The organism is Lysobacter antibioticus HS124, assembly GCF_000336385.2.
Lineage (GTDB): Bacteria > Pseudomonadota > Gammaproteobacteria > Xanthomonadales > Xanthomonadaceae > Lysobacter > Lysobacter firmicutimachus.
The window spans coordinates 1-57,288 of sequence record NZ_HG424457.1 but is presented as its reverse complement, the minus strand read 5'-3'; the positions used below and the strand labels follow the sequence as shown (position 1 = coordinate 57,288).

General features: G+C 70.1%; 49 protein-coding genes (1 of these 49 only partly in view). 25 read left to right on the top strand and 24 right to left on the bottom strand.

The genetic code is table 11. The features are described from left to right. The 3 genes from TX83_RS04200 to TX83_RS04190 all read left to right on the top strand — a co-directional run. On the top strand, window positions 1-2,206 hold the 3' portion of the coding sequence (locus tag TX83_RS04200) for a TonB-dependent receptor (protein ID WP_064746677.1). 578 nt of this gene lie to the left of the window's left edge; the window shows 2,206 of its 2,784 coding nt (coding positions 579-2,784); the start codon falls outside the window, past its left edge; its stop codon occupies window positions 2,204-2,206. Between the two features lie 218 nt (window positions 2,207-2,424). Continuing rightward, complete coding sequence (locus TX83_RS04195; protein WP_064746676.1) at window positions 2,425-3,918, top strand: MFS transporter; 1,494 nt, start codon at window positions 2,425-2,427, stop codon at window positions 3,916-3,918. Beyond that, window positions 3,915-5,603, top strand: coding sequence for an alpha-amylase family glycosyl hydrolase (locus tag TX83_RS04190; RefSeq protein ID WP_064746675.1), 1,689 nt, complete (start codon window positions 3,915-3,917; stop codon window positions 5,601-5,603). The genes TX83_RS04195 and TX83_RS04190 overlap by 4 nt, the downstream gene beginning before the upstream one ends. Before the next feature lie 238 nt (window positions 5,604-5,841). On the opposite strand, the gene TX83_RS04185 is transcribed toward TX83_RS04190, so the two are convergent. From TX83_RS04185 to TX83_RS04170, 4 genes are all read right to left on the bottom strand, one after another. Then, window positions 5,842-6,873, bottom strand: coding sequence for a LacI family DNA-binding transcriptional regulator (locus TX83_RS04185; protein ID WP_064746674.1), 1,032 nt, complete (start codon window positions 6,871-6,873; stop codon window positions 5,842-5,844). A 110-nt stretch (window positions 6,874-6,983) separates the two neighbouring features. After that, window positions 6,984-7,898 (bottom strand): ABC transporter permease subunit, encoded by a 915-nt coding sequence (locus TX83_RS04180; RefSeq protein ID WP_064746673.1) that lies wholly within the window; start codon window positions 7,896-7,898, stop codon window positions 6,984-6,986. Continuing rightward, a complete protein-coding gene (locus tag TX83_RS04175; RefSeq protein WP_064746672.1) occupies window positions 7,898-8,620 on the bottom strand; it encodes a VIT1/CCC1 transporter family protein in 723 nt (240 codons plus the stop codon). The genes TX83_RS04180 and TX83_RS04175 overlap by 1 nt, the downstream gene beginning before the upstream one ends. After that, window positions 8,617-10,200, bottom strand: a complete 1,584-nt coding sequence (locus TX83_RS04170; protein ID WP_064746671.1) for a peptide ABC transporter substrate-binding protein — start codon at window positions 10,198-10,200, stop codon at window positions 8,617-8,619. Before TX83_RS04170 ends, TX83_RS04175 begins: the two co-directional genes overlap by 4 nt. Window positions 10,201-10,478: 278 nt before the next feature. Between TX83_RS04170 and TX83_RS04165 the strand changes: the two genes are divergently transcribed. Then, window positions 10,479-11,858, top strand: coding sequence for a glutamate--cysteine ligase (locus tag TX83_RS04165; protein ID WP_064746686.1), 1,380 nt, complete (start codon window positions 10,479-10,481; stop codon window positions 11,856-11,858). Window positions 11,859-11,896: 38 nt separating this feature from the next. Here TX83_RS04165 and TX83_RS04160 read toward each other — a convergent pair whose 3' ends face one another. The 3 genes from TX83_RS04160 to TX83_RS04150 form a co-directional block, all read right to left on the bottom strand. Beyond that, a complete protein-coding gene (locus tag TX83_RS04160; RefSeq protein ID WP_064746670.1) occupies window positions 11,897-12,472 on the bottom strand; it encodes a cysteine hydrolase family protein in 576 nt (191 codons plus the stop codon). 95 nt (window positions 12,473-12,567) lie between these two features. Continuing rightward, window positions 12,568-13,323 carry a tetratricopeptide repeat protein gene (locus TX83_RS04155; protein ID WP_075574986.1) on the bottom strand — a complete coding sequence of 252 codons (756 nt, stop codon included), beginning with the start codon at window positions 13,321-13,323 and terminating at the stop codon, window positions 12,568-12,570. Between the two features lie 108 nt (window positions 13,324-13,431). Further along, window positions 13,432-14,385, bottom strand: coding sequence for a DMT family transporter (locus TX83_RS04150; RefSeq protein ID WP_064746668.1), 954 nt, complete (start codon window positions 14,383-14,385; stop codon window positions 13,432-13,434). 66 nt (window positions 14,386-14,451) lie between these two features. On the opposite strand from TX83_RS04150, the gene TX83_RS04145 reads away from it, so the two are divergent. The 6 genes from TX83_RS04145 to fghA all read left to right on the top strand — a co-directional run bounded on the left by TX83_RS04145 (window position 14,452) and on the right by fghA (window position 21,463). Next, entirely contained in the window at window positions 14,452-15,381 is a 930-nt protein-coding gene (locus tag TX83_RS04145; RefSeq protein ID WP_064746667.1) for a LysR family transcriptional regulator, read from the top strand. Between the two features lie 293 nt (window positions 15,382-15,674). Beyond that, the gene (ppc, locus tag TX83_RS04140; RefSeq protein ID WP_064746666.1) at window positions 15,675-18,422 is read left to right on the top strand and encodes a phosphoenolpyruvate carboxylase; all 2,748 of its coding nucleotides are present in this window, start codon (window positions 15,675-15,677) and stop codon (window positions 18,420-18,422) included. Window positions 18,423-18,801: 379 nt separating this feature from the next. Further along, window positions 18,802-19,074, top strand: a complete 273-nt coding sequence (gene frmR / locus TX83_RS04135) for a formaldehyde-responsive transcriptional repressor FrmR (protein ID WP_064746665.1) — start codon at window positions 18,802-18,804, stop codon at window positions 19,072-19,074. 122 nt (window positions 19,075-19,196) lie between these two features. Then, window positions 19,197-20,306, top strand: coding sequence for an S-(hydroxymethyl)glutathione dehydrogenase/class III alcohol dehydrogenase (locus TX83_RS04130; RefSeq protein WP_064746685.1), 1,110 nt, complete (start codon window positions 19,197-19,199; stop codon window positions 20,304-20,306). A 7-nt stretch (window positions 20,307-20,313) separates the two neighbouring features. Next, entirely contained in the window at window positions 20,314-20,622 is a 309-nt protein-coding gene (locus TX83_RS04125) for a hypothetical protein (RefSeq protein WP_064746664.1), read from the top strand. Between the two features lie 10 nt (window positions 20,623-20,632). Next, complete coding sequence (gene fghA / locus TX83_RS04120; RefSeq protein WP_064746663.1) at window positions 20,633-21,463, top strand: S-formylglutathione hydrolase; 831 nt, start codon at window positions 20,633-20,635, stop codon at window positions 21,461-21,463. Between the two features lie 108 nt (window positions 21,464-21,571). Here fghA and TX83_RS04115 read toward each other — a convergent pair whose 3' ends face one another. After that, window positions 21,572-21,916 (bottom strand): hypothetical protein, encoded by a 345-nt coding sequence (locus TX83_RS04115; protein ID WP_064746662.1) that lies wholly within the window; start codon window positions 21,914-21,916, stop codon window positions 21,572-21,574. 159 nt (window positions 21,917-22,075) lie between these two features. Beyond that, window positions 22,076-25,534 (bottom strand): amidohydrolase family protein, encoded by a 3,459-nt coding sequence (locus tag TX83_RS04110; protein ID WP_079248036.1) that lies wholly within the window; start codon window positions 25,532-25,534, stop codon window positions 22,076-22,078. 387 nt (window positions 25,535-25,921) lie between these two features. On the opposite strand from TX83_RS04110, the gene TX83_RS04105 reads away from it, so the two are divergent. Continuing rightward, the gene (locus tag TX83_RS04105; protein ID WP_064746661.1) at window positions 25,922-26,440 is read left to right on the top strand and encodes a MepB family protein; all 519 of its coding nucleotides are present in this window, start codon (window positions 25,922-25,924) and stop codon (window positions 26,438-26,440) included. Between the two features lie 179 nt (window positions 26,441-26,619). Here TX83_RS04105 and TX83_RS04100 read toward each other — a convergent pair whose 3' ends face one another. The 5 genes from TX83_RS04100 to TX83_RS04080 form a co-directional block, all read right to left on the bottom strand. After that, window positions 26,620-27,564 (bottom strand): DegV family protein, encoded by a 945-nt coding sequence (locus TX83_RS04100; protein WP_064746660.1) that lies wholly within the window; start codon window positions 27,562-27,564, stop codon window positions 26,620-26,622. 100 nt (window positions 27,565-27,664) lie between these two features. Continuing rightward, window positions 27,665-28,303, bottom strand: coding sequence for a 2-hydroxychromene-2-carboxylate isomerase (locus TX83_RS04095; protein ID WP_064746659.1), 639 nt, complete (start codon window positions 28,301-28,303; stop codon window positions 27,665-27,667). Next, on the bottom strand, window positions 28,300-28,704 hold the full coding sequence (locus TX83_RS04090; RefSeq protein ID WP_064746658.1) for a DUF1761 domain-containing protein: 405 nt from the start codon (window positions 28,702-28,704) through the stop codon (window positions 28,300-28,302). The genes TX83_RS04095 and TX83_RS04090 overlap by 4 nt, the downstream gene beginning before the upstream one ends. A 119-nt stretch (window positions 28,705-28,823) precedes the next feature. Continuing rightward, window positions 28,824-30,119 carry an amidohydrolase family protein gene (locus tag TX83_RS04085; RefSeq protein ID WP_064746657.1) on the bottom strand — a complete coding sequence of 432 codons (1,296 nt, stop codon included), beginning with the start codon at window positions 30,117-30,119 and terminating at the stop codon, window positions 28,824-28,826. Beyond that, window positions 30,116-31,579 carry an amidohydrolase gene (locus TX83_RS04080; RefSeq protein ID WP_064746656.1) on the bottom strand — a complete coding sequence of 488 codons (1,464 nt, stop codon included), beginning with the start codon at window positions 31,577-31,579 and terminating at the stop codon, window positions 30,116-30,118. Before TX83_RS04080 ends, TX83_RS04085 begins: the two co-directional genes overlap by 4 nt. Before the next feature lie 140 nt (window positions 31,580-31,719). Between TX83_RS04080 and TX83_RS04075 the strand changes: the two genes are divergently transcribed. From TX83_RS04075 to TX83_RS04065, 3 genes are all read left to right on the top strand, one after another. Next, complete coding sequence (locus TX83_RS04075) at window positions 31,720-32,496, top strand: AMP nucleosidase (RefSeq protein WP_064746684.1); 777 nt, start codon at window positions 31,720-31,722, stop codon at window positions 32,494-32,496. 204 nt (window positions 32,497-32,700) lie between these two features. Further along, window positions 32,701-33,288, top strand: coding sequence for a lysozyme inhibitor LprI family protein (locus TX83_RS04070; RefSeq protein ID WP_064746655.1), 588 nt, complete (start codon window positions 32,701-32,703; stop codon window positions 33,286-33,288). Between the two features lie 304 nt (window positions 33,289-33,592). Continuing rightward, a complete protein-coding gene (locus tag TX83_RS04065; RefSeq protein WP_064746654.1) occupies window positions 33,593-34,150 on the top strand; it encodes a DUF924 family protein in 558 nt (185 codons plus the stop codon). A 213-nt stretch (window positions 34,151-34,363) separates the two neighbouring features. Here TX83_RS04065 and TX83_RS04060 read toward each other — a convergent pair whose 3' ends face one another. After that, entirely contained in the window at window positions 34,364-34,801 is a 438-nt protein-coding gene (locus TX83_RS04060; protein WP_261370007.1) for an NIPSNAP family protein, read from the bottom strand. 278 nt (window positions 34,802-35,079) lie between these two features. Next, window positions 35,080-36,006: a Grx4 family monothiol glutaredoxin gene (gene grxD, locus TX83_RS04055; RefSeq protein ID WP_064746682.1), complete on the bottom strand. Its 927-nt coding sequence runs from the start codon at window positions 36,004-36,006 to the stop codon at window positions 35,080-35,082. Window positions 36,007-36,125: 119 nt separating this feature from the next. On the opposite strand from grxD, the gene TX83_RS04050 reads away from it, so the two are divergent. Beyond that, the gene (locus tag TX83_RS04050; protein WP_064746653.1) at window positions 36,126-36,923 is read left to right on the top strand and encodes a polysaccharide deacetylase family protein; all 798 of its coding nucleotides are present in this window, start codon (window positions 36,126-36,128) and stop codon (window positions 36,921-36,923) included. 35 nt (window positions 36,924-36,958) lie between these two features. Here the strand turns inward: TX83_RS04050 and TX83_RS04045 are convergent, their stop codons facing one another. The 3 genes from TX83_RS04045 to TX83_RS04035 all read right to left on the bottom strand — a co-directional run bounded on the left by TX83_RS04045 (window position 36,959) and on the right by TX83_RS04035 (window position 39,627). Continuing rightward, complete coding sequence (locus TX83_RS04045) at window positions 36,959-37,633, bottom strand: methyltransferase domain-containing protein (RefSeq protein ID WP_064746681.1); 675 nt, start codon at window positions 37,631-37,633, stop codon at window positions 36,959-36,961. 101 nt (window positions 37,634-37,734) lie between these two features. Continuing rightward, a complete protein-coding gene (locus tag TX83_RS04040; RefSeq protein WP_079248034.1) occupies window positions 37,735-38,352 on the bottom strand; it encodes an SGNH/GDSL hydrolase family protein in 618 nt (205 codons plus the stop codon). Between the two features lie 21 nt (window positions 38,353-38,373). Further along, a complete protein-coding gene (locus TX83_RS04035) occupies window positions 38,374-39,627 on the bottom strand; it encodes an aminotransferase class I/II-fold pyridoxal phosphate-dependent enzyme (protein WP_064746651.1) in 1,254 nt (417 codons plus the stop codon). A gap of 244 nt (window positions 39,628-39,871) precedes the next feature. Between TX83_RS04035 and rsgA the strand changes: the two genes are divergently transcribed. Beyond that, complete coding sequence (gene rsgA, locus TX83_RS04030) at window positions 39,872-40,987, top strand: ribosome small subunit-dependent GTPase A (protein ID WP_064746650.1); 1,116 nt, start codon at window positions 39,872-39,874, stop codon at window positions 40,985-40,987. A gap of 105 nt (window positions 40,988-41,092) precedes the next feature. Then, window positions 41,093-42,367, top strand: coding sequence for a flavohemoglobin expression-modulating QEGLA motif protein (locus TX83_RS04025; RefSeq protein ID WP_064746649.1), 1,275 nt, complete (start codon window positions 41,093-41,095; stop codon window positions 42,365-42,367). 174 nt (window positions 42,368-42,541) lie between these two features. Here TX83_RS04025 and phbB read toward each other — a convergent pair whose 3' ends face one another. The 3 genes from phbB to TX83_RS04010 all read right to left on the bottom strand — a co-directional run bounded on the left by phbB (window position 42,542) and on the right by TX83_RS04010 (window position 46,171). Beyond that, window positions 42,542-43,282, bottom strand: a complete 741-nt coding sequence (gene phbB, locus TX83_RS04020) for an acetoacetyl-CoA reductase (RefSeq protein ID WP_064746648.1) — start codon at window positions 43,280-43,282, stop codon at window positions 42,542-42,544. 210 nt (window positions 43,283-43,492) lie between these two features. Then, window positions 43,493-44,821: a CitMHS family transporter gene (locus tag TX83_RS04015; protein WP_064746647.1), complete on the bottom strand. Its 1,329-nt coding sequence runs from the start codon at window positions 44,819-44,821 to the stop codon at window positions 43,493-43,495. 165 nt (window positions 44,822-44,986) lie between these two features. Continuing rightward, entirely contained in the window at window positions 44,987-46,171 is a 1,185-nt protein-coding gene (locus TX83_RS04010; RefSeq protein ID WP_064746646.1) for an OprO/OprP family phosphate-selective porin, read from the bottom strand. Between the two features lie 236 nt (window positions 46,172-46,407). On the opposite strand from TX83_RS04010, the gene TX83_RS04005 reads away from it, so the two are divergent. The 4 genes from TX83_RS04005 (at window position 46,408) to TX83_RS03990 (ending at window position 52,200) form a co-directional block, all read left to right on the top strand. Continuing rightward, entirely contained in the window at window positions 46,408-47,097 is a 690-nt protein-coding gene (locus TX83_RS04005; protein WP_064746645.1) for a response regulator transcription factor, read from the top strand. Continuing rightward, the gene (locus TX83_RS04000; RefSeq protein ID WP_064746644.1) at window positions 47,090-48,499 is read left to right on the top strand and encodes a sensor histidine kinase; all 1,410 of its coding nucleotides are present in this window, start codon (window positions 47,090-47,092) and stop codon (window positions 48,497-48,499) included. Before TX83_RS04005 ends, TX83_RS04000 begins: the two co-directional genes overlap by 8 nt. A 146-nt stretch (window positions 48,500-48,645) precedes the next feature. Beyond that, window positions 48,646-49,713, top strand: coding sequence for an ABC transporter substrate-binding protein (locus tag TX83_RS03995; protein ID WP_428992540.1), 1,068 nt, complete (start codon window positions 48,646-48,648; stop codon window positions 49,711-49,713). A 195-nt stretch (window positions 49,714-49,908) separates the two neighbouring features. After that, window positions 49,909-52,200, top strand: a complete 2,292-nt coding sequence (locus TX83_RS03990) for an NADP-dependent malic enzyme (RefSeq protein ID WP_064746642.1) — start codon at window positions 49,909-49,911, stop codon at window positions 52,198-52,200. Between the two features lie 213 nt (window positions 52,201-52,413). Here TX83_RS03990 and TX83_RS03985 read toward each other — a convergent pair whose 3' ends face one another. Beyond that, window positions 52,414-53,040, bottom strand: coding sequence for a flavodoxin family protein (locus TX83_RS03985; RefSeq protein WP_064746641.1), 627 nt, complete (start codon window positions 53,038-53,040; stop codon window positions 52,414-52,416). A gap of 125 nt (window positions 53,041-53,165) precedes the next feature. Between TX83_RS03985 and TX83_RS03980 the strand changes: the two genes are divergently transcribed. Then, window positions 53,166-54,056, top strand: coding sequence for a LysR substrate-binding domain-containing protein (locus TX83_RS03980; protein ID WP_064746640.1), 891 nt, complete (start codon window positions 53,166-53,168; stop codon window positions 54,054-54,056). A 363-nt stretch (window positions 54,057-54,419) separates the two neighbouring features. On the opposite strand, the gene TX83_RS03975 is transcribed toward TX83_RS03980, so the two are convergent. After that, window positions 54,420-55,313, bottom strand: a complete 894-nt coding sequence (locus TX83_RS03975) for a LysR family transcriptional regulator (protein ID WP_064746639.1) — start codon at window positions 55,311-55,313, stop codon at window positions 54,420-54,422. A gap of 83 nt (window positions 55,314-55,396) precedes the next feature. Between TX83_RS03975 and gstA the strand changes: the two genes are divergently transcribed. The 3 genes from gstA (at window position 55,397) to TX83_RS03960 (ending at window position 57,101) form a co-directional block, all read left to right on the top strand. After that, window positions 55,397-56,011 (top strand): glutathione transferase GstA, encoded by a 615-nt coding sequence (gstA, locus tag TX83_RS03970; RefSeq protein ID WP_064746638.1) that lies wholly within the window; start codon window positions 55,397-55,399, stop codon window positions 56,009-56,011. Continuing rightward, the gene (locus TX83_RS03965; protein WP_064746637.1) at window positions 56,008-56,346 is read left to right on the top strand and encodes a DMT family transporter; all 339 of its coding nucleotides are present in this window, start codon (window positions 56,008-56,010) and stop codon (window positions 56,344-56,346) included. The genes gstA and TX83_RS03965 overlap by 4 nt, the downstream gene beginning before the upstream one ends. 263 nt (window positions 56,347-56,609) lie before the next feature. Beyond that, window positions 56,610-57,101, top strand: coding sequence for a transposase (locus tag TX83_RS03960; RefSeq protein ID WP_079248032.1), 492 nt, complete (start codon window positions 56,610-56,612; stop codon window positions 57,099-57,101). Window positions 57,102-57,288: the final 187 nt, after the last annotated feature.

Here is a 57,288-nt window from a genome sequence, read left to right as displayed (position 1 = left end):
CGGCAACCACGATTTCACCACCGCCGAGGGCGTGCTCAACCTGCCGATCGGCGAAACCTTCGCCCTGCGTGCGGCGCTGTTCGACGAGGAGCGCTCGTCCTACATCGACAACGGCTATCCCAAATCGCTGTTCGGCGCCGAGGGCCCGGGCGCGATCGACAATCAGGCCTTGCGCCTGTCGGCGCTGTGGGAGCCGAACGACAAGTTCTCGGCTTACGTGATGCTGGACAAGGTCACCGAGCGCGGCACCGGCGACCCGGGCCTGTTCGCCGAACGCGGCCTCGCCGCCGGCTACGACATCGGCGATCTGTCCGACCCGTTCCGCCAGTACTTCCGCACCCAGGGCAAGACCACCAACGACATCGAAGGCATCGCCGCGACCTTCACCTACGCGTTCAACGACGCGGTGTCGGTGGAGTTCAACACCTCCTACCGCAAGTACGACTTCTATAACCGCAACGCCTCGCGCGAGTGGCAGCTGGGCCCGGTGTACCCGGGCTCGGACCGCGAGGCCTACCACAACCCCGAACGCCTGGCCTGGTACGACACCTTCTATCAGGCCGACAAGTCCAGCTCGACCATCAACGAACTGCGCTTCTTCGGCGACACCGGCAAGCTGATCTGGTCGGCGGGCCTGTTCAACTACGAAGAGAAGTACGACTACGTGTCCTGGGACGTCGGCAACGGCTACTTCGGCGATTGCGACTGGTGGCGTCCGGGCACGATCTGCGGTTGGCAGGACGGCCTGGGCGGCGAGAACCGCGGCGACAATTCCAAGGTCGAATCCAATGCGGTGTACGGCGACTTCAGCTTCGCCGCGACCGATTCGCTGCGCCTGATCGGCGGCGTGCGCTACACCCGCGACAAGAAGATCGCGCGCGAATCGAACCTGAAGTACCAGTTCGTGATTCCGGAAGGCCTGTTCCAGCAATTCACCGGCCAGCCGGTCAATACCGCCACCAACCCCTACACCACCGGCCTGGTGCTGGGCTCGCCGGGCTTCCGCCTGGCCGCGCCGGGCGGGCGTCCGGGCGGCGATCCCAGCGTATGCACCGGCTGGACCCCGGCCGAACTGCGCTGCGACCCGGGCGCCAACACGCTCGACTACTTCCTCGGCGGCTTCGCCGGCTTCGGCGTCGACGACAACTGGGCCCAGTTCCTGCGCCAGAACCGCGACCAGATCCAGGTCATCGCGCGCTCGGACTTCCCCGGCGGCCGGAGCGAGGACGTGTACAAGGACAGCTACGTCGACTGGCGGGTCGGCTTCGAATACGACCTCTCGCCGCAGGTAATGCTGTACGGCACCGTGTCCACCGGCACCCGATCCGGCGGCATCAATCGGCCGCTGTCGCTCAACGACGGCACCGCGCTGGCGCCGACCTTCGAGCCGGAAGAGCTGACCTCGTACGAGGCCGGCATCAAGGGCGACTACGTCTGGGGCGAAACGCCGGTGCGTTTGAATGCGTCGGTGTTCTACTACGACTACCAGAACAAGGTGCTGCAGAACCTGATCGACGTGCCGGCGCCGACGCCGACCAACCCGAACGCGACCAGCCGCCAGGTGTTCAACGACAACGCCGCCAACGCCAGCGTGCTCGGCCTGGAACTGGAAGGCCGGGTCGGCCTGCCGTACGGCTTCGACCTGGGCTACAACTTCACCTACCTGGATGCGACCTTCGACGACTCCAAGGTGCTGGACACGCGCTCCGGCGGGCTCGGCCTGATCGTGCCGCTGGACGGCAACCGCCTGCCGAACACCTCCAAGTACAACGCCAATGTCAGCTTGTCGCAGACCATCGACATCGGCCGCGGCGCGTTGAGTTCGTTCGACTGGACGGTCAACCTGACCTATCGCTCCGACTACTACCTGACCGCGTTCAACAGCCGCGGCTTCGGTCTGGACGCGGCCGGCAATGTGATCGAAGTTCCGCTCGCCGACATGGCCTTCAACAACGGCTCCAACCCGGCCGCCGGCGGCGGCCCGGCCAGCGGCCTGGCGATGCGCGACGACGTCGACGGCTTCCTGACGGTCAATGTGTCGGCCGGCCTGAACTTCGGCAGCGACAACCAGTTCCGCATCGACGGCTTCGTCTCCAACCTCACCGACGAGGTCTATTCGGGCAAGGGCTTCATCAACAACGCCACCAACATCCGTTACTTGAATACGCCGCGGATGTACGGGATCCGGTTCTCGTCGCAGTTCTGACCGGATAAGAGCAAGGCAAAGGCGAATCCCCCCGGCCCCCTTTTTCAAAAGGGGAGCCGGATGCGGACGCTCGGGGTGCGACGTGGTGTGATCGGCGTCGCCGCCCTGCTTGTCGCCCCCCCTTTGACAAAGGGGGGGGGCGAGGGGGATTTGCTTTTGACCCGGCCTCGTCCGTCCGGCGCGGTTGTCCCAACCCGCTTCATGCCAGTATCCAAGCCATGACCGATCGCCACGACGCTCCGTCCCGCAAGCCGCAGCTGTCGTTCTGGCAGATCTGGAACATGTGCTTCGGCTTCCTCGGCATCCAGTTCGGCTTCGCCCTGCAGAACGCCAACGTCAGCCGGATCTTCCAGACCCTCGGCGCGGCCATCGACGACATCCCGATGCTGTGGATCGCCGCGCCGCTGACCGGCCTGATCGTGCAGCCGATCGTCGGCTATCTGTCCGACCGCACCTGGAGCCCGAGTCTGGGCCGGCGGCGTCCGTATTTCCTGATCGGCGCGGTGCTGGCCTCGCTGGCCTTGCTGGCGATGCCCAACGCGCCGTTCCTGTGGATCGCGGCCGGCCTGCTGTGGGTGCTGGACGCGTCGATCAACATCTCGATGGAGCCGTTCCGCGCGTTCGTCGGCGATCAGCTGCCGCCGCGCCAGCGCCCCACCGGCTATGCGATGCAAAGCTTTTTCATCGGCGTCGGCTCGGTGGTCGCCAGCGCGCTGCCCTACGTGCTGGCGCACTACGGCGTCGCCAATACCGCCATGCCCGGCGAGGTGCCCGACACGGTGCGCTACGCCTTCTACGCCGGCGGCGCGGTGCTGCTGCTGTCGGTGGGCTGGACGGTGCTGAGCACGCGCGAGTATCCGCCCGAGCAACTGGCCGAGTACGACGAAGCGCCGCCGGCGCCGCCGCATCCGCCGCGCGACCGGGTGCGTTGCCTGCTGCTCGGCGCGGCCTGGGCCACGGTCGGCGCGATCCTGGCCGTGGCGATCTCGATGGCCGCGCTGGACCGCCAGTTGTACGTGTTGGCCGGCATGATCGCCGCGTTCGGCCTGGCCCAGTGCCTGCGCGGCGTGGTGGGCGAGGGCAGCGGCTTCGCCAGCGTCATGGACGACCTGCACGGCATGCCGCCGACCATGCTGCGCCTGGCGGTGGTGCAGTTCTTTTCCTGGTTCGCCTTGTTCGCGATGTGGATCTACACCACGCCGGCGGTGACCCAGTTGCACTACCACAGCAGCGACACCGCTTCGGCCGCCTACAACGACGGCGCGAACTGGGTCGGCGTGCTGTTCGCCGCCTACAACGGCTTCGCCGCGCTGGCGGCGGTGGCGATTCCGTGGATGGCGCGGCGCTGGGGCCTGCGCTGGAGTCATCTGGTCAACGTCTGCCTGGGCGGCGCCGGGCTGATCTCGATCGCGTTGATCCGCGACCCGCAGTGGTTGCTGCTGTCCATGCTCGGCGTCGGTTTCGCCTGGGCCTCGATCCTGTCGCTGCCTTACGCCCTGCTGTCGGACAGTTTGCCGGCGGCCAAGATGGGCGTGTACATGGGCATCTTCAACTTCTTCATCGTCATTCCGCAGCTGGTCGCGGCGAGTTTGCTCGGCTTCCTGCTCAAGACCTTCTTCCACGGAGAGCCGGTATGGGCATTGGTGATCGGCGGCGCGAGCCTGGTCGTCTCGGGCCTGTGCGTGCTGCGAGTGCGCGAGCCGGGCGCATGAGCCGCTTGGCGTTGGCCGCGCTGGCGCTGGTGCTCGCCGGTTGCGCGACGGCCGGGTCGAGCGCGCCGGCGCCTGCGCGCGACTATTACGGCACGCTCGAACCGATGGCCGCCGACGCGGTGTACTTCGTGGTCACCGACCGCTTCGTCAACGGCGATCCGAACAACGATCAGCGCGAGCAGGGCGGCCCGGACCCGGCCACGCGCAGCTTCGACCGGCCGGTCGCGGGCGCGCCGGCCGGCGAGAGCGACAACATCGGCTATCTCGGCGGCGACTTCAAAGGCCTGCTCGACAATGCCGGCTACATCCGCGACATGGGCTTCGGCGCGGTCTGGCTGACGCCGATCGTCGACAACCCCGACCAGGCCTTCACCGGCGGCGAGGCGGTGACCTGGGGCGGCGCCTTCCAGGACCGCGGCAAGACCGGCTACCACGGTTATTGGGGCGTGGACTTCTTCCGCCTCGACGAGCACCTGCCCAGCCCGGGGCTGGATTTCGCTGCGTTGACCGCGGGCCTGAAGCGGCATGGGCTCAAGACGGTGCTCGACATCGTCGCCAACCACGGCTCGCCCTCGTTCACGATGCCGCAGGATCAGCCCAAATACGGCGAAATCTACCGCGACGGCGTGTTGGTCGCCGACCACCAGAATCTGCCGCCTGAGCGGCTGGACCCGCAGCGCGAGCCGCTGCACCGCTTCTTTCGCCCCCAGAAGGATCTGGTCCAGTTGTCCAACCTCGACGACAGCAACCCGGCGCTGCTGGAGTACTTCGTCGATGCCTACTCGCAATGGCTGGATCAGGGCGCCGACGCGTTGCGCATCGACACCATCCGCCACGTGCCGATGCCGTTCTGGCGCAGTTTCGCCGCGCGCCTGCGGGCCAAGCGGCCGGGCTTGTTCATGTTCGGCGAGGCCTTCGACTACAAAGCCGAGAACATCGCGCCGTTCACCTGGGCCGAGAACGGCGGAGTCAGCGTGCTCGACTTTCCGCTCAAGGAACGCCTGGCCGAGGTGTTCGGCCGCGGCCGCGCCGATTACGCCCGCCTCGACGAGCGCCTGTACCTGCAGGACGGGCCGTACGCGAACCCGTACGAACTGATGACCTTCTACGACAACCACGACATGGCGCGGCTGGACGCCAGCGACGAAGGCTTCATCGACGCCAACCACTGGCTGTTCACCGCGCGCGGCATCCCGGTGATCTATTACGGTTCGGAAACCGGCTTCCAGCGCGGCCGCGCCGAGCATGCGGGCAATCGCAACTACTACGGCCAGGCGCGGGTCGATGCCGGAGCCGCGCATCCGATCCATGCCGCGCTCAAGCGCATCGCCCGCGTGCGCCGCGACTCGCCGGCCCTGCAGCGCGGCTTGCAGTTGAACGTGCTGCTGCAGGGGGACCGCGCCGCGTTCTATCGCGTCTACCAGCACGGCGACACGGCGCAGATCGCGCTGGTCCTGCTCAACAAGGGCGATGCGCCGGCGGACTTCGTGGTCGCGCAGTACCTGCAGGCGGGCACCTGGCGCGCGGCCTTCGGCGGCGCCGAGACGGTGATCGGAAAGGGCGAAAGCCTGCGCGCGCAGGTGCCCGCGCACGGGGTGCAGGTCTATCTGCTCGACGCACCGGTACGCGATCCGGGCCTGGCCGCGGCGTTGGATCGGGCCATGGCCCACGCCCGCCGGCGCTGATCGCGCCTGCGGGGCCCCAGTCTGCGAAACCGGCCGGAACGGCTTCCCCTCTTTCGAAAAAGGGGCTAGGGCGATTTGCTTTTGCTTCAACGCCTACCCGTCGCCTTGGACGCGAGCGCGGTAAATCGCTCGCTTAGTACGGGCAGCGGTGCGGTATTGCATCGCCGCGACTGTTGCGGCTTATGACCGCAGGACGTTTCGCGGGACGCGGGCTCCCGCAACGGGCGGCAACGCCCGCTTAGCCGGCGCCGCAGGACTTGCGCACCACCAGCGAGGTCGGCAGCCGCACGCTGTGGGCTTGCTCGCCGTGGATCAGCTTCATCAGCGTGTCGACCAGCAGCTCGCCGGCCTGCTTGGTATCCTGGAAGATCGTGGTCAGCGGCGGGTGGGCGAAGCGCGCCATCGGGATGTCGTCGAAGCCGACCACCGACACGTCTTCCGGCACGCGCAGGCCGTGTTCGGCGAGCGCACGCATGGCGCCGATCGCGATCAGGTCGCTGGCGGCGAAGATCGCATCGAACGGCAGCCCGCGTGCCAGCAGCTCGCAGGCAGCCGCGTGGCCGGCGTCTTCGGCGCTTTCCGCGTCGACCTGCAGGGCGCGGTCCAGCGTCAGCCCCGCGGCGGCCAGGGCCTGCTCGCAGCCGAGGTAGCGGTCGAGGAACTCGGGATAATGGCTGGAGGCGTCGCCGAGGAAGGCCACCCGCCGCCGTCCCAGCGCCAGCAGATGCGTGCCGGCTTGGCGGCCGCCGCCGAGGTTCTCGCAGCCGATCGACAGCCCCGGCTGGTCCGGCAGCACCGCGCCCCAGCGCACGAAGCGGGTGCCCTGTTCGACCAGTTTCTGCAGCTTGCCCTGGTAGGCCAGGTAGTCGCCGTAGCCGAGCAGGATCAGGCCGTCGGCCTTCATGCTGTCCTCGTAGTCGCCGGCCCAATCGTCGGACAGCTGCTGGAACGAGATCAGCAGGTCCTGGCCGTGGCGGGCGCAGGCGCGGGTGATCGAGCCGAGCATGGACAGGAAGAACGGGTTGATATGCGACTCGTCCGGGGTCGGGTCCTCGAACAGCAGCATCGCCAGCGTGCCCGAGCGCTGCCGGCGCAGGCTGGAGGCGTGGCGGTCGACCTTGTAGTTGAGCTCGCGCACCACCGCTTCGACCCGGCGCCGGGTCTCGGCGTTGACCAGCGGGCTGCCGCTGAGCACGCGCGAGACGGTGGCCTGGGACACGCCGGCCAGATGGGCGATGTCGACCGAGGTGGCTTTGCTCTTCTTGCGCATGGGCCGCAGTGTAGCTCTGGGGCGGGGATTGGGGATTCGGGACTAGGGATTCGCAAAAGCGGGCGGCCAGGTTCCGCTCTCTCCCTGATCCCCAATCCCGAATCCCGGCCTCACCGCGGATCCATCCAGGCGCGCAAAGCGTCGACGGCCACGTTGATCGCCACGATCAGGGCGCCGATCGCCAGCACCACGCCCAGCACCAGGGTGTAGTCGCGGTTGAGCGCGCCCTGGACGAAATAGCGGCCCATGCCGGGGATGCCGAACACCTGCTCGACCACCGCCGAACCGGTGACCACGTTGATCAGCGCCGGCGACAGCCAGGCCGCGACCGGCAGCAGCGCCGGCTTGAGCGCATGCGCGAACAGCAGCCGGGTTTCCGACAGGCCGCGGGCGCGCGCAGCGGTCAGGTAGTCGGCCGACAGCGTCTCCAGCAGCGAGGCGCGGGTCAGGCGCGCGCAGTAGGCGATGTTGGGCAGGGCCAGGGCGATCACCGGCAAGACGATGTTGTCCCATTCGCCCCAGCCGCCGGCCGGCAGCCAGTGCAGGCCGACCGCGAACACCAGCACCAGCAAGGGGGCGACGACGAACTTGGGCACCGCCAGGCCGAGCCCGGCCAGGCCCATCAGCAGCCGGTCGGTCCAGCGGCCGGCGCGCAGCGCCGCCCACACGCCCAAGCCGATGCCGAGCAGCAAGGCCAGCAGCAGGGCCAGGCCGCCGTTGAGCATCGACACCGGCAAGGCGTTGGCGATCAGCTGGTTGACGGTGTAATCGGGATATTGGAACGAGGGCCCGAGGTCGCCGCGCACCGCGTCGCCGAGCCAGGCCAGGTATTGCATCGGCAAGGGCTGGTCGAGCCGGTACTGGGCCTCGAGCGCGGCCTGTACCTCCGGCGGCGCGGCTTTTTCGCTGTCGAACGGGCCGCCCGGCGCGGCGCGCAGCAGCACGAAGCACAATGTCGCCAGCAGCCACAGAGTGATCGCCGCCTCCAGCAGGCGCGAACCGAATCGGGCCAGCGCCGGCCGCATCAGACCTGCACGCCGAACAGGCGCCCGACCAGGGTCGCCGCGGCCATCGCCAGCGCGCCCCAGAACGCGACCCGCAACGCGCCGCGCAGCACCGGCGCGCCGCCGGCCCAGGCGGCCAGCGCGCCGGACAGGAACAACGCGGCCAGGGTGGTCGGGATCGCCACCGCCTCGACTTCGCCCGCCGGCGCCAGCAACACCGCGCCGATCGGCAGCGCGGCGCCGCAGACGAAGGCCAGCGCCGATGCCGCCGCGGCCTGCAGCGGCCGCGCGCGCAAGGTTTCGGTGATGCCCAGTTCGTCGCGGGCGTGGCTGCCGAGCGCATCGTGCGCGGTCAGCTGGCGCGCGACTTCGTGCGCCAGTTCCGGGGTCAGGCCGCGACGCACGTAGATCCGCGCCAACTCCTCCAGTTCGCTGGCCGGGTCCTCGGCCAGTTCGCGCCGTTCCACCGCGATATCGGCGCGCTCGGTGTCGGCCTGCGAACGCACCGACACGTATTCGCCGGCGGCCATCGACATCGCCCCGGCGACCGCGCCGGCGATGCCGCTGGTGAGGATCGCGGCGGCGTCGGCGCCGCTGGCGGCGACGCCGACCACGAGACCGGCGACCGAGACGATGCCGTCGTTGGCGCCGAGCACCGCTGCGCGCAGCCAGCCCACGCGCTCGGAACGGTGGGTCTCGGAATGGCGGCCCAGCGATTGCGGGCGAGAGGCGGATGCGTTCATGGGCTCAGGCTCAACCAGCGGCTGGCGTGACGGTCCAGGGCGTTGGGCTGGAAGCCGCGCACGCGCTCGGAAACCAGATGTTTGGAGGTATAGAAGTACAGCGGGATCGCGGCGTGATCGTTCAGCAGGCGCTGCTCGGCGGCGCGCAGCCAGGCGTTGCGCGCGGCGTCGGTGGCGGCGGCATCGGCGCGCGCCAGCCGCTCGCGGTAGCCGGCGTCGTCGTAGCCGGTCCAGTTGAGCGGCCCGTCGTTGCCGAACGCGGCGAGGAAGTTGCGCGCGTCGGCGAGGTCGCCGATCCAGCCGCCGCGGAAAGCCTGGGTGATCGCGCGCTGCTTGCGGTTCTGCACGAACACCTTCCATTCCTCGTTGCGCAGCCGCACCTGCACGCCCAGGGTCTGCCGCCACATCGCCGCGACCGCCAGCGCCAGGCGCCGGTGCGGGGTCGAAGTGTTGTAGCGCAGCTCCAGGGTCAGCGGATTGCGCGCGGAATAGCCGGCGTAGCGGTACAAAGCGCGCGCATGCGCCTCGCGCTGCGCCTGCGGCAGGTCCGACCAGGCGGCCTGGGCCGGGGTGTAGCCGGCGATGCCCGGCGGCACGATGCCGTAGGCCGGGGTTTCGCCCAGGCCGGTCACGTAGCGGGTCAGCTTGTCGCGGTCGACCGCCATCGCCAGGGCCCGGCGCAGCGCCAGGGCGCGGTCGTCGCAGCGCGTCGCGCCGGCGGCGCAGGGCGCATCGCGAAACGGCGCGCGGGTGGTGTTGAGGCCGAGCCAGAACGCGCCCAGATAGGGCGACAGGCGCAGTTGCGCGCCGAAGCGCCGGCGCAGCGAGACCAGCGGCTGCGGCGGCACCACCTCGGTGATGTGCAGGTCGCCGGCGGCGAAGCGTTGCAGTTCGGCGGCGGCGTCCTCGGTGACGTGGAAGCGCACGCGCTCGATCGCCACCGCGGCGGCGTCGTGGAAGCGCGGGTTGCGCCGCAGTTGCAGATTGGCCTGCGGGGTCCACGCGGCCAGGGTGTAGGCGCCGTTGGAGACCAGCTGCCCGGGCCGGGTGTGCTGGGCGCCGTGGCGCCGCACGGCCGGCAGGTACACCGGGAACGCGATCGGCAGGGTCAGCAGGGCCGGCAACGAGGCGCTGCGATTGAGCCGGAATTCGACCGTGCGCGGGTCCGGCGCCGACACCCCGAGCCGTTCCGGCGCGACCCGGCCGGCCTGCACCGCCTGGGCCTGATCGAGGGCGTCGAACAGTTCGCCGAACGGCGCTGCGGTGGCCGGCGCGAACGCGCGGCGGAAACTGGCGACGATCTGGCCGGCGTCGAGCGCCTCGCCGTTGCTCCAGCGCAGCCCCGGGCGCAGCACGAAGCGCCAGGTGCGGCCGTCGGCCGAGACCGTCCAGCGTTGCGCCATGCCCGGCACCAGCCGGCCCTGCGCGTCTTCGGTGACCAGGCCTTCGTACAGGTCGCGCAATACGTTGCCGCAGGCGACTTCCTGGCAACGGTGCGCGTCCAGGGTGCTCGGTTCCGGGCCGTTGCCGCGCTCCAGCTGCGTCTGCGCGCTTTGCGCCGGCGACGGTTGGGCAGGCACGGCCGGTGCCGCCAGCGCCAGTAGCAGGGCCGAACCATAGCGTTGCAGGACGGACGTTGTTCGGCGCAAAGCGGGGTCTACACTGCCGGGGTCTTGCGATTGTAGGCGAGCCGCCGCATATCCAGACCCGGAAAGCGTGCAAGGTGGCACGCAACCGGCCGGCCGTCGTACGCCGGGGGCCGGCCGCAGCCGGCCCCGTACCGACGGTCGCCGGTTTCCGCGCAGCGACGCGCGAGCAGGGCATCCCGCCTTGCCGAACAGAATCAAGCGAGGTGGATGTGTCCGGTCCCAGCCAGGTCAAGGAAATCGAGATTCCCGACGTCAAGGCCGGCGGCCGCGACATGCTGATCGAGTACCTGGCCTCGGGCGCGCGCCCGGAGTCGGACTGGAAGATCGGCACCGAACACGAGAAATTCGGTTTCCGCACCGACGACTTGCGCCCGCCGACCTTCGACGGCGAGCGCGGCATCGAGGCGTTGCTCAAGGGACTGGTGCAGTTCGGCTGGACCCCGGTGGAGGAGAACGGCCGGGTGATCGCGCTCAGCCGCGGCCAGGCCTCGGTCTCGCTGGAGCCGGCCGGCCAGCTGGAGCTGTCCGGCGCGCCGCTGGACACCCTGCACGACACCTGCGTCGAAGCGGCGACCCACCTGCGCGAAGTGCGCACCGTCGCCGAGCCGATGGGCCTGGGCTTCCTCGGCATGGGTTTCCAGCCCAAGTGGCGCCGCGACGAGATGCCGTGGATGCCCAAGGGCCGCTACAAGATCATGCGCGAGTACATGCCCAAGGTCGGCAACCTCGGCCTGGACATGATGACCCGCACCAGCACCGTGCAGGTCAACCTCGACGTGCGCGACGAGGCGGACATGGTCAAGAAATTCCGCGTCTCGCTGGCGTTGCAGCCGATCGCGACCGCGCTGTTCGCCGATTCGCCGTTCACCGAAGGCAAGCCCAACGGCTATCTGTCCTATCGATCGCACATCTGGACCGATACCGACCCGGACCGCACCGGCCTGCTCGATTTCGTGTTCGAGGACGGCTTCGGCTACGAGCGCTACGTCGATTACCTGCTCGACGTGCCGATGTACTTCGTCTACCGCGACGGCCGCTACATCGACGCCAGCGGCCAGTCGTTCCGCGACTACCTCGAGGGCAAGCTGCCGGCCTATCCGGACCGGCGTCCGACCCTGAAGGATTGGGCCGACCACACCACCACCGCGTTCCCGGAAGTGCGTTTGAAGAAGTACCTGGAGATGCGCGGCGCCGATTCCGGTCCGTGGAACCGGATCTGCGCGCTGTCGGCGTTCTGGGTCGGCCTGTTGTACGACGCCGAGGCGCTCGACGCGGCCTGGGACCTGGTGCTGGACTTCACCCCGGCCGAACGCCACGCGCTGCGCGACGGCGTGCCCCGGCACGGGTTCCACCTGCCGTTCCGCGACGGCAAGGTGCTGGATCTGGCGCGGCGCGCGCTGGAGATCTCCGCCCACGGCCTCAAGCGGCGCGCGCGCCTGAACCAGCACGGCGCCGATGAATCGATCTATCTGGAGCCGCTGGCCGAGTTCGTGGCCATGGGCAAGAGCCCGGCCGAGCGCAAGCTGGAACTGTTCCACGGCGCCTGGGGCGGCAGCGTCGATCCGGTGTTCAAGGATTTCGCCTACTGAGCGCAGGCGGCCGCTTCGCCGCGGCCCGCGCCGCTGGTTCAGGCGCCGAAATCGACCTGTTCGGCGTCGGCGATCGTCGCCACCGTCGTCAGCATCTCCAGCGCCGCGCGGCGCCGCTGCGGATCGGCGCTGGCGCACAGGTCGCCGACCACGGTCACCTCGAAGTCGCGATCGTGCGCATCGCGCGCGGTGGTCTGCACGCCGGTCTCGGTACTGACCCCGCAGATCGTCACGCGGCGGATCGCCGCCGCATGCAGACGCGCTTCCAGGTCGGTGTCGAACAGCGCGCTGACCCGCGGCTTGGTCACGATCCAGTCGCGCGGGCCGACCAGCAGGCCGTCATGCAAGCGGGTGCCCCAGTCGCCGTCGCGCAGGGCGCCGAGTTCGGCCGCGCGGCCGAACAGCGGCGAATGCCGCGGCAGGTCGGAGTAATCCGGCGCGAACGCCACCCGCACCATCGCCACCGTCGCGCCGGCGGCGCGGGCGCGCGCGCTCAGGCGATTGCAGCGCGCGATCAGTCCGCTTTCGCGCACCGCCTCGGCGGCGCGGGCGAGCTCGCCGTCGGGGTGGACGATGTCGTTGATCAGATCGATCACGATCAGGGCGGTATTCATGGGCAGGGCTCCGGAGGCGCGCGGCCAGCGCCGGCGTTCGCTTGACGCGACCGTGATAGCCGGTCCGGCGTGGACGCCGCGTCCAGGCGCGGCACTCAGCAGGCGGTCAGCCGCTTGTCGAGCGCGCGCAATCGGTCGAGTTCGGGCTTGTGCAGACGGCGCACATGGGCCGGCAAGCGTTGCGCGCGCGCCAGCGTCTGCGCGCACAACTCGCGCGCGCGGCCGTTTTCGCCCCAGTCGGCCAGGCATTGCGCGTAATGCGCATGGGCCTGGAAGCCGCTGCTGTAGCCGGTCAGTGCGTCGAACTCTTCGCGCGCCTTGGCCCGGTCGCCGGTCGCCGCGACCGCGCGCGCGTAGATCAGATGCCCGTCGGCGGAGCGGTAATCGGGACGCCTGGCGATCAGCACGTCGAGCAATTGCCGCGCCTGCGCCGCCTCGCCGCTTTCGAGCAGGGCGCGCGCCAGGCGCACCTGAATGTCCGGATCGTCGCGATGGATGCCGCTGAGCGCGCCGCGGTAGTGCGCCAGCGCGTCGCCGGCGCGTCCGGCGTCGAGCAGGGCATCGGCCAGCCGCAGGCGGTGTTCGGTGGTCGCGGCGGTATCGAAGGCGTCCTGCGCTTCGCGCAGGGCGCGATCGGGGTCGAGCAGGCGGCGCACGTTGCCGGCCAGGGCGCGGCCGTGGCGACTGTGGCGTTGTTCCGGCAACCACACCGCGAACGCGTAGACCACGCTGCCGAGCAGCGGGAACATGAAAAGCACCATCAGCCAGTAGCGGTCCTGGCCGCTGCGCACCGCGTGGACGGCGAAGTACAGGGCGACGACGACGTGCACGCCCATTCCCAAGTACGGCATTGGCATTCCCTGGCCGAGTGAGTTCCTGGCCTCAGTGTCGGCATTCTCTGCGTCCGGCGCCAGCGTCGCGCCCCGCCGTCCGTCGCCGCAGCAACGGCACGAATGCGCCTAGAAATGCGACAGGCCACGAGCGCCGCTCTGCGATGCCCTGGTTTCCATGTCCGACGGCGCGGCGGCACGGCGCAGCGCGATCGCCGCTCCAACGACGATCAGCGCCGCGCCGAACCAGGTCGACGCGCCGGCGATGCGACCGAACAGCCATCCGTCCAGCGCCGCCCCGACCGGCACCGCCACATACATCAGCGGCGCCAGGGTGGAGGCGTTGCCGAGGCCGCGATAAGCGAGGTCGCGCAGCGACTGGCTGCCGAGGCTGCACAGCGACATGCCGAGCAGCGCTGCGACCAGCATCCAGGCCGGCTGCGCCGCCAGCGCGGCCGGGTCGATCCGCGTCGCACCCCAGGCCGCCAGCGGCAGCGCTACCAGCGAGGCCTGCAGGTACAGCTTGAACTGGTTGCGGAACGGCGGCTGATGCTGCGCGCTGCGGTAGAACAGCACCTGCGAGGCGGCCATGGCGAAACCGCCGCACAGCGACAACGCGGCCAGCCGGTCCAGTCCGCGGGCGCCGGGATCGAGCACCGCCGCCACGCCGCAGAAGCCGATCGCCAGGCCGCCCAGCGCCGGCCCGCGCAGGCGCTCGCCGAGCCAGGCCCAGGCGATCAGCGGAATGAACAAGGGGCCGGTGTTGTACAGCAGCACCGCCTGCAGCAGATCGCCGTGGATCGCGGCGTAGACGAAGCAGCCCTGCGAGATCACCACGCAGACCGCGCGCACCCAGGCCGGTCGGTCGGCGAAAGAGACCACCGCACGCCAGTCGTCGCGTCCGGCCAGCGCGACCAGGGCCAGGCCGGGCAGGAAGAAGCGCGCCCAGATCACCAGTTCGGGCGGCAAGCCGACGGTGTAGCGGGTCAGCAGGCCGAGCACGGCCAGGCAGACCGAGGCGGCGGCCATCAGGCCGGCGCGCAGGAGCAGGGGGCGGGCGGCAACGGAAGGGTGGGCGGGCATGTGGTAAATCTAGGTCGCTCCTGTCCGTGTAAAAATCTCGAAATCCGAGCCAGGCGGTAAGTTTTCATGACCATCAGCGATCCGCCCCCGCGACGCCTGCCGGCGCTGCGTGCCCTGCAGGCCTTCGCCGCGGTGGTGCGCTACGGCGGCATGCGCCGCGCCGCCGAGCGCCTGCACCTGAGCCATGCCGCGTTGAGCCAGCACGTCCAGCACCTGGAAGAGGCCTTCGGCCTGCGCTTGCTCGACCGCAGCGGCGGTCGGGCGCGGCCGACGCCGCTCGGGCGCGAGTACGGCGAAGCCTTGATCGACGGCTTCGAGCGCATCGAAGCGGCCACCGCACGCCTGCGCGCGCGTGGCGACGAGAGCCGGCGCTGGTTGCTGGGCGCGCCGACCAGCCTCAGCGTCAGCCTGCTGTTGCCGCGCCTGGACGAGTTCGCCGCCCGCGCCGGCGCCGAGGTGCAACTGTTCTGCCCGGCCAATGCCGACGATCTGGCCCAGGGACGCGTGCATGCCTTGTTGATGCATCGCGATCCGCTCGCGCTGGGACTGCGCGGCGAGTTGCTGTTCGAACAGGCGCTGCAGCCGGTGGCGGCGCCGGCGCTGGCCGCGCGGCTGGACCGGGAGCGCTGGTGGCTGGATCGCGCGCCCGGCGCGCGCCTGCTGCACGTGACCAGCGAAGGCTGGCGCGAGGATTGGCCGCAGTGGTTCGGCGACGACCCGGCGCACTGGCCGCTGCCGCATCTGGGCCTGTCCTCGCCGTTGCCGGCGCTGAGCGCGGCGCTGGCCGGGCAGGGCGTCGCGCTGTTGTATCCGCGGCTGATCGCCGAGCCGCTGGCGCGCGGCGCACTGGTGCCGCTGCCGTGTCCGCAGCCGCCGCCGGTGCGGCGGGTGTATCTGGCCTGGTTGCCGGAGGCGCACGGCAGCGCCCGGCTGGAGCGTCTGCGCGAATGGGTCACGGTCTTGTTGCGCGACGACGAGGCGCCGCCGTCGCCGTGAGTCGCGCGATGCGGGCGGCGTACGGCACACCGCCGATCGCGACCGCATCGCGGCGTGGCCGCGTGCGCCGTGGCGCGGCCGGTGTGCGACGCGGGTCGCCGCATATGCTCAGTAGCAAACGTCCTAAGCCGCGCAGGTAGCCGCCGTCGCAACGCTAAGTGACGGACGCGACAGGTCTCGCGCGTCGCCGACGCGCGACGGTGAAAAAGTTGCAACGGAAACGATCGCCTGCGGCGCGCAATGCCGCGCCCGTGACTTGGATTCGTCTCGCACAGGTGTTGTAGCCTTGAAGGATGAATGCCCTTCTCGATACCAGCGACGAACCGTTGCGCGCCGTAGACTTCGCTTCCACCGACGCCTTGCTGCGCGACGACGTCAAAACGCTGGGCGCATTGGTCGGTGAGATTCTCGCCGAACAGCGCGGGCAGGACTTCCTCGACGCCGTCGAGCGCCTGCGCCGCGCCGCGATCCGTCGCCGCGAAGCGCAGGCGCCGATCGGCGCGTTGGCCGATGCCTTGGCCGACACCGATCCGGAACAGGCCGGCGATCTGGTGCGGGCGTTTGCGACCTATTTCCAGGCGGTCAACCTGGCCGAACGTGTGCACCGCATTCGCCGCCGCCGCGACTACGAACGCAGCGGCGCCGGCGCCCAGCCCGGCGGCCTGCGCGATGCGCTCGGCGCCCTGGCGCGCCAGGGCGTCAGCGCCGAAGAAGTGGTCGCGCTGCTGGCGCGGCTGCGGATCGAGCCGGTGTTCACCGCCCACCCGACCGAAGCGGTGCGGCGCGCGCTGCTGGAGAAAGAGCGCACCATCGTCTCCTGTCTGGTCGATGACATCGACCGCGGCCGCACTCCGGCCGAGCGCCGCGCCGACCGCGAGCGCATCCGCCTGGCCCTGACCGCGAGCTGGCAGACCGCCGAGGCGCCGGCGGTCAAGCCCAGCGTCGCCGACGAGTTCGAGCACGTCGGTTTCTATCTGTCTGAGGTGCTGTACCGGGTGCTGCCGGTGTTCTACGAGATGTTCGAGGAGGCCCTGCGCGAAACCTACGGCGCCGGCGCGTCCTTGCCCGACGTGCTCGGCTTCGGCACCTGGGTCGGCGGCGACATGGACGGCAACCCCAACGTCGGCGCGGACACCATCGCCGCCACCCTGGCCGGGCAGCGCGCGCTGGTGCTCAACGCTTATCGGCGCGAGCTGGGGGCGCTGGCCGAATTGCTTAGCCAGTCGGTCAGCCGGGTGCGGGTCGACGACGCGGTGCTGGCGCGGGTCGAGGACTATCGCTATCAGCTGCCCAAGGCCGCCGCGCTGCTCAGGCCGCGCCATGCCGACATGCCCTACCGCAACCTGCTCAACCTGATGTCGGCGCGGCTGCAGGCCACGCTCGACGAGAGCGTGCACGGCTACCCCGATGCCGCCGCGTTCCTGGCCGACATCGCCCTGATCGAGCGCAGCCTGGCCGCGCACCAGGGCGCGCACGCCGGCGGCTTCGCCGTGCGCCGCCTGCGTCGCCGCGCCGAATGCTTCGGCTTCCATCTCGCCAGCCTGGACCTGCGCCAGGATTCGGCCACCCACGACGCCGCACTGGCCGCGCTGCTCGACGAACCGGAGTGGGCCGCGCTCGACGTCGCCGCGCGCGCCGCGCGCCTGCACGGCGTGCTCGACGGCGAGGCGCCGGCTCCGCGCAGCGCCGCCGCCGCCGCGCAACCGACCCTGGACGTGTTCCGCGCCGTGGCCCGCCTGCGCCCGCGCTACGGCGAGCGCGCCTTCGGTCCCTACATCGTCAGCATGAGCCGCAGCGCGGCCGATGCGCTGGCGGTGCTGGCCCTGGCCAAGACCGCCGGCTGCGCCGAGCGCGACGGCCGGGTGCCGCTCGACGTCGCGCCGCTGTTCGAAACCGTCGACGACCTCGACGCCGCCGCCGACACCTTGCGCGCCTTGTTCGCCGACCCGGTGTATCGCGACCACCTGCGCCTGCGCGGCAATCGCCAGGTGGTGATGCTGGGCTATTCCGACAGCGCCAAGGACGGCGGCATGCTGGCCTCGCGCTGGGCGCTGCACCGCACCCAGAGCGCGCTGACCGCGCTGGCCACCGAAAGCGGCGTGCGCATCGCCTTCTTCCACGGCCGCGGCGGCTCGATCAGCCGCGGCGGCGGCAAGACCGAGCGCGCGGTGATCGCCGCGCCGCGCGGCTCGGTCGACGGCTATCTGCGCCTGACCGAGCAGGGCGAGGTGATCCATCGCAAGTACGGCATCCGCGCGCTGGCGCTGCGCAACCTGGAGCAGACCACCGGCGCGGTGCTGCGCGCGACCCTGCGCCCGCGTCCGCCGGAACCGCGCGGCGACGGCTGGCGCGCGCTGGCCGCGGAACTGGCCGCCGCCGCGCGCGCGCACTACCGTGCGCTGGTGCACGACGACGAGCTGTTCCCGGCGTATTTCCGCGCTGCCACCCCGATCGACGTGATCGAGCGCCTGCGCATCGGCTCGCGCCCGGCCAAGCGCGCCGGCGCCGGCGATATCGGTTCGCTGCGCGCGATTCCGTGGGTGTTCGCCTGGTCGCAGAATCGCGCCGGGCTGACCGCCTGGTATGGCGTCGGCACCGCGCTCGAGCGTGCCCTGCGCGATCATGGCCGCGACGCGTTGGCGGAAATGGCGCGCGACTGGATGTTCTTCGGCACCCTGATCGACGATCTGGAAATGGTCCTGGCCAAATCCGACCCGGCGATCTTCGAACGCTACTCGATGCTCGCCCGCGACCTGCCCGAAGGCGATCTGCACGCGCGTTTCCATCCGGGCATTGCCGAGGAGTTCGAACGCACCCGTCGCGCGGTGCTGGCGATCAAGGGCAGCGACGAACTGCTGGCCGGCGATCATCGCCTGCGCCAGTCGATCCGCCTGCGCAACCCCTACGTCGACCCGATCAGCCTGCTGCAAGTCGACCTGTTGGCGCGCTGGCGCGCCGCCGGCCGTCCCGACGACATCCTGCAGCAGGCCTTGGTGGCGACGGTCAACGGCATCGCGGCGGGCGTGCAGAACACGGGGTGAAGCCGGGATTGGGGATTTGGGATTGGAGATTCGCAAAGCGGGTCGCTCGGCATTGGGGTAGGAGCGGCGCGAGCCGCGACCGCCGAAGCGGTTAAATCCCTCGCCCCCTTCCCAAACCCGTCTTCCGCCAGCGCTGGCGACGATCGACCGCTGCGCGCGCGCTTCGGCCGCCGCGCTTGCGAACACCGCTTCGGTGGTCGCGGCTTACGCCGCTGCTACAGGCGCGCGCGTCCGGACGAGCGCATCGTCCTTGCCGGTTCGCGCCGCTCTGACCTTCAAAGCGGTTCTTGCCCGCGAATCCCCAATCTCCAATCCCCGACCCCGTCTTTCTGATACTATAGGGGGGTATAGGATGCGATCGCATCCGGAGCCCGCCGCCATGCCGCATTCGCCGGAAGAGAAAAAACGCGTCCTGACCCGGGTGCGCCGGATCAAGGGCCAGACCGAGGCCCTGGAGCGCGCGCTCGAGGCCGGCAGCGACTGCGCGGCGGTGCTGCAGCAGATCGCGGCGATCCGCGGCGCGATCAACGGGCTGATGTCGGAGGTGCTGGAAAGCCATATCCGCGAGGAACTCGGCCAAGCCGTGGCCGACCGCGGCCGCAACGCCAGCATCGACGAGATCGCTGCGCTGGTGCGCTCGTACCTGAAATGAAACCGTATTCGAAATAGCCTCGTCGCGGCCGCGCACCGCGTCGGATCAGATCCGTTCCACGTTCGTCCTTGTTTCCCTTCCCGGGACGCCACCACCAGGAGACATCGCCCATGAGCCGGGTCATCAAGAGCCGCGCCGCCGTCGCTTTCGCCGCCGGCCAGCCCCTGCAGATCGTCGAGATCGACGTCCAGCCGCCGCAGGCCGGCGAAGTGCTGGTGCGCATCGCCGCCACCGGCGTGTGCCACACCGATGCGTTCACCCTCAGCGGCGACGACCCGGAAGGTTTGTTCCCCGCCGTGCTCGGCCACGAAGGCGGCGGCGTGGTGGTCGAGGTCGGCGAGGGCGTGACCAGCGTCAAGCCGGGCGATCACGTGATCCCGCTGTACACGGCCGAATGCCGCCAGTGCAAGTTCTGCCTGTCGGGCAAGACCAATCTGTGCCAGGCGGTGCGCGCGACCCAGGGCCGCGGCCTGATGCCGGACGGCACCAGCCGCTTCAGCTACAACGGCCAGCCGATCCACCACTATATGGGCTGCAGCACCTTCAGCGAGTACACGGTGGTGGCCGAAGTCTCGCTGGCGGTGGTCAACCCCGCCGCGCCGCTGGAGAAGGTCTGCCTGCTCGGCTGCGGCGTCACCACCGGCATCGGCGCGGTGCACAACACCGCCAAGGTGCAGCCGGGCGACACGGTCGCGGTGTTCGGCCTCGGCGGCATCGGCCTGGCGGTGATCCAGGGCGCGGTGCAGGCCAGGGCCGGGCGCATCATCGGCGTCGATACCAACCCGGGCAAGTTCGAACTGGCCAAGGCGATGGGCGCGACCGACTGCGTCAATCCCAAGGACCACGCGCGTCCGATCCAGGACGTGCTGGTCGAGATGACCGACGGCGGCGTCGATTTCAGCTTCGAATGCATCGGCAACGTCGAGGTCATGCGCTCGGCGCTGGAGTGCTGCCACAAGGGCTGGGGCGAGTCGGTCATCATCGGCGTCGCCGGCGCCGGCCAGGAAATCCGCACTCGCCCGTTCCAGTTGGTCACCGGCCGGGTCTGGCGCGGCTCGGCCTTCGGCGGGGTCAAGGGCCGCACCCAGCTGCCGGGCATGGTCGAGCAGGCGATGAAGGGCGAGATCGACCTGGACCCCTTCATCACCCACACGCTGCCGCTGGAACGCATCAACGAGGCCTTCGATCTGATGCACGAGGGCAAGTCGATCCGGACCGTGATCCACTACTGAGACGGCGATGAAGTACGTCCAGGTCGTCGACAGTGCGATCAACTGCACCTACGACGTGTTCGCCGTCGAGGACGCGGACTTCGATCTGTTGTATCCGCCGGGCCAGAACGTGGCCTTCATCGACGAGGTTCTGGCGCGGCATCCGCCGCGCGCGCTCGAGCCGGTGTTCGAGCGCCTGTGGCGCAACCGCGTGCCCAAGCGCGAAGCGATGGGCCTGCACGGCCTGCTGTTTTACGACATGGAACACAAGAAGCCGTTCTACCCGCAGCGTGTGGACGAACTGGCGATCAACCCGAACGGATCCACGCTGCGCTGAGAGCCCCGACATGGAACGAATCGAATCCCACGCCTGCCACGGCGGACGCCAGGAAGTCTGGTCGCATACCGCGACCACGCTCGGCTGCACGATGCGCTTCGGCGTCTACTTGCCGCCGCAGGCCGAGCGCGAAGACTGTCCGGTGCTGTACTGGCTTTCCGGGCTGACCTGCACCGAGCAGAACTTCATCACCAAGGCCGGCGCGCAGCGCTACGCCGCCGAGCACGGGTTGATTCTGGTCGCGCCGGACACCAGTCCGCGCGGCGAGGGCGTGCCGGACGCGGAGGGCTACGACCTCGGCCAGGGCGCCGGGTTCTACCTCAACGCGACCCGGCCGAAGTGGGCCGGCCACTTCCGCATGTACGACTATGTGGTCGAGGAGTTGCCGGCGCTGGTCGACGCGCATTTCCCGACCGGCAGCGCACGCGGCATCAGCGGCCATTCGATGGGCGGTCACGGCGCGCTGACCATCGCGTTGAAGAACCCGGGCCGCTACCGCAGCGTATCGGCGTTCTCGCCGATCGCCGCGCCGTCGCAAAGCCCGTGGGGCGAGAAGGCGTTCAGCGCCTATCTCGGCGACGACCGCGAAGCCTGGAAAGCCTGGGACGCGACCGCGCTGGTCGCAGGCGCGCGCGAACGCCTGCCCTTGTTGATCGACCAGGGCGACGCCGACGAGTTCCTGGTGCCGCAGCTCAAGCCCGAGCTGCTGCGCATCGCCTGCGAAGTCGCCGGCCACCCGCTGCAGCTGCGGATCCGCTCCGGTTACGATCACAGCTACTACTTCATCGCCAGCTTCATCGGCGAGCACATCGCGCACCACGCCGCGGCGCTGCGCGGCTGAGAGCGGGCCGCCCGCGTCGCACCCGTGCGGCGCGCGACGGCGTCGGGACGAATCGCGAGAGCGGCGAGCCGCTCTCGCTGGCTGCGCTCGACCCGCTGCCCGCGGCGCTCAGGCCGCGGTAACGTCCCGCAACTCCCACCCGCTGCCTGCCAGCAGGCGCAGCCGGTGCTTGATGACCGTGCCCGACAGCGCGGTGGTGGCGATCAGATCGATGCGCAGATCGCGTTGCTCGCCGTGCACGGTCGCCGCCGGATCGGTGGCGCCGAGGCTAGGGTCGACCTCGTCCGGATCGGGCTGCTTGGCGCGCCAGCGTTCGAACAAGCCGTCGCCGCGCAGCGCGGCCTGCAGCTCTTCGGCGAAGCCTTCGGCGCTGACCGCGCGGAACGACAGCGCGGCGTCGCTGCCGCGGGCGCGTTCGCCGTCGGGCAGGGTGAGGTAGTAGCGGGTGGCCATGCGCGCTCTCTGCTTGAACGAGGCGCTCAGGGTAAGCGCGCCGGCCTCTGTCCGCCGTGAACGCGCCCGCGCTCCGGGGCCGGGCGAGGGGCGGCGTTCATGCTCGCCGCCCGCTCGCGCTGTGCGGCCCGTCGCAACGGCGACGGGCCGCACGCCGCGTCACTCGTCGTCGTGGTCGTGCGCCGAATGCACGCCGTGACCCTTGGGGCAATGGCAGACCGAAGTCGGGCCGTACTCCAGGCCGAAGGTCTGGCCGTCGCGGTGGCGCTGCCAATAGAAGTTCGGCGCCTTTTCGCCGCGGTTGCCGAGTTCGGCCATGTCGGCGTCGACGTCGAACAATCGGCCGTCGACCATCACGTAGCGGGTGTCGATGGTCGAGCGGATGTTCTCCAGCGGATTGCTGTTGAGCACCACCAGGTCGGCCTTCTTGCCGGCTTCCAGCGAGCCCAGCTGCTTGGACAGGCCGAGGTAGTCGGCGCCGTCGATGGTCGCTGCGCGCAGCGCTTCGAAATTGCTGAAACCGCCCTGCGGCAGCATCCAGATCTCCCAGTTGGCCGACAGGCCCTGCAACTGGCCGTGGCCGCCGATCTGGATCTTGACCCCGGCGTCGCGCAGCTTCTTCACCGACTTGGCGACCTGGACGTGCCAGTAGTCCCAGTCCGGCGCGGTCTCGCGCCGGATCGAGCGGGCGTCCAGGGTCTCGCGCGGGAAGAAGCGGTTGAGCTTCTTGTCCTCCCAGACGTTGTCGCGCGCATACCACCAGTACTCGCCGGACAGGCCGCCGTAGCTGACCACCAGGGTCGGGGTGTTGCGCACGTCGGTCTGCCGCCACAGTTCCAGCACGTCCTTGTACAGCGGCGCGACCGGGAGGTTGTGCTCGATGCCGGTGACGCCGTCGAGGATCATCGGCAGATTGTGGTTGAGGGTCGAGCCGCCTTCCTCGACCACCAGCATGCCCAGCTCGCGCGCGGCCTGGTTGATCTGCTGGTGCTGTTCGCGTCGCGGCTGGTTGTAGCTCTTGACCGAGAACGCGCCGTTGGCCTTCATCCGGCGCAGGTGGCTGCGGGCGTCGTCGATCGAGTTGACCACCGCCTTGAAGTCGCCGTCGGCGCCGTACAGGATCGTACCGGTCGAGAACACGCGCGGGCCGACCATCTTGCCGGCCTTGAGCAGCTCGGCTTCGGAGAACACGAACTCGGTGGTGGCCGAGGGGTCGTGCATGGTGGTGATGCCGAACGCGAGGTTGGTGTAGTAGGCCCAGTTCTGCTGCGGCACCACGCCCTGGCCGAAATGCGCGGCATGCGCGTGCACGTCGACATAGCCCGGCAGAATGGTCTTGCCGCGGGCGTCGATGCTGCGCGCGCCGGCCGGCACCGCGACCGAGCCGCTGGGCCCGACCGCGACGATGCGATCGCCGCGCACCACCACGGTGCCGTCCTCGATCACTTCCTGCTCGGTCTCGGAGTTGCGCATGGTCACCACCCGGGCATGGGTGAAGGCGACCGTGTCCTGCGCCGCGTACACCGGCAGCTCCAGCCCGACCCGGACCCCGGCCTCGTCGGCCGACGGCTTGGGCAGGGTCGCCGGCGCGCCCGGCAGGAAGCCGAAGGCCTGGTTGAGCGGGCGCGAGTGGTAGCGGTCGCCGACCATCCAGTGCAGCGACTTGGAATCGGCGGCCCAGTGCAGATAGCTGCCGACATCGGCGCTGACCTGGGTCACCGGCATCGCCTTGCTGTCGCGGCTGAGCTCGACCGGACCGGTGCCGCCGGTCATCAGCGGCGCGACGTAGGCATTGAACAGCTCGGTGAAAGCCACCCACTTGCCGTCTGGGCTCAGGCTGACCGAGTCGACGTACTTCAGGCTGTAGACTTCGCGCGGCTCTTCGCCGTGCAGGCCGACCGACATCAGCTTCTTCTTCAGTCCGCCGCCGGTCAGGTAGAACACGCGCGTGCCGTCGGCGCTGAACTGCGGCGCCTCGCCGCTGTCGGCGACGCGCACCGGCTTGCCGCCGTCGGCGTTCATCACGTAGATGCCGCGGTCGACCGACCACAGGCTGCCAGTGAGCCCGCCGCCGCCGCTCTTGGCGTAGACGATGCGCTTGCCGTCCGGCGAGAAGCGCGGGCCGTAGTAGAAGCCCTTCTCCTGGGTCAGGCGCTTGCCGCCGTCACCGCCGGCCGAGGCGACGTAGATCGCGCTCAGCGCATCGTCCGACCAGGTCGTGTACAGCAGCTTGCTGCCGTCGGCGCTGAAGCTGGGCTGGTATTCGTAGAGGTTGTCGTTGCCGGTCAGGCGCTCGGGCTTTCCGTCGGGCAGGCGCTTGCGCCACAACTGACCGACCGCGTGGAACACCAAGGTCTTGCCGTCGGCGCTGGTGGCGACGTCGCGGATCATCTTCGGCGCGAAACGGCCTTCTTCGAGGGTCTGCTCGAAGCGCAGCGGCGCGGTCACGGTCTGCTCGACCGCGGCGGTGAACGGGATCGGCTGCGGTTTGCCGTCGCCGATCGCGACCCGCCACAGCTTGCCCTGGGCCCAGATCACCACCGCCTTGGAATCCGGAGTCCAGTCGAAGTTGGCGTAGGGGCCGAAGATCGCCCAGGCTTCCTGCATGTCGTGCGACAGGCCGTCCCAGACCGGGCGCGCTTCGCCGCTGGCGAGGTCGAACACGTGCAGCACCGATTTATCGCGCACGCGTTTGACGAAAGCCAGCGACTTGCCGTCCGGCGAGGGCTGCGGCCGCACCGCGCCGCCGGCGGTGTCGATCAGGGTGTCGCTCTTGCCGGTCTGGCGGTCCAGGCGCTTGATTGCGTAGATGGTGTCGTGCGGGTTCTTGTTGTACTGGAAGCTCGGGCCCGGGGTGACGTCTTCGGAGTAATAGACGTAGCGGCCGTCCGGCGACACCGCCGGCTCGCCCAGGTCCTGCTGGTCGTTCTTCTGTTTGGTCAGTTGCAGGCCGCCGCCACCGCCGGCGGCGTGATAGATCCACAGCTCGCCGGCGCCGAGCGAGCGCTCGCCGGTGAAGTGCTTGCGGCCGATCAGGAACTGGCCGTCGGGCGTCCAGGCCGGGTTGTTGAGCAGGCGGAAGTCTTCCTTGGTCACCTGGGCCGGCTCGCTGCCGTCGGCGCGCATGCGCCACAGGTTGTTGCCGCCGCCGCGGTCGGACGTGAAGGCGATCTCGCGGCCGTCCGGCGAGAAGCGCGGCTGCACGTCCCAGGCCGGGCCGCCGCTGATGCGTCGCGCCTGGCCGCCGCCGATCGGCAGCAGGTAGATGTCGCCGAGCAGGGAGAAGACGATTTCGCGGCCGTCGGGCGAGACGTCGAGGTCGATCCAGGTGCCTTCGTCGGTGTCGAAGCGCACCGCCTTGGTCGGGCCGTGGGCGGCGGTGACGTCCCATTTCTTGTCGTCGGCCGCCGCGCCCGGCTTGCTCGCGCCCTTGGCGGTCTGCGCCGGCGCGCGCGCCGGATCGGTGCCGGCCGGTTTGAGCGCATCCTGCTCGAGCTGGGCGGCGGGTGTGTCGCCTTGCTGCTTGTCCTGCGGCGCGGGTTGGGGCGGGGTCTGGGCGAACGCCGGCGCGGCGAACGCGCTGGCCAGGGCGAGGGCGAGCAGATGGAGACGGGGCATCGAGCGGCTACCTGGGAACGGGCTGTGGGTCGAGCCTAACCGCTGCCTCGGTGCCGGGGCCTGGGCTGGAAGTCGTGGCCGAGGCATATGCAATGCCATCGGGCGACGGCTTGCGGTGCCTGTCGTGCGTGGATACCGGCTATTGCGCTGCCGCGGTGGTCCGGGGCCGTCGCCAGTGCGGCGCGGCATGGCGCTCGCCTGATTCCCGCGGCGATGTCGGGGCCCTGGCGTTCGAGCGCGGTTGCATGGAAATGGCCAACGCTTGCGTTGGCCCGGTTGTCGAGGACGGGCGTCGCCGCGGCTTGCCGAAACTGTGCCTGGCCGGGCCGAACATCGGTTGTTACCCTGGACGCCGCGATGCAATCGAGCGGGGATTCGAGCGTAAGGATGTGCGATAGCAATCTGCCGGAAGGCCTGATCTTCTCGCTGCGGCATGTCTACGCTGCGGCAGGCATGCAGACGAGCGCTGCGCCGGTGCGCGAACTCGAGGGAAGCGAATACGGCGCCTGCAGGCTCGGTCTGGAGGGCCGTTCCGTGGTCTTTCGCGAAGCCCGGGTCACACCGAAGAAGATCGGACAGTTCGTGACGATGTGGAAACGTTCGTCGCCCGATGGGCCGATCGCGCCGTTGGACGCCGGCGACGCGGTGGATTTCGTGGTGGTCTGGGTGGCGGAGGCCGGCCGGCGCGGGCAGTTCGTCTTCGACCGCGCCACCCTGATCGATCGCGACGTCATGTCCGAACAGGGGCTCGGCGGAAAGCGGGCGATCCGGGTGTATCCGCCGTGGAGCCGTCCCGTGGCGAAACAGGCGTTGGCCACGCAACGTTGGCAGGCCGATCGCTTCCTGGGCGTCGACGCGGACGGTGGCGTCGATGTCCGGCGAGTACTCGGGTTGTTCGGCGCTTGAACGGCGGCCGGCGACAGTTCGCTGTGGCCGAATGCTTGTCGCGATGGAACTTGGATTCCCGTCTTCGCGGGGATGACGAGCGGAAGACGAGCACCAAAGCGAGACGCCCGTTTTAGCCTTTTCCCGAATCCCGAATCCCGAATCCCGAATCCCGAATCCCGAATCCCGAATCCCGGCCGTCAGCCCTCGAACTGCGCCTGCTCCGCGGCGAAGCCCAGCGCCAGCGCGCCCTTGCCGACGTTGACCATGCCGGTCAGGCTCATCACGCTTTCGAACAACTCGACGTTGTTCTCGGCGCAGGCCGCGCGCAGGCGGTCGTAACCGGGCAAGGCGTGCAGCTCGGCCAGTTCGCCGCCGTAGCTCACGCACATCGTCGGCGTGGCCAGGCCGCCGGCGGTCTTGCGCGCGGCGAATTCGAACAGTTTCTGCGCCGCCTGGTCGTAGCCCTTGATCTTGGCCACCGGGCCGGTCTCGCCGCGGTTGCAATGCAGCACCGGCTTGATGTCCAGGGCGCTGCCGAGCGCGGCGCTGAGGAAACTGACGCTGCGGTCGCCGCGCACCCGGGTGCGCGCGCGCAGGTAGTTGAGGTCGCGCGGAATCAGATAACCGTGGGTGTGCAGGGCCAGGTATTCGAGCCGGGCACGGATCTTCGGCGCGCCCTCGCCCGCGTCGCGCAGCCGCGCCGCCTCGACCGCGGTCACGCCCTGGGCGGCGAACAGGTTCAGGGTATCGATGACGCGCAGGGCGAACGGGGTGTGGATGCCGGCGGCGCTGCGCACCGGCTTGTAGTCGTTGAGGATCGCGAAGCTGGCCTGGTTGGCGTTCTCGTAGATCGGGCTGCGGGTCTTGGTGATGGTCAGGCAGAACACGTAGTCGTAGTCGATCGCCAGTTGGCTGACGAACAGATCGCGCACTTGCTGCACCGTGTACGGTGTGGTCTCGGCCTCGAAGCCGCGTTCGGCCAGGTGGGTGTGCAGGAACTGCAGGGTCGCCTGCTCGTTGCGGTGGTCGGCGAGTACGGCCTGGCCGATGCGCACGGTGATCGGCAACAGATGGATGTGGTGTCGTTCCAGGTACTCCAGCGGCAGGTCGCAAGCGGAGTCGACGACGATTCCAATGCGCATGTTCCCCCCCGGGTCGTGGCTGGCATCAATCGAATGTTACGAGCATACCTTTTTGTGGCGCCGATCACGCATCGACTTTGCGCCGCTTGGCGGGCGAGGTTCAGCTGCGCCGCTGCTGGCCCAGGGGCAACCTTGTCAGACGCTGCATCTCCGGATCGTGAAGCAGCTCGGGATGCTGCAATGCGTCAAGCGCGAACTCGTGCGCGTCGCAGCCCCAGAACAGCTCGCTTCCGAACTTCAACGTAGGAACGCCGTACACACCGGCCGCGATCGCCGCGTCGGTGTTGGCGCGCAGCGCGGCCTTGGTCGCCTCCGCGCCGAGCGCGGCCGGGTCGATGCCGAGCGCGTCGATCACCGGCTGCAGCGCCTCGACGCCGTCGCCGGCCTGGCCGCGGCGCCAGATCCAGTCGAAGATCGCATCGACCGCCTCGGGCGTGCCGCCTGCCGCGATGCACAAGCGCAATGCCGCGATCGGATTGAACGGATGCGCCGGCGGGTAGCGCAGCTCTATCCCGTCGCGGCGCGCCTGCCACAGGGTGTGGCGGTAGGTGAATTCGCGCTTGCCCGGGATTTCCGCCGGCCCCTTCTGCCCGCGCGCCTGCAGCACCGCGGCGAACACGATCGGCACCGGCTCCACCGCCAGCTCGGCCAGGCGCGGGCGCAGCTTCTGCCAGTGAAGGTAGGCGAACGGCGAGATGAAATCGAAGAACCAGCGCCGCTCGCCGGCCGCCGCGCTCACTTCCAGGCCCCGAGGATCAGGCCGTACAGGGCGAACTGGAGGATGTGGTAGCCGCTGTCGATCATCCACAGCACCGGCCCGCGCTGGGCGAAGGCGTAGTTGATGCCGAAGCTCATCGAGACGAAGAACAGGCCGACCACGAAGCCGACCCCGAAGCCGTCGGCGGCGTTGGCCGCCGGCGGCAGGAACACCGCGAACACCAGCGCGGCCAGGAAGCTGCACACGATCGCGGTGGCGAAGATCAGCGCCGGGTGGCGCGGCTGCGCGTCCGGGTCGATCCCGGCGGCGCGGCACCACTGCTTCTTGAACAAGGGCCCGTACCACAGCCCGCCGAGCAGGAACGAAGATGCGGTCGCGGCGAGGATCGCCAGCCAGTTGAGTTCCAGGGTGGGCAGGGTCATCGCGGCGTCTCCGGGTTGCGGGTCGAGTCGGCCGTCGCGCGTCAGGCGGCGACGGCCGTCGACAGCATACGCCGCGCCGCGCCGCGCGCCCGCCGCAGGCGGACGCGCCGGCGGAGCCGTCAGCGCGCGGGCGCCGGATAGGCGCGCGGCAGGCCGTTGTCGGCGCGCAGGTAGCGGTCGCGCAGTTCGGTCTGACGGCTGCGCATCGGGATCGCGCGGCCGTCCATCCACACCTGCAGGGCGACGTGGGCGACGTCGAGCGGATCGCCGCTCCACAGCACCAGGTCGGCGCGCTTGCCCGGGGCGATGCTGCCGACTTCGCCGGCGACGCCGAAGGTGTCCGCCGGTACCCGGGTCAGCCCGGCCAGGCCGTCGGCCCAGGGCAGGCCGGCGGCGACCGCATTGCCGGCCAACTGGCGCACCTTGCGCGCGTTGTGCGCGGCGCCGCCCTCGCTGAAACCGACCGCGACCCCGGCCGCGCGCAGCCGCGCGGCGTTCTCCAGGCTGGCGCCGACCTGATCGAAGTCGCTGGGCAGGTTGGACAGCGGATTGACGAACACCGGCACCTGCGCCGCGGCCAGCTGGGGCGCCAGGCGCCAGGCCTCGGCGCCGCCGGCGATGGCGATCCGCAGCTTGTGCCGCGACGACCAGCGCAGCAGCTGGCGGATGTCGGCGGCGCGGTCGACGCCGAACACGATCCGGCCGCCGCCGTCGAGGTACTTGAGCAGGGCCTGGCGCCCGGCCGGGGTCAGCAGGGCCGCGTGGTGGCCGGACGGAAGGCGCCCGCGCGCCTCGTCGATCAGCTGATCGAGAATCATCCATTGCGCCGCGCGCGAACTGCCGCTGAGGCCGAGGCTGTCCTTGCCCAGGCGCACGAACAGCGCGCGCGGGCCGATCGGGTCGGGGCCGCCGTCGAGGCGCTCGACCCCGCCCTGGCCGGCGACGATCGAGCCGCCGGCGGCGGTGCCGGCGCCGAGCAGGGTCCAGCCGATGCCTTCGATGCGCGCGACCGGGATCAGCACCGAGTCGGGGTTGTAGGCCAGGGTCACGTCGAACTCCGGCCGCACCGTCATTTCCTTGGTGTCGGCGCCGAGCGCGACGGTCTGGTCGACGGTCGACTTCTCGCCGGAGACCTCTTCCAGGCCGAGCTCGGTGATGCCGCCGAACAGGGTCGGGGTCAGCGGCCGGCCTTCGGCCTCGACCACCTGCGCGCCGGCCGGCGCGCTCAGGCCCTTGCCGATCGCCCGCACCACCCCGCCCGAGACCAGCACGTCGGCGTGTTCGAGCGAGCCCTGGGCGGTGGCGGTATGCACGGTGGCGTTGCGGATCAGCAGGTTCTGCGCCGGCGCGGCGAAGCTGGCGGCGGCCAGCAGGGCGGCGGCGAGAACGCGGCGGCGGACGGCGGCGCGGTTCATCGCAGGCCTCCGGTCGTCGCCGCGCCCTGGGTCGCGGGTTGGCCGAGCAGGAAGTCGGACTTGGGCTGGCGCGCCGGGTCGGCGCGGTCGTAGATCCGCGCGCCGTCGACGTAGACCTGTTCGGCCTTGGCGTAGACGCTGAAAGGATTCCCGTTCCAGACCACCACATCGGCCATCTTGCCCGGCTCCAGGGTGCCGGTGCGCTCGCCGATGCCCAGCGCCTTGGCCGGGTTCTGGGTCAGCCAGCGGATCGCCCGTTCCGGCGCGATCTCGATCCCGGCCAGGCGCGCATGCGCGATCACCTTGGCTGCTTCCTGGTTGAGCCGCTGGATGCCTTCCTCCGAATCCGAATGCACGATCGCGCAGCTGTTGGCCGGGCGGTCGACGATGGCGATGTTCTCCTGGATGCCGTCGAAGGCCTCCATCTTGAAGCCCCACCAATCGGCCCACAGCGCGCCGCACACGCCTTCGGCGGCAAGCCGGTCGGCGATCTTGTAGGCCTCCACGCCGTGGTGGAAGGCGCTGACCTTGAAGCCGAACTCCTTGGCCAGGTCGAGCATGGTGGTCATCTCGTCGGCGCGGTAGCAGTGGATGTGGACCCGGATGTCGCCCTTGATCGCGCCGGCCAGGGTGTCGAGCTTGAGGTCGCGCTTGCCGCCGGTGTCCTTCTCGCTGTCGGCGCCGTTGCCGTTGGGCTTGGCGCTGCTCTGCCACCAGCGCTTCTTCTGCGGCGCGGCGTTCTTCGGCGTGGTCTTGCGCAGGTATTCGCTGGCGTCGATGAAGGCGGCGCGGTAGCCGGCGACGTTGCCCATGCGCGTGCCCGGCGAGGTGTTGCGGCCGCCGTAGACGCGCTTGGGGTTTTCGCCGCAGGCCATCTTCAGGCCCCAGGGCGCGCCCGGGAATTTCATCGCCTGGTAGCTCACCGCCGGCACGTTCTTCAGGGTCACGCCGCGGCCGCCGATCAGGTTGGCCGAGCCGGGCAGGATCTGCAGCGAGGTGACGCCGCCGGCCAGGGCGGTGGCGAAGCCGGGGTCCTGCGGCCAGATCGAATGCTCGGCCCACACGTTCGGGGTCACCGGGCCGGTCATCTCGTTGCCGTCGGAATGCGCGCCGACGCCGGGGCTGGGGTAGACGCCCAGGTGCGAGTGCACGTCGATGAGACCGGGGGTGATCCACTTGCCCTCGGCCGCGACCCGGGTCGCGTCGGCCGGGGCCTCCAGGTGGCTGCCGACGGCGACGATCTTGCCGTCGCGCAGCAGCACGTCGGCGCGGTCCAGGCGCTGGCCGGTGCCGGTCAGCACCGTAGCGCCCTGCAGCAGCACCGGGCCGGAGGCGAGCGGGCGGTAGGTGCTGGGGTAGGGGTCCTGGGTGTAGCGCGAGGTGGCCGGCGCCGGCGTCGCGGCCTGCGCGGCGCTGCCCAGCAGCGCCAGGGCGCAGCCGGCGAAGAGCGGTCGAAGCATGATTTTCCCCGGAAAAGCGAGCAATTCAAACGGATTGCGGGCGACCTTGAACCGTAGCGGCGGCGATCGGCGCTGCCAACCCTGACGAAGGTCATAGGCATGCCACAATGGCCGGACAACAACTAGAAAAGGCCAAGAACGTGAAAGACAAAGAACAGATCGTCGAAAACTGGCTGCCGCGCTACACCGGCGTCCCGCTGGACCAGTTCGGCGAGCACATCCTGCTGACCAATTTCGGCGGCTACCTGCACACCTTCGCCCGTCTCACCGGCGCCGAAGTCGTGGGCCTGGACCGGCCGATGCCGAGCGCGACCGCCGACGGCATCACCATGATCAACTTCGGCATGGGCAGTCCCAACGCGGCGACCATGATGGACCTGCTGTCGGCGATCATGCCCAAGGCGGTCCTGTTCCTGGGCAAGTGCGGCGGCCTCAAGCGCAAGAACCAGCTCGGCGACCTGGTGCTGCCGATCGCCGCGATCCGCGGCGAGGGCACCTCCAACGACTACCTGCTGCCGGAGGTGCCGGCGCTGCCGGCCTTCGCCCTGCAGCGCGCGGTCTCGACCACGATCCGCGACCTCGGCCACGACTACTGGACGGGCACGGTCTACACCACCAATCGCCGCGTCTGGGAGCACGACGAAGCCTTCAAGGAACGGCTGCGGGCGATGCGCTGCATGGCCATCGACATGGAGACCGCGACCGTGTTCGCCGCCGGCTTCGCCAACCGCATTCCCTGCGGCGCGCTGTTGCTGGTGTCCGATCAGCCGATGATCCCGGAAGGGGTCAAGACCGAAGCCTCCGACGCCAAGGTCAGCGCCAGCTTCGTCGACAACCACATCAGCGTGGGCATCGAAGCGCTGAAGCTGATCCGCCGCCACGGCAAGTCGGTGCGTCACCTGCGCTTCGACGAGTAAGCCGCCGCCGCGCATCGGCCCCTCTCCCGCGTGCGGGAGAGGGGGTGGGCGAGGGCTCCCCGGTTCCGGCGCGGCTGAACAGTTCACCCATGCCATCAAGCTAAAACCCCTTGTTTTTAAGGGTTCTGAGACGCCCCGCACGCCGCCTCGCACGGCCTGAGACCTGCCCGGACGACACTGTGCCCCACGACCGGAGGACAGGTCATGGAACAGCTCATCTTCACCGTCATCGGCGCCCTGTTGACCTGGGCGTTCTACTTCATTCAGCGCATCGCCGAACGTCGCGGCACGGTCGACGCGATCGAGCGCGGCAAGCAGCTGCTGGCGCTCAAGCAGGAACTCGACGGCGCCCACACCAGCGTCGAGGAACTGCGCCGCTTCGAAAGCCGCCTGATCGGCAAGGCCGAGACCACCGCGCGCATCGCCGACCGTTACGTCGGCAAGGCCGAGGCGCTGGCGCGCGACAGCGACGACGCCAACGTCAGTCAGGCCGACATGAGCCGGCACGCATTGGCCGAACTGGAACGCGAGCAGGCGCGGCTGGAACGCGCGGTCGCACGCTTGCGCGGCCAGCTCGACGGCAAGAGCCGGGAGGCGTTCGAGCAGACCCACCAGGCCTGGCTGGCATTCCGCGAGCGCCATGCGCGCTTCGTCGCCCAGTCGTACTCCTCGCGCGCCGTGCAGCCGCTGATTCACGCGGTGACCATGGAAAACCTGACCGCGGCCTGGATCAACGAACTGGAAACCCAGCTCGGCGAAGCGCCCGACGCGGGCCCGCCTGCGGCGGCGTAAACCCTGGTTGTCTGTAGGAGCGGCGTGAGCCGCGACTACCGCAGTGGTGTACGCGAGCGAAACATCCGAAGCCCGGACAACCAGTAGCGACAACAGACGACGCAGGCAACCGGGCTTCGGCCGTAGCGCTTTCGATCACCGCTGCGGTGGTCGCGGCTCACGCCGCTCCTACAAGAGCAATCCGGCTTGCGCCGCTCCTACAACAGCGATGCGGTTCACGCCGCTCCTACAAGAGCGGCTGGCTTCGACACGGTGTTGCGGCGGTGCTAGGGTGCGGCCCTGTCTTCGCGATCTCAGGTTAATCATGTCCGTCACCGCACAAGACGTCGTCGCCTTCTGGCGCAACGCCGGGCCGAGCCGCTGGTTCGACCGCGACGAGCAGTTCGACCATCAATGCCGCAGCGGTTTCCTCGAAGCCCACTTCGCCGCCGCGCGCCGCGAGCACGACGACTGGGTCGAACGCGACGCCGAGTCGGCGCTGGCGCTGCTGATCCTGCTCGACCAGATCCCGCGCAACGTGTTCCGCGGCAGCGCGCACTCCTATGCGACCGATCCGCTCGCGCGCCACTACGCCCGGCGCGCGCTGGCGCTCGGTCACGACCAGCGCATCGAGCCGGCGTTGCGCGCGTTCTTCTATCTGCCGTTCGAGCACTCCGAGGACCTGGCCGACCAGCGCCTGTCGCTGGAACTGCATCGGCGCCTGCCGGCTAACGCCGACGGCAGCGATCCGGCGCGGTGGGCGCAGCAGCACCTGGACCTGATCGAACGTTTCGGCCGCTTCCCGCACCGCAACGCCGCCCTCGGCCGCGAATCGACCGCCGACGAACAGGCCTACCTCGACGGCGGCGGCTTCAAGGGCTGAGCCGCTTCGGTTCCCCCCTGTCGCGGCGAACGCCTCTTGTAGGAGCGGCGTGAGCCGCGACCACCGAAGCGATGACAGAACGCGTGCCGGCCGAAGTCGGTCATGCGGCATGGGCCATGCCCGCGCCGGCGGTCTGGGCTCCGGATGCTTCGCTCGCGTCCACCGCTGCGGCTGTCGCGGTTCACGCCGCTCTTACAAGAGCCGTCGCGGCGTTCAATCGAGCAAATGGCGTTGCGGCGAATACTCGACCATGTGCAGGGTGCGGTCCTGGATCTGTCCGACCATGCGGCCGCGGCTGCGGGTTTCGCGCTTGATCCTCGACCATTCCTCGTCGGCCATGAACCGGGCCCAGCGGTCCTTCATCGTCGCTTCGTCCGGCCATTCCAGCAGATAGGCGAATTCGGTCCGCTGCTCCTGCCGGGTCTCCCACATGGCGACGATGCGGAAGTCGTAGCGCTGCATGATCCGCAGCGCATGATCGCGGAAGCGGGCGTGGAAATGCGGCTTGGTGTCTTCGAAGATTTCGTAGATGCGCAGCTGCTGGATCGGCGCGGGGACCGGCTTGGGCGGATCGGCGGCGCGGGCGAGGGTGGCGAGCAGGCACAGCGCGGCGAGCGCGCCGAGGGCGCGGATCGGGAAGGCGAAGGTCACGGGCTACTCCGCAGCAGGCGCCGATCCGTGGCGAGGTGGGCAACGAGGCGCGAGGTTAGGGGGCGTCGCCGCAGGCGGGCATCGGCCACAAGGCGGAGACGAGGTGGGCGTTGGTGACCAGTCAGGTTGAAGCGACCGCCTCGGATGCCGGGCGGAAGCGGATCGCGCGGAAGCCCCCCGCGCCAGGCGTCCACCCCAGCGCGATCCGGCGTGCGCAAACGAAAACGGCCGCGACGCAGGGCGTCGCGGCCGTCGCGGCGGCGGCTGGCGCCGGCGGCTCAGTATTTGGCGATGCCCGGCTCGATGTCGGCCCAGGCGTCGATGCCGCCGACCACGTTGTAGACCTCGCTGAAGCCGAGCTGGCGGAAGTGCTCGGCGGCCTGGGCGCTGCGGCCGCCGTGGTGGCACAGAAAGGCCAGCGCGGTGTCCTTGGGCAGCGCCTCGAGCGTGGCGGTGCCGGCGTCGAAGGTATCGAAGGCGACACCGGCCTGGGCCAGCGCGCGCTCCTCGGCCGGGCGTACGTCGACCAGGCGCAGGCTGCCGGCGGCGACGCGTTCGCGCGCCTGCGCCGGGGTCAGCGGCTGCACCGCCGGCGGCGCGTTCGGGTTGACGATCACCAGACCGCGGCCGCGTTCGTCGTCGGCCCAGTCGATCGACACGCCGTCGGCGCGGCGCGCGTGCATCCAGTCGGTCTGCACCCGCACGCCGTCGACTTCGACCGCGATCGCCGCAGCGTCGACCGGCGCCAGCTGCAGGCGCACGTTGTAGCGCGGGTCGACTTCCAATTGCACCGCATAGCCTTCGCCGGCGTTGGCGACGGCATCGCGCAGCATCTTGGCCGCCGCCGGGGTGATGCTGAGCCTGGGCGGGCTGCGATCCGGCGCCGGCAGGCCGAGCAGGCCGTGCAGTTCGCCGCTGGCGGCCATCTGCTCGACGATGTCGCTGCCGCCGACCAACTGGCCGTCGACGTACAACTGCGGAATGGTCGGCCACTCGCCGTAGACCTTGATGCCCTCGCGGAGGTCCGCATCGGCCAGCACGTCGACGTGGGCGTAGCCCTGCGGCAGCAGCGCGTTGAGCGCGCCGGCGGCCTTGGCCGAGAAACCGCATTGCGGCGCGTTCGGCGCGCCCTTCATGAACAGCACGACGCGATTGGACTGGAGCAGGGTTTCGATGCGCGAACGCAGGGCGGGATCGAGGGACATGACGGTCTGGCGGGCGGAGATGGGGCTCACATGGGGGCGGGGCGCCGGCGGCGCAAGGTAGGATGCAGGCTCTGTTCGCCCCCTCCCGCCCGATCAGCCCCCGAGACCGCGTCCCGCGCATGGACCGCCCCTTCGCCGCCGCTCACCGACCGCCGCGCCGGCCCTGGGCCTGGGCCGGCTGGTTCGCCGCCTCGCAGTTGCTGGTGGCGGCGTTGTGGTGGCGCTACGGCTGGGCGACCGGCCTGGCGGCCCTGCTGCCGAGTCATGCGGCGATGTTCTGGGGCACCCTGTGGCCGCGCTCGCGTCTGTTCGGGCCGGTGCTGTCGCGGTTGGCGACCGCCGAGCGCGCGGTCTGGCTGACCATCGACGACGGGCCCTCGGCCGATACCGAGGCGATGCTCGACCTGCTCGATGCGCACCGCGCCAAGGCCACCTTCTTCGTCGTCGCCGAGCGCGCCGAGCGCCATGCCGGCCTGCTGCGCGAGATCGTCCGCCGCGGCCACGAGGTCGGCAACCACAGCCACAGCCACCCTTCGGCGCGGTTCTGGGCGCTGGGGCCGCGGGCGATGGCGCGCGAAATCGGCGAGGCCCAGCGGCGCCTGGCCGCGTTGCTGCCGCAGCCGCCGCGCTGGTTCCGCGCCGTGGTCGGCATGGCCAATCCCTTCACCGCCGCGCCGCTGCGCCGCTACGGCCTGAGCCGGGTGGCCTGGAGCGCGCGCGGTTTCGACGCGGTCGAGGCCGACCCGGACAAGGTGGTGGCGCGGATCGAACGCGATCTGGCCCCGGGCGCGATCGTGCTGATGCACGAGGGCTCGGGCCACGGCCGCAACGTCGAAGCGATGCGCCGCCTGTTGGTGCGGCTGGACGAGCTGGGCTACCGCTGCGCTTTGCCGGAAGCGCGTCCCGGCGACGCCTGAGCGCGTTCCCGGTTCGCCGTTCCGGCCGGGGCGCTTTACTCGGGCCGCGCGGCGACGATGCGCCAGTTGTTGAACGGGGTGCGGCCGAACAGCGGGGTGAACTCCACCGCCAGCCCCGCCGCGATCAGGCGCGCGCGCAGCGCCGCGCCATCGGGGTAGTACCGCGGGGTCGCGTTCATCCAGCCCAGCACGCGCGAGAACAGGTCGACCGCACGGGTGATGCGGGCGCGGCCGGTGCCGTCGTCCAGGCCGGTGCGGATCACCAGCCGCGCGCCGGGCGTCAGCATCGCGATCATCGCGTCCAGCGCCCGTTCCTGCGCCGGGTAGGGAATGAACTGCAGCACGTCGAGGATCGCCACGCTGCCGCGGTGTTCGGGCACTTCGCGCGCCAGGTCGACCACGTCGAAACCGGCCTGGTCCAGCCCGACCCGCGCGGCGGCGCGTCGGGCGCGGCGGATCTTGGCCGCATCGCTGTCGACGCCGCGGTAGGGCAGGCGGATGCCGTCGGCGTGCAGGGTGTGGGCGAGCAGGCCCAGGCCGCAGCCCAGGTCGAGCAGCGGCGCGCGGGTGCCGCGCAGGGCCGCGCTGACGCCCGGGTACAGCGGATCGCTGCCGAGCTTGGCGCGGCTGTAGTAGTAGTCCCAACGGTTGCCGAGCGGATGCTCGGGCAGATAGGCGCGCGCGATGCGGTCCGCCTGTCCGTGGGCCATGGCCTGTACCGCTTCGTTCATCGTCTGGTCGGGCGTGGAGACGCGGGCCGTCCAGTGTCGCATCCGTCGCCGCGCGCGGGAACCGCAGCGCGGCGCGGGGCTCAGGCCGCTTCGGTCAGCAGGCGCTGCGCGACCGGCAGGGCCAGCGCGGTCCATTCGGCGTACATCGCCGCCGACGGATGCAGGCCGTCCTCGGCCAGCATCGCGCTATCGGCGCTGAGCCGGCGCGAGACCGGCGCGATGTCGACGTAGGCCACGCCGTACTCCGCGCACAGGCGTTCGGCGGCGGCGTTGAACGCATCGAGTTCGGCGCCGATGACCGCACCGCCGCGCGCGTCCTTGGCCCCGAACGGAGTCGCGCCCCAGTCCGGGATCGACAGCACCAGCACCCGCTCGCGGCGGCCGCGCGCATAGCCGAGCGCGCGCTTGAGCAGGGCGCGGAACTCGCCGGCGTACTCGGCCGCGCTGCGGCCGCGGTACTGGTTGTTGACCCCGATCAGCAGACTGACGAAGTCCCACTCGCCCAGCGGTTCGGACAGGTCCAGCGCGGTCGCCAGTTCGTCGGTGGTCCAGCCGGTGGTGGCGATGATGCGCGGGTCGGCCAGGCCGATGCCGCGCGCGCGCAGCGCCGCGGCCAGCTGCACCGGCCAGCGGCCGTTCTCGGCCACCGCTTCGCCGATGGTGTAGCTGTCGCCGAGCGCCAGGTAGGACATGCCCATGTCAGGCTGCGCCATGGCGGCTCAGGCCACCGCAGCGCGGGCCTTGTCGTCGGCGCGCTCGGCGTAGCGGTCGAGCACGCGTTCGATGCGCAGGAACACCTCGCGCACCTGCTCCGGCAGCGGCAGCAGGGTGACGCGGAAATGATTGCGGTAGGGCACGTTGAAGCTCGAGCCCGGCACCACCAGCACGTCTTCGGTTTCCAGCAGTTCGAGCGCGAACTTGTGGTCGTCGAAGCCCTGCGCCGCGGCGCCGGTCACCGCCGGGAAGGCGTACAGCGCGCCGGCCGGGGCGACCAGCTCCAGGTGCTTGCTGGCCTGCACCGACTCGATCACCGCGCGGCGCGCTTCGTACAGGCGGCCGCCCGGCGCGCACAGCGGGGCGATGGTGTCCTCGCCGTGCAGCGCGGCTTCGATCGCGAACTGGCCCGGCACGTTGGCGCACAGGCGCAGCGCGCCGAGCAGGTCCATGGCGTGATGGAAATCGCCGCTGGCGACCGGGTCGCCGGACAGCACCGCCCAGCCCACGCGCCAGCCGCAAGCGCGGTGGACCTTGGACAGGCCGCCGAAGCTCAGGCAGGGCAGGTCGCCGGCGATCGGCGCGATCGGGGTGAACTGCGCGCCGTCGTACAGGATCGAGTCGTAGATCTCGTCGCACATCAGCAGCAGCTTGTGGCGCGCGGCGATGGCGACGATGCGCTCGATCAGCTCGCGCGGGTAGGCCGCGCCGGTCGGGTTGTTGGGGTTGATCAGGACGATCGCGCGGGTGCGGCTGGAGATCAGTTGCTCGATCTCGTCCGGGTCGGGCAGGAAGCCGTTCTCCGGCTGGCAGCGGTAGTACACCGGGCGGCCGTCGTTGAGGATGGTCGCCGCCGACCACAGCGGGTAGTCGGGCGAAGGCAGCAGCACTTCGTCGCCGGGATTGAGCAGGGCGCGCAGCGACAGGTCGATCAGCTCGCTGACGCCGTTGCCGACGAACACGCGCTCGGGCGAGGCGTTGGGCGTGCCGCGCTGCTTGTGGAACGCGGCGATCGCTTCGCGCGCGATCGGCAGGCCTTGCTGGTGGGTGTAGGGATCGGTGTCGGCGATGCGCTCGGCGATCGCGCGCTGCAGGTGCTCCGGCGCGCGGAACCCGAACGCGCCCGGATTGCCGATGTTGAGCTTGATCTGCTTGCGTCCCTGGGCCTCCAACTCGCGAGCTCGCCGGGCCAGTTCACCGCGGATTTCGTAGCGGACTTCGGACAGGCGTTCGCGGGTTTTCAGGGGCGGAAGGGACATCGCGGCAGGATCGGAATGGGAAAGGTGCCGTCCAGACTAGCTGAATCGCAATCACTAATCAGCTGATCGCCCGGCCCGGCGGGGCCGGCAGGCGGGGGCGGGGCGCACAGTTCACCGGGCCGGGCGGCGACGCGGGCGGGGAGGGGGCGGGCGAGGCGTCGCGCGGCCCGCCGCGACGGGCGCCGAGGGCCGCGCGACCGGCCGCCTATGTAGAATCGCGCCATGTCCCCCGTCGTGCGCGCCTTTGACCCCTGAACTGTCCGCCTTGCAGGCGATCGGCTGGCCGATCACGGCCGCCGACCCGCTCCCGGCCGACCCGGTCTGGCAGCAGGCCCTGGCCGAGCACCCCCACGCGCGCCCGGCGCGGGTGGTCGAGCAGCACCGCAGCGGCTATGTGGTGGCCGACGGCCCCGACAGCAGCTTCCCGGTCGACTCCCTGCCCGAATGGCAGCGCCCGCGCTTCCCGCCCGAGCAACGCCCCGGGGTCGGCGACTGGCTGCTGATCGAGGGCGAGGGCCGGCGCCGGGTGGTGGCGCTGCTGCCGCGCCATACCGCGATCAAGCGCGGCGCCGCCGGCGAGCACTACAAGCAGCAGCTGATCGCCGCCAACGTCGATACCGTATTCGTGGTCTGCGGCCTCGACGCCGACTTCAACCCGCGCCGGATCGAGCGCTACCTGCTGCTGGTGCGCGGCGGCGCCGAGCCGGTGATCGTGCTGACCAAGGCCGACGAGGCCCTGGCCGCCGACGAGAACGCGATCGCCGCCGCGACCGGGGCGCTGATCGAACTGGCCCAGGGCGTGGCGGTGCGCGCGGTCAACGCCCGCGACCGCGACGGCGTGCGCGAGGCCTTGGCGGCGTGGCTGGGCCCGGGCCGCACCGCGGTGTTGGTCGGTTCCTCCGGCGCCGGCAAGTCGACCCTGACCAACAGCCTGCTCGGCATCGAGCGGATGAAGACCGGCGCGGTGCGCGAAAGCGATGCCCGCGGCCGCCACACCACCACCCACCGCGCGCTGATCCCGCTGCCGACCGGCGCCTGCCTGATCGACACCCCCGGCATGCGCGAGCTGAAGCCCACCGGCGAGGAAGACGTCGCCGAGAACTTCGCCGACGTCGAGTCCCTGGCCGAGCAATGCAAATTCCGCGACTGTTCGCACCACCGCGAACCCGGCTGCGCGGTGCGCGCCGCGATCGAGGGCGGGCGCCTGGACCCGCAGCGCTTCGCCAATTACCTCAAGCTGCGCGAGGAAGTCGCCGGCGCCGCCAACAAGCTCGCCAACCGGCGCGCGCAGAAGGCCGACGAGAAAGTGCTGGGCAAGGCGCTGAACAAGCGCCTGGAAGACAAGTATGGCCGGCGCTGAGGCCGGCTCGGGGATGTGCGTGCCGGCCGGCGGCCGAAGCTTGCCGTTGCCTCCGCCTTTGCTGCAAACACAAGCCACCCCACACCCCGCCCCCCGAGCCGCCGCATGAGCCTGCTCTCGCCCAGCCTGCACGCCGAGATCCAGCACCATGCCGCGCTCGATGCGCGCATGGTCCGTGCCGCGCGCGGGATCAAGCTGTTGACCATGGCCAGCTGGCCGGCCGGCATGGAGGTGCAGTTCCTCGCCGACTACGCCCGCGGCACCGCGCGGCCGCCGACGGTGATCTACCCGCAATACGACTTCGCCGACGTCCGCGCCGAACTGGACGCGATCGCCGCCGAGGCCGACCCCGACCATCCGCTCGGCGAGTACCTGATCGATTCCTCGCGCAGCTGGGGCATCGCCGCGCAGCTGGTGGAATCGCTGGGCTCGCCGGAGGTGACGGGTTACTCGATCCAACTGTTCGGCCAGCCCGACGTGGCCCTGCCGGGGCAGGGACCGAGCACGCGCGAAGCGGCCAACCACTTCATCTCCATCGCCGACGAACTCGACCGCGAGCTGATGTCGCCGGCCGAGACGGTGCAGATCTCCGCCACCGCGCTGAGCCTGCAACTGCAGCGCGACCTAGACGACTACTTCGACGGCCGGGTGATCGAGGTCGTGCTCGACCCCGAGCTGATCGCCAAGGCCGCCGCCGGCGCGACCCGCATTCGCCTGCGCAGCGGCGCGGCGTTCAGCGACTACGACCGTCACCAGCTGCTGCAGCACGAGGCCTTCGTGCATTCGCTGACCGCGCTCAACGGCCGCGAACAGCCGGTGCTGCCCAGCCTGGCCTTGTCGTCGCCGCGCAGCACCGCCACCCAGGAAGGCCTGGCGACCTTCGCCGAACAGATCACCGGCAGCATCGACATCGGCCGCATGAAGCGCCTGAGCCTGCGCATCGACGCAGTGGCGATGGCGCTGGACGGCGCCGACTTCATCGAAGTGTTCCGCTACTTCATCGACGCCGGCCAGTCGCCGGAGGACAGCTTCGCCTCGGCTCAGCGCGTCTACCGCGGGGTACCGACCTCGGGCGGGGCGGCCTTCACCAAGGACACCGTCTACCTGCGCGGTCTGGTCGGCGTGCACACCTTCTTCCGCTGGGCCTTGCGCCAACAGAAGCTGCACCTGTGCCGCTGGCTGTTCGCCGGCAAGATGACCCTGGGCGACGTGCAGCGCTTCGAGCCCTTGTTCCAGGACGGCGTGCTGGCGCCGCCGCGCTGGATGCCGCCGTGGATCACCCGCGCCAACGGCCTGGCCGGCATGCTGGCGTTCTCGTTGTTCGCCAACCGCATCCGCCTGGACCAGATGGCCGAAGGCGACTTCAGCGAAATCGGCTGAGGCTTCTGTAGGAGCGGCGTGAGCCGCGACAGTCGCAGCGACGCATGCAAGCGCCGCGGCCGAAGGCGGTACGCTGCACACGCTGGCCTTCCTGGGCGACCGGTCTTCGGACAGTCCGCTGCCGATCGCCGCTGCGGTGGTCGCGGCTCGCGCCACGCCGACAGGGGCGGCGCTTCAAGCCATGTGCAAGCCGCCGTTGACCGCGTAATCCGCGCCGGTGACGAATGCGGCATCGTCCGAGGCCAGCCAGGCGCACAGGCTGGCGACCTCCTCCGGCTTGCCCAGCCGGCGCACCGGCACCGACGCGGCCAGGCGGTCGAGCACGTCGGGCGGGAAGGCGCTGATCGCGGCGCTGGCCACGTAGCCCGGCGAGACCGTGTTGACCGTGACCCCGCGCGCGGCGAACTCCTGCGCCAGGGCGCGGGTGAAGCCGTGCATCGCCGACTTGGCGGTGGCGTAGTTGACCTGGCCGATCTGGCCCTTCTGCGCGCTGACCGAGGCGATGTTGATGATCCGCCCCCAGCCGCGCGCCGACATGCCGTCGATGACCTGCTTGGTGATGTTGAACAGGCTGTGCAGATTGCTGGCCATGACCGCGTTCCAGTCGTCGCGGGTCATCTGCCGGAACAGCACGTCGCGGGTGCCGCCGGCGTTGTTGACCAGCACGTCGATTTCGCCGACCTCGGCCTTGACCTGGGCGAAAGCCTCCACGCTGGAGGTCCAGTCGGCGGCGTTGCCCTCCGAGGCGATGAAGTCGTAGCCCAGCTCGCGTTGTTCGCGCAGCCAGGCGGCCTTGCGCGGCGAACCCGGACCGCAGCCGGCGACCACGGTGTGCCCGTGGTCGGCGAGTTTCTGGCAGATCGCAGTGCCGAGGCTGCCCATGCCGCTGGTGACGTAGGCGATGCGGAGTGTCATGGCGAACGGTTCCTGTGTTGGACGAACGACGGCGAGGTGGGTGTCTGTAGGAGCGGCGTGAGTCGCGACCACCGAAGCGGTGTACGTGAGCGTTGCGGCCGAGGGCGACGCGGATACGGCCGGGATCGGTCTTGGCGCTCTCCGGTTTTGGGGAAGGGGCGCTTTCGATCGCCGCTCCGGCTGTCGCGGCTTACGCCGCTCCTGCAAGACTCAGGTGGCCAGCGGATACAAGGCCAGGGCCAGCGAGGCGAACATCAGCACCAGCGACACCAGCACCGCCCACTTCAGGGTGAAGCGCTGGTGGTCGCCGAAGTCGACGTTGGCCATGCCGACCAGCAGATAGGTCGAGGGCACCAGCGGGCTCAGCAAGTGCACCGGCTGCCCGGCCAGCGAGGCGCGCGCCATTTCCACCGGAGTGATGCCGTAGTGGCCGGCGGCCTCCGACAGGATCGGCAGCACGCCGAAATAGAACGCGTCGTTGGACATGAAGAAGGTGAACGGCATGCTCGCGATCGCGGTGATCACCGCCAGGTACGGGCCCCAGGCATCCGGAATCACCGCCAGGAAGCTGCGCGACATCGCTTCGACCATGCCGGTGTTGGACAGGATGCCGGTGAAGATGCCGGCGGCGAAGATCAGCGACACCACCGCCAGCACGTTGCCGGCGTGGTTGCCGATGCGCCGGCGCTGCTCGGCCAGGTCCGGGTAATTGATCACCAGCGCGATCGCGAAGCCGATCATGAACAACACCGGCAGCGGCAGCACGCCCAGCACCAGCGCGGTCATCAGCGCCACGGTCAGGCCGGCGTTGACCCACAGCAGCTTGGGCCGCTTGGTGTCCTCGCTGTCGGCCAGGGTCGGCAGATTGTCGCTGGCGGTGTCCAGCTCCGGGTTCCAGTCGGCGGCGTGGCCATGCAGGGTGACGATGCCCAGCCGCTTGCGCTCGCGCAGGCCCAGGTACCACGCCAGGGCCAGCACCGACAGCAGCGACACGCCCATCGCCGGCACCAGCGGCACGAACACGTCGCTGGGGTCGACGTGCAGCGCGGTCGCCGCGCGCGCAGTCGGCCCGCCCCACGGGGTCAGGTTCATCACCCCGCCGGCGAGAATGGTCACGCAGGTCAGGTTGAGCGCGTTCATGCGCAGGCGCTGGAACAGCGGCAGCATCGCCGAGACGGTGATCATGTAGGTGGTCGAGCCGTCGCCGTCGAGCGAGATCAGCATCGCCAGCACCGCGGTGCCGACCACGATCTTGAGCGGATCGCCCTTGACCAGCTTGAGGATGCGCTTGACGATCGGATCGAACAGGCCGGCATCGATCATGACCCCGAAGTACAGGATCGCGAACATCAGCATCACGCCGGTCGGAGCGATTTTCTTGATGCCCTCGATCATCATCTCGCCGATCCCGGCGCCGTAGCCGCCGAGCAGGGCGAAGGCGATCGGGATCACGATCAGCGCGACCAGCGGCGACAGCCGCTTGCTCATGATCAGGTACATGAAGGTCAGGACCATGCCGAAGCCGAGCGCGGTCAACATGAGGCGGTTCCTTTTCGAAAACGGAGCTGCGTGCGGGGCGCAGCGTTGCGGATGGCGACAGAACGCTCGCGTCCGGCGTCCGCGGATGCGGTCGGCCCGGCGGCGGCGAAACCCGGCCTGTGATCCACGCGAACGCGCGAATCCAGGGCGGTTCGAGCGCCGGAGTCAGAAGTCGTACTGAAAGCGTCCGGTCAACGCGCGGGTCCGGTCCAGCGTGACGCCCGCCAGCCGATCGCGATTGCGGCTCTCGATCCAGTCGAGCATGAAGCGCAGGTTCGAGCGCAGGTGCCAGTTCACCCCGACGCTGGCCTGTTCCATCGACACGTCGCGGAAGTTCGCGCTGCCGTCGAGGTGCTGCTTGCCGCGGATGGTGTCGTAGCGCAGCGCCACCTGCCAGGCGCCGCTGTCGCGCAACGGCTTGACCCGGGCGAAGCGGCCGCTCTTGCTGTCGTAAGGCATCGACTCGCCGGTCAGGAACCAGCCGACCAGGCCGTAGGCCGAGCGCACTTCGCCGCGTTGCGAGCCATCGTCGAAATCGGCGCTGCCGAGTTCGGACTGCACATACAGCGGCCCCTGCGACAGGCCGAACTCCAGCGAGTACTTATCGACGTCGGTGTCCAGTCCGCGATTGAAACTGACCAGGGTCGCGCGGCTGTTGTCGGACAGATGCCCGGTCGGGCGCGGTGCGATGCGCAGGCCGTTGGCGCCGTCGCGGCCAGGATGATCGTAATACTCGCGCGCCAGCGACAAGCCCAGGTGTAGGGTGCGTTCGTCGTCGCGCAACGGCGTCCAGGTGCCGCGCGCGCCGACGGCACGGCCCTTGACCTTCCAGGCGTCGATGCTTTCCAGACTGTAGACGCTGCCGCCTATGGTGTAGTCCGGGCGCGCGGTGATCCAGGCGGCACCGAGCCGGTACAGCGGCGCGACTGAGCTGGCGAACATCGAGCGCTCCATGAACACGCCGTAGTTCGAACTGATCCGGTCGTCGAGCGTGAAGTACTGCTTGAACTGGCCGACGGTCAGCTTGCCGGCCTTGAAATCGCGGGTGACGTAGACGTCCTTGGCTTCGACGTTGTCGCCGGAGAATTCGTCCTGCAGCCCGGCGAAGTCGCCTTCGATCTTGTAGCCCCAGCCGTAGAACTTGCCCGACAGGTCCAGCCACAGCCGGCGCACTTCGGTGTCGTCGGGGTTGCGCGGGCCGCGCGCATCGTTGTCGAAACTGGCGAAGTCCCAGTGGAGGCGGCCGCCGAATTCGGCAGTGACCGGCCCGTCGGCGACCTCGGCGGCCACCGCGGGCGCGGCGGTCAGGCACAGTGCGACGCACGCGGCGGCGTGGCGGATACACGACATCGATGTTCTCCCGTTGCCCCGTCGCCGGCCCTTTTTTCATGGGATTTCCGGCGACAGGCGCGCATGTCTGCGCTTATAGTTGCTTCAGCCGGGACGGCCAGCCGCAACCCCTCGAACCCAGGCTAGGCGGGCGAAGCTGTCATTGACCTGTCATGCCGGTCCCGGCCGCGCGATCGGGGCGATGAGTCCGATCCGGCTTCACCTGACCGCGGCGCGAGCCGCGACGAGAGCAATCCGTGCGCATCCTGTTGGTCGAGGACAACGCAGACCTGGCCGACGCCATCGTCAGGCGCATGCGCCGCGACGGCCATGCGGTGGACTGGCAGTCCGACGGCATCGCCGCGGCCAGCGTGCTGCGCTATCAGGCCTTCGATCTGATCGTGCTCGACATCGGCCTGCCGCGGCTCAACGGCCTGGGCCTGCTCGCCGGCCTGCGCGAGCGCGGCGACGCTACGCCGGTGCTGATGCTGACCGCGCGCGACGGCATCGAGGACCGGGTCAAGGCGCTCGACGCCGGCGCCGACGACTACCTCAGCAAGCCGTTCGACTTCCGCGAGTTCGAAGCGCGCTGCCGCGCCTTGCTGCGCCGCCACCACGGCCGCGCCGCCGATGCGGTGCAGATCGGCGGCCTGGTGTTCGACGCCGGCGCGCACCGGGTGACCCTCGACGGCGAGGCGATCGACCTGCCCAACCGCGAATTCCGCCTGCTGGAAATCCTGATCGGCCGGCTCGGCCAGGCGGTCGCCAAGGACGAGATCGGCAACGGCCTGTTCGGCTTCGACGACGAGGCCGGGCCGAACGCGATCGAGCTCTACGTCGGTCGCCTGCGCAAGCGCCTGGCGGCCGCGCCGCTGCGCATCGTCACCGTGCGCGGGGTCGGCTACCTGCTCGAAGCGGCCGACGCCGGCGGCAACGCCGATGGCTGAGTCCGCGCCGCGCCGCGATTCGATCCGCCGCACCTTGCTGATCTATCTCGGCGCCTTGTCGTTGATCGGCGCGGTGCTGCTGTTCCTGGCGGCGCGCAGTTACGGCCGCAGCGCCGCCGACCGCTCCTACGATCACTTGCTGGTGGCCTCGGCGCTGTCGATCGCCGACAGCGTGGCGCTGGTCGACGGCCAGTGGCAGGTCGATCTGCCGTACGCCGCGCTCGATCTTCTGGCGATGGCGCCGGAAGACCGCGTGTTCTACCGCGTGGCCGGCGCCGAAGGCGCGACCATCACCGGCTATGCCGACCTGCCTGCGCCGCCGGCGTTGCCGCGCGACGGCCGGCCGCGGCTGTTCGATGCGGTGTATCGCGGCGAGGCCACCCGGTTCGTCGCGGTCTCGCGTTGGGTCGCCGGGCCGGCGACCCAGGGCCAGGCCATCGTCCAGGTCGGCCAGACCCGCCTGGCGCGCGAGGCCTTGGCCGACGACGTGGTGCTGCGCGCGCTGGTCGCGATCGTGGCCTTGTCGCTGGCGGCCTTGGCGCTGGTCTGGATCGGCGTGCATCGCGCGCTGCGGCCGTTGCAGAAACTCGAACGCGACTTGTCGCTGCGCGAGCCCTCCGACCTGAAGCCGGTCGCCGGCGAAGTGCCGCTGGAGCTCGATCAGCTGGTCGGCGCGCTCAACCGCTTCATGGCCCGCTTGTCGGCCAGCAACGAAACCCTGCGCGCGTTCATGGGCGACGCCGCGCACCAGATGCGCACGCCGCTGGCGGCGCTGCGCGCGCAGGCGCAGCTGGCGCTGGACGAGGACGATCCGATCGAGCAGCGCCGCAGCCTGGTCACCATCGAGCGCAACGCCAGCCACATGAGCCGCCTGTTGAACCAGTTGCTCAGCGATGCCAGCGCGATCCACCGCAGCCACTTGCAGCAGTTCGAAACCGTCGACCTGGCCGAAGTGCTGCACCAGGCGCTGTACGAATCGATCCCGCAGGCCGGGCCGCGGCCGGACGTGCGCTTGGCCGCGACCGGCGAGCCGATGCGGGTGCGCGGCGACGCCCTGCTGCTGCGCGAGGCGCTGAAGAACCTGATCGACAACGCGCTCAAGCACGGCCGTCCGCCGCCGGGCCGCGACGCCGGGCCGCTGCAGATCGCCCTGACCGTGGCCGAAGACCCGGCCTGGGCGGTGCTGACCGTCGCCGACCACGGCCCCGGCATCGCCCCGGCCGATGCCGGCAGCGTGTTCGAACGCTTCGCCCGCGGCCGCGACGCCGTCGCCGGCGGCGCCGGCCTGGGACTGGCGATCGTCAAGCGCATCGTCGACAGCCACGGCGGCCGGATCGATCTGAGCAATCGGGTCGGCGGCGGTCTGGTGGTGACCTTGCGGCTGCCGCGGGTGACGACGTGATGCGGGAGAAGCCGATGCAAGGCAAGCAGCGAACGACGGCGCCAACCGACGCACGCGAGGCATCGGCATCGCGCGATGCCGCCGTCGCGCGCGTTCGCGCCCGTTGCCGGCGTCGCCGCCCGGCCCGGCTTCCTATGCGCGGCGTGTTGCTGGTGCTGTGGTCGCTTCTCGCCGCCCTCGTCCAGGCCGCTCCCGGCGATGTCCGCACGTTCAAGGCGCCGCACGCCGTCACCGCCCGCCTGCGCATCCACGGGTCGACCGACATCGAGAACTTCGCCGCGGTGATCGCCGACTACCAGCGGCTGCGTCCCGGCACCGAGATCGAGTACGCCGATCTGGTCGCGCAGGACATCTACCGCCGCCACCTGCAGGCGCGCGCCGGCGCCGACCTGCTGATCAGCAGCGGCATGGACCTGCAGACCAAGCTGGCCAACGATGGCCACGCCCTGGCCCACCGCTCGGCCGCCACCGCCGGTCTGCCGGCCTGGTCGCAATGGCGCCATGAGGCCTTCGGCATCAGCTACGAGCCCGTGGTGATCGTCTACAACAAGCGTTTGCTTTCGCCCGGCAAGGTGCCGCGCACCCGGCGCGAACTGCTGGCCCTGCTGCGCGACCCGGCCGCGGGGCTGGCCGGCAAGGTCGGTACCTACGACGTTTCGCGCAGCAGCGTCGGTTATCTGCTGGCGACCCAGGACCACCAGCTCGGCAGCATGGCCGGCGCCCTGCAGGCCGCGCTCGGCGCCAACCGGGTGCGGCTGGAGGAGCGCACCGGCCCGCTGCTGGACCGGGTCGCGCGCGGCGAGCTGGCCCTGGCCTACAACGTGCTCGGCTCCTACGCCCAGGCCCGGGTCGACGCCGGCGCCCCGCTCGGCATCGTCCTGCCCGAGGACTACACCCTGGTCCTGCTGCGCACCGCGCTGATCCCGCGCGGCGCGCCCAACGCGGGCGAGGCCGGGCGCTTTCTCGATTACCTGCTGTCGCCGCGCGGCCAGGCCTTGCTGGCCCGCCAGGTCGGGCTGCAGCCGATCCGCGCCGCCGACGGCGCGCCGCTGGCCCCGCACGCGCGCGACGGCGCCCGCGTGCGCGCGCTGCGGCCGATCCCGCTCGGCCCCGGCCTGCTGGTCTACCTGGATGCGCTCAAGCGCCGCCAGTTCCTCGAAGCCTGGCGCAGCACGGTCCAGCCCGGGCGCAAGGAGGCCGCCGACGCGCCCTGACCGGGCCGCCCATACGCAGGCGTCGGGCAGCGTTCGCGCCGCCCGCGCCGGCTTCGGCAAAGCGCCCGCGGCGCCTGCCGGGTACAACGCCAAAGTACTAAGGACTCCTCCGACGCGGTCGCGCGAATCCGCCTCGGCGATCCTTTAGACTGCTAGCCCGACCACCTCGCGCCCTCGCCACGGCACTTTTATCTGATGTCCGACAACGATCTGAAAACCGCCGCGCTCGACTACCACCGCCTCAACCCGCCGGGCAAGATCAAGGTCACCGCGACCAAGCCGATGGTGACCCAGCGCGACCTAGCCCTGGCCTACTCGCCGGGCGTGGCCTACGCCTGCGAGGCGATCGTCGAAGACCCGAACACCGCCAGCGAGCTCACCGCCCGCGGCAACCTGGTCGCGGTGATCAGCAACGGCACCGCCGTGCTCGGCCTGGGCGACATCGGCCCGCTGGCCGGCAAGCCGGTGATGGAAGGCAAGGGCGTGCTGTTCCAGAAGTTCGCCGGCATCGACGTGTTCGACATCGAGATCGACGAGCGCGACCCGGACAAGCTGGTCGACATCATCGCCTCGCTGGAGCCGACCTTCGGCGGCATCAACCTGGAAGACATCAAGGCGCCGGAGTGCTTCATCGTCGAGCGCAAGCTGCGCGAGCGGATGAAGATCCCGGTGTTCCACGACGACCAGCACGGCACCGCGATCATCGTCGGCAGCGCGGTGCTCAACGCGCTGGAGATCGTCGGCAAGAAGATCCAGGACGTGAAGCTGGCCACCAGCGGCGCCGGCGCGGCCGGCATCGCCTGCCTGGACATGCTGGTCGCCCTGGGCATGAAGCCGGAGAACATCCTCGCGGTCGACCGCGACGGCGTGCTCTACACCGGCCGCGGCAAGATGGACCCGGACAAGGAGCGCTACGCGCGCGACACCGACAAGCGCACCTTGGCCGACATCGTCGCCGGCGCCGACGTGTTCCTGGGCCTGTCGGCCGGCGGCGTGCTCAAGGCCGAGATGGTCGCGACCATGGCCGACAAGCCGATCATCCTGGCGCTGGCCAATCCCTACCCGGAAATCCTGCCGGAAGACGCCAAGGCCGTGCGTCCGGACTGCATCATCGCCACCGGCCGTTCGGACTACCCGAACCAGGTCAACAACGCACTGTGCTTCCCCTACATCTTCCGCGGCGCGCTCGACGTCGGCGCGACGGTGATCAACGAGGAGATGAAGCTGGCCTGCGTGCGCGCGATCGCTCAGCTGGCGCGGATGGAATCCTCCGACCTCGGCGGCGCTTACGGCGGCGAAGTGCCGACCTTCGGCGCCGAGTACCTGATCCCGCGCCCGTTCGACCCGCGCCTGCTGGTGATGCTGGCCCCGGCCGTGGCCAAGGCGGCGATGGACTCCGGCGTCGCCGCGCGTCCGATCGCCGACATGGACGCGTACGAGGAAAAGCTCAGCCAGTACATCTACCGCACCAGCCTGCTGATGAAGCCGGTGTACGACAAGGCCCGCGCCGACCGCAAGCGCGTGGTCTATGCCGAGGGCGAGGAAGAGACCGTGCTGCGCGCGGTGCAGACGGTGATCGACGAAGAGCTGGCCTATCCGATCCTGATCGGCCGTCCCGACGTCATCGAAACCCGCATCCAGCGCCTGGGCCTGCGCATGCGCGAAGGCGTCGACTTCGAGTTGACCAACATCAACGACGACCCGCGCTTCAACGAATACTGGCAGCAGTACCACGCCCTGACCGAGCGCCGCGGGGTCACCCCGGCCGCGGCCAAGAACCTGCTGCGTTCGCGCCCGACCCTCATCGCGGCCCTCATGGTCGAACGAGGAGAGGCCGATGCGATGATCTCCGGCTTGGTCGGCCGCTTCCACAAGAAGCTGGGCTACATGCGCAGCATCTTCGACTTCGACCCGGGCGTGTCCGGCACCGCGGCGATGACCGGCGTGATCAACGACCAGGGCGCGTGGTTCTTCCTCGATACCCACGTGCAGGTCGACCCGACCGCCGAGCAGATCGCCGAGGCGACCTTGCAGGCGACCTACCGCCTCAAGCTGTTCGGCATCGAGCCCAAGGTCGCGCTGCTGTCGCACTCCAACTACGGCAGCCACGACAACCCGTCGGCGGCGAAGATGCGCAAGGTCCGGCAGATCGTGAAGCAGCGCCAGCCCAAGCTCGAAATCGACGGCGAGATGCAGGCCGACACGGCTTGGGACGATCTGCTGCGCAAGCGCATCTTCCCCAACGCGACCCTGCACGGCCGCGCCAACCTGTTCGTGCTGCCCAACCTCGACGCGGCCAACATCACCTACAACATGGTCCGGGTGATGACCGACGGCGTGGCGATCGGCCCGATCCTGATGGGCCTGGACAAGCCGGCGCACATCCTGACCCCGGCCTCGACCCCGCGCCGCGTGGTCAACATGACCGCGATCGCCGCGGTCGACGCCCAGATCCGCGCCGCGCGCGAAGCCGAGCGCAAGGCCTGATCGGGTTCCGGCGGCGCGGCCAGCCCGCGCCGCCGCAGAAGCAGCGGAATCTCGCGTCCAAGCTGTTTCCTCCTTGAAAAAGGGAGCAGGGGGCTTTGCTCTTGGCGCCATGCTCCGGCGCAGTTTGCGGCCCCGATCGACAACGCCGCGCCTGCGTTTTCTGCGCGTCCCTTGTCGCGGCTCACGCCGCTCCTACAGGTGAACGCGGCCGCTTCAGCGCACGCTATCGAACTGCAAATCCCAATAGCGCCGGGTAAAGAACTCGCGGCCCAAAGCCCGCGCCGCCTCCAACGGCGCCTCCGGCGCATCGACGATCTCGCCACGCTGATTGCCGTAGGCGTGCACCGTGCCGACCAACTGCGAACGCGTATAGCGCGCGTACTCCTGCAACTGCTGGACGATGCCCAGCGCCACGCCCGGATAGATCTCCTCCGACGCCGTCAGCAGCGCGACCTTCTTGCCGGCCACCCCCGCGCGCGTTTGCGCGTAATCCGGATAGCTGCGGGCGAAATAGCAGAACATCCGGTCGAAGAACGCCTTGGCCTGCGCCGACATTCCGTACCAATACACCGGCGTGCACAGCGCCACGCCCTGCGCCAGCAGGAACTCGTCGAAGAACAGCTCGCGATAGCCGTCGTCGATCCGGCAGCGCCCGTCCGCGTCGCGGCACTGGCGGCAATCGCGCAGGAATCCCGTCAAATGGTCGTCGAGGAAGCGCACCACCGCCGGCGTGCCGGCGGCTTGCGCGCCCTCGCGCACGGCGGCGGCCAGGGCGGCGCTGTTGCCGTCGCGGCGAGGGCTGGCGGCGAGGATCAGTAAACGGGGCGGGCTGGCGGTCATTGAGTGGCATCGATAGCGGCGCTAGGCTGGCCGGAGAGGTGAATCTAGATCGCCACCGAATCCGTCCACAAAGGACGAAAATTCGTTATGGCTGAAATCAATTCAGCCAAAGCCGGAGCCGCCGCGTGTTCGCCGACCTGCCCCTGACCGCCCTGCGCAGCTTCGAGTCCGCCGCCCGCCGGCTCAGCTTCAAGGCCGCCGCCGAAGAACTGCACGTCACCCCGACCGCGATCTCGCACCAGGTCCGCCAACTCGAAACCTGGCTCGGCGCCCCCTTGTTCGAACGCCGCGCGCGCGGCGTCGCCCTGACCGGCGAAGGCCGGCGTCTGTTCGACGCCGTGCACGGTGCCTTGCTCGACATCGTCCACCGCGTCGACAGCCTGCGTCCGCAACGCAGCGTCGGCAGCCTGACCGTGACCACCACCGCCTCGTTCGCCGCGCTGTGGCTGATCCCGCGCATCGGCCGCTTCTACCAGCAGCACCCCGAACTGAGCGTGCGCATCGACACCGGCGCGCAGGTGGTCGACCTCAACCTCGACGCCGGCGTCGATGTCGCGATCCGCTACGGCGGTACGCCGCCGCCCGGCCTGGTTCGCCACGGCGGCCTGCGCGAACGCTTCGGCGTCTACGGTGCGCCCGACCGGATCGAACGACTCGCCGCCGACCCGGCCCCGACCCTGATCGGCGTCGCCTGGGGCGATTCGACTCTGTACCCCTGCAGTTGGGCGGCCTGGTGCGAACGGGCCGGCGTCGCCTGGCTGGGGCCGGACACGGTGGTGCGCGACTACGACGAAGAGCACTACGCCATGCACGCCGCCGGCGCCGGCCAGGGCCTGGTGCTGGCGAGCTCGATCGTCGTCGCCGGCAGCGTCGCCCGCGGCCTGCTCGCGCCCGTGCGCCCCGACATCACCGTCCCCGGCGAGACCTACCACGTCCTGACCGTCCCCGGCCGCGAACGCCACCCGCCCGTGCGCGCCTTCCTGCGCTGGCTCGACGCCGAGATGCGCGCGCTTTGATGCCGAGCGGCGTACCGCCCCCTGTAGGAGCGGCGTATCGCCCCTGTAGGAGCGGCGTGAGCCGCGACAACCGAAGCGGTTGACGTCAGCGTCTTATCCAAAACCTCGCACCTGCACACTGCGCTTCGGAACCCCCGCTTCCGAACGCCGCTTCGGCTGTCGCGGCTCACGCCGCTCCTACAAGAAGCCACGTACTAACCGCACCCGCACCCCTGCCCGAAGGATTCCCCCTTTTGAAAAAGGGGGCGGAGGATTTGCTCTTGGCGCCATGCCGCAGTCGCATTCGCAACCCCGACCAACGACGATGTCGCCCGCATTTTCTCCGCGTCCCTTGTCGTGGCTCACGCCGCTCCTACAACCGCGTCACGCCAGTGCCACTTCGCCCGGCAGCCAACGCAGCGCGAATTCGCGCAACAACTTCACCTTCGCCGAACGCCGCAGGTCCGGATGGGTGGCGAACCACAGATCCGTCTGCACCGGCGCCAGCGGCGCCGAGATCCGCCGCACCCACGGCGAGGCATCGGCCAGATAGCACGGCAACAACGCCCGCCCCAAGCCCGCCTCGCACGCCGCCAGCGCCGCCGGCAGGGTATTGACCCGCATCGCGATCCGCTCCTCCGCCACCCGTCCCTGCAACCACTGCGCCGAGGACAGGTGCGCCAGGCTCTCGTCCAGCGCCACCCAATCGCCCTGCACCAACGCCGCCTCGTCCAACAGCTTCGCCCGCGCCGGCAGCGCGGCCTTGGCCGCATACGCCGCGATCGAAATCGCCGCCACCTTGCGCGACGACAAACCCTCCGGCGCCAGCGCGCTGGCGCGCAAGGCCACGTCGGCGTCCTGCTGCTGCAGGCTCAGGAACGCATTGGCGATCACCAGCTCGCAACGCAGCCCCGGCTGCTCGGCGCGGAACGCCGCGCACATCCGCGCCGCCACCGGCGCCAACGTGTCGGGCAGGGTGATCCGGATCCGGCCCTCGGTGCGCGCATCGCGCCCCGACAGCTCGCGCTGCAGGCGCTCGCTCTCGGCCAGCATGCGCTGCGCCCCGGCGATGGTCAGCTCACCGGCGTCGGTGGGCGTGTAACCGCGCCGGCTGCGCCGGAACAGCGCTGCGCCGACCCGCGCCTCGATCGCCGCCAGGCGCCGGAACGCGCTGGAATGGTCCAGCCCCAGCGCCTTGACCGCGCCGGTCAGGCTGCCGTGCGCGCCGATCGCGCGCACCAGTTCCAGGTCGTCCAGGCCCAAGCGTTCGTGTCGCATCTGCAAGCAATCCTTGTCGATTCGCCGTGTTGGCGCCGCCGCGGCGGACGCCGAAAGTAGCGCCATCCCAACGGAGCGCCCTCATGAAACTGTACTTCACCCCCGGCACCTGCTCGTTCGCCCCGCACCTGGCGATCCGCGAACTCGGTCTCGACGTCGAACTGCGCCGGGTGCGCCTCGGCGCCGACCCGGTCGTGGTCGCCGACGGCCGCGACTTCCGCCAGATCAACCCGCTCGGCTACGTGCCGGTGCTGGAACTCGACGACGGACGCATCCTCACCGAGGGCTCGGCGATGCTGCTGCATCTGGCCGACGCCCATCCGGACGGCGGCCTGGCCCCGCCCGCCGGCAGCGCCGAGCGCGACGAACTGCACCGCTGGCTGGTCTTCATCGGCACCGAACTGCACAAGACCTTCAGCCCGTGGCTGTTCCATCCCGAATACGGCGAACAGGCCGCGCAGGTCGCGCGCGAGCGGCTGTTCAAGCGCCTGGCGGTGGTCGAACGCCAACTCGACGGCCGCCCGTACTTGCTCGGCGATCGCTTCGGCATCGCCGACGCCTATCTGTTCACCGTCGTCGACTGGGTGCGGCCGCTGAAGATCGCGCTCGACGACTACCCCCATATCGCCGCCTACCTCGAACGCGTGCGCGCCCGCCCGGCCGTCGCCGAGGCGCTGCGCCGGGAGAAGACCCCATGAACGCCGACGTGTTGCGCCCCGGCACAGCCTGGATCCTGCTGATCGCCGCCGGCCTGATCGACGTGGTCTGGGCGCTGACCATGAAACTGTCCCAGGGCTACACCCGCCTGGGCTGGAGCGTGCTGTCGGTGATCTCGCTGATCGCCTTCGTCTGGCTGCTCGGCCGCGCGTTGACCGCGCTGCCGGTCGGCAGCGCCTACGCCGTGTGGACCGGCATCGGCGCCGCCGGCACCGTGCTGATCGGCTCGGTCCTGTTCGGCGAAGCCCTGACCCCGATGCGCCTGGCCGGCGTCGGCCTGGTCGTCGCCGGCATCGTGGTGCTGCGCAGCGCGTGAGCTGTCCCGCGTGCCGCCCCCTGTAGGAGCGGCGTAAGCCGCGACAACCGAAGCGACGCACGCAAGCGCATCATCCGAAACTCGCCGCAACCGGCGCATCGCCGCTTCGGCTACAGCGCTTTCGACCACCGCTCCGGTTGTCGCGGCTCACGCCGCTCCTACAGAAAGCGGCATTGTCGCGACCACCGGCTGCGGCGAAACCCCACCGCGCGACGTCGCCTATTCCGATCCCGCTTCAACGCCGCAGCGACCACGCTGCCCGCATGGCCTCGATCCCGCCACGCCCACCCGGACATGTCGCGTTGCGTCGCGGCCGCGCATCCGAATCCGGCCGTGTCTATTTCGTCACCTGCGTCACCCGCGACCGCCGCGCGCTGTTCGCAGATCCCATCCTCGCCCACACCATGGCCGAGGCCTTGCTCGACCGCCGCCTCTGGCCGCGCTCGCGCCTGCTCGCCTGGGTGCTGATGCCCGACCACTGGCACGGACTGATCGAACTCGGCGCCTGGGAAACCTTGCCGGACCTGATGTGCCGGCTGAAATCCAACACCCCCCGCCACATCCGCTTCGCATTGCCGCTGGCCGGCTTCGGCCAAAACGCTGTCGACCACCGCTGCGGTTGTCGCGGCTTACGCCGCTCCTACAAAAAACCGTCCCGATCGACGGCGTCCCGCCCCACACTCGCGCCGCCCCACCGCACCGCCTCCTGCAAACCGCAGCCGCTCCCGTCTAACACGACGTACCGCCCCCTGTAGGAGCGGCGTAAGCCGCGACATCCGCAGCGGTGCACGCAAGCGTCCCATCCGAAGCCCGGCCAACCGGAACGAACCTCCCAACACTCCGACTGGACCGGCTTCGGCCAACACGCTGTCAAACACCGCTGCGGTCGTCGCGGCTCACGCCGCTCCTACAAAAAACCGTCCCGATCGACGGCGTCCCGCC

Bases quoted from the DNA above. Each gene is read 5' to 3' on its own strand.
- TX83_RS04195 (WP_064746676.1), top strand. From the start codon at position 2,425: ATGACCGATCGCCACGACGCTCCGTCCCGCAAGCCGCAGCTGTCGTTC.
- TX83_RS04190 (WP_064746675.1), top strand. From the start codon at position 3,915: ATGAGCCGCTTGGCGTTGGCCGCGCTGGCGCTGGTGCTCGCCGGTTGC.
- TX83_RS04185 (WP_064746674.1), bottom strand. From the start codon at position 6,873: ATGCGCAAGAAGAGCAAAGCCACCTCGGTCGACATCGCCCATCTGGCC.
- TX83_RS04180 (WP_064746673.1), bottom strand. From the start codon at position 7,898: ATGCGGCCGGCGCTGGCCCGATTCGGTTCGCGCCTGCTGGAGGCGGCG.
- TX83_RS04175 (WP_064746672.1), bottom strand. From the start codon at position 8,620: ATGAACGCATCCGCCTCTCGCCCGCAATCGCTGGGCCGCCATTCCGAG.
- TX83_RS04160 (WP_064746670.1), bottom strand. From the start codon at position 12,472: ATGAATACCGCCCTGATCGTGATCGATCTGATCAACGACATCGTCCAC.
- TX83_RS04155 (WP_075574986.1), bottom strand. From the start codon at position 13,323: ATGCCGTACTTGGGAATGGGCGTGCACGTCGTCGTCGCCCTGTACTTC.
- TX83_RS04150 (WP_064746668.1), bottom strand. From the start codon at position 14,385: ATGCCCGCCCACCCTTCCGTTGCCGCCCGCCCCCTGCTCCTGCGCGCC.
- TX83_RS04145 (WP_064746667.1), top strand. From the start codon at position 14,452: ATGACCATCAGCGATCCGCCCCCGCGACGCCTGCCGGCGCTGCGTGCC.
- ppc (WP_064746666.1), top strand. From the start codon at position 15,675: ATGAATGCCCTTCTCGATACCAGCGACGAACCGTTGCGCGCCGTAGAC.
- frmR (WP_064746665.1), top strand. From the start codon at position 18,802: ATGCCGCATTCGCCGGAAGAGAAAAAACGCGTCCTGACCCGGGTGCGC.
- TX83_RS04125 (WP_064746664.1), top strand. From the start codon at position 20,314: ATGAAGTACGTCCAGGTCGTCGACAGTGCGATCAACTGCACCTACGAC.
- fghA (WP_064746663.1), top strand. From the start codon at position 20,633: ATGGAACGAATCGAATCCCACGCCTGCCACGGCGGACGCCAGGAAGTC.
- TX83_RS04115 (WP_064746662.1), bottom strand. From the start codon at position 21,916: ATGGCCACCCGCTACTACCTCACCCTGCCCGACGGCGAACGCGCCCGC.
- TX83_RS04110 (WP_079248036.1), bottom strand. From the start codon at position 25,534: ATGCCCCGTCTCCATCTGCTCGCCCTCGCCCTGGCCAGCGCGTTCGCC.
- TX83_RS04105 (WP_064746661.1), top strand. From the start codon at position 25,922: ATGTGCGATAGCAATCTGCCGGAAGGCCTGATCTTCTCGCTGCGGCAT.
- TX83_RS04100 (WP_064746660.1), bottom strand. From the start codon at position 27,564: ATGCGCATTGGAATCGTCGTCGACTCCGCTTGCGACCTGCCGCTGGAG.
- TX83_RS04090 (WP_064746658.1), bottom strand. From the start codon at position 28,704: ATGACCCTGCCCACCCTGGAACTCAACTGGCTGGCGATCCTCGCCGCG.
- TX83_RS04085 (WP_064746657.1), bottom strand. From the start codon at position 30,119: ATGAACCGCGCCGCCGTCCGCCGCCGCGTTCTCGCCGCCGCCCTGCTG.
- TX83_RS04080 (WP_064746656.1), bottom strand. From the start codon at position 31,579: ATGCTTCGACCGCTCTTCGCCGGCTGCGCCCTGGCGCTGCTGGGCAGC.
- TX83_RS04070 (WP_064746655.1), top strand. From the start codon at position 32,701: ATGGAACAGCTCATCTTCACCGTCATCGGCGCCCTGTTGACCTGGGCG.
- TX83_RS04065 (WP_064746654.1), top strand. From the start codon at position 33,593: ATGTCCGTCACCGCACAAGACGTCGTCGCCTTCTGGCGCAACGCCGGG.
- grxD (WP_064746682.1), bottom strand. From the start codon at position 36,006: ATGTCCCTCGATCCCGCCCTGCGTTCGCGCATCGAAACCCTGCTCCAG.
- TX83_RS04050 (WP_064746653.1), top strand. From the start codon at position 36,126: ATGGACCGCCCCTTCGCCGCCGCTCACCGACCGCCGCGCCGGCCCTGG.
- TX83_RS04045 (WP_064746681.1), bottom strand. From the start codon at position 37,633: ATGGCCCACGGACAGGCGGACCGCATCGCGCGCGCCTATCTGCCCGAG.
- TX83_RS04040 (WP_079248034.1), bottom strand. From the start codon at position 38,352: ATGGGCATGTCCTACCTGGCGCTCGGCGACAGCTACACCATCGGCGAA.
- TX83_RS04035 (WP_064746651.1), bottom strand. From the start codon at position 39,627: ATGTCCCTTCCGCCCCTGAAAACCCGCGAACGCCTGTCCGAAGTCCGC.
- TX83_RS04025 (WP_064746649.1), top strand. From the start codon at position 41,093: ATGAGCCTGCTCTCGCCCAGCCTGCACGCCGAGATCCAGCACCATGCC.
- phbB (WP_064746648.1), bottom strand. From the start codon at position 43,282: ATGACACTCCGCATCGCCTACGTCACCAGCGGCATGGGCAGCCTCGGC.
- TX83_RS04015 (WP_064746647.1), bottom strand. From the start codon at position 44,821: ATGTTGACCGCGCTCGGCTTCGGCATGGTCCTGACCTTCATGTACCTG.
- TX83_RS04010 (WP_064746646.1), bottom strand. From the start codon at position 46,171: ATGTCGTGTATCCGCCACGCCGCCGCGTGCGTCGCACTGTGCCTGACC.
- TX83_RS04000 (WP_064746644.1), top strand. From the start codon at position 47,090: ATGGCTGAGTCCGCGCCGCGCCGCGATTCGATCCGCCGCACCTTGCTG.
- TX83_RS03990 (WP_064746642.1), top strand. From the start codon at position 49,909: ATGTCCGACAACGATCTGAAAACCGCCGCGCTCGACTACCACCGCCTC.
- TX83_RS03985 (WP_064746641.1), bottom strand. From the start codon at position 53,040: ATGACCGCCAGCCCGCCCCGTTTACTGATCCTCGCCGCCAGCCCTCGC.
- TX83_RS03975 (WP_064746639.1), bottom strand. From the start codon at position 55,313: ATGCGACACGAACGCTTGGGCCTGGACGACCTGGAACTGGTGCGCGCG.
- gstA (WP_064746638.1), top strand. From the start codon at position 55,397: ATGAAACTGTACTTCACCCCCGGCACCTGCTCGTTCGCCCCGCACCTG.
- TX83_RS03965 (WP_064746637.1), top strand. From the start codon at position 56,008: ATGAACGCCGACGTGTTGCGCCCCGGCACAGCCTGGATCCTGCTGATC.
- TX83_RS03960 (WP_079248032.1), top strand. From the start codon at position 56,610: ATGGCCTCGATCCCGCCACGCCCACCCGGACATGTCGCGTTGCGTCGC.